The sequence below is a fragment of the Nocardioides pakistanensis genome, from assembly GCF_054781215.1.
In genome coordinates this window covers 1-56,037 of record NZ_BAAGUV010000070.1, presented here as the reverse complement: position 1 = coordinate 56,037, position 56,037 = coordinate 1, and the positions used below count along the sequence as shown (strand labels likewise).

Genomic DNA, 56,037 nt, shown 5'->3' with positions numbered 1-56,037 from the left:
CCGAACCGCCGAGCGGATGAACTCCCGGACGTGCTTCTCTGCCAGGGACTCGTCCACGCCTACCAGCCGCGCTCGGCCAGGCGGTGCGGCTGCGGGATCTCGTCGACGTTGATGCCGACCATCGCCTCGCCGAGTCCCCGCGAGACCTTCGCGACCACGTCCGGGTCGTCGTAGAACGTGGTGGCCTTGACGATCGCCTCCGCACGCTGGGCGGGGTTGCCCGACTTGAAGATGCCCGAGCCGACGAACACGCCCTCGGCGCCGAGCTGCATCATCATCGCGGCGTCGGCCGGGGTGGCGATGCCCCCGGCGGTGAAGAGCACGACGGGCAGCTTCCCGGCGGCAGCCACCTCCTTGACCAGCTCGTAGGGCGCCTGGAGCTCCTTCGCGGCGACGTAGAGCTCGTCCTTGGGCATCCCCTGGAGCCGGCGGATCTCCTGACGGATGGTGCGCATGTGCGTGACCGCGTTGGACACGTCGCCGGTGCCGGCCTCGCCCTTCGAGCGGATCATCGCCGCGCCCTCGGTGATCCGGCGCAGCGCCTCGCCGAGGTTGGTCGCACCGCACACGAACGGCACGGTGAACTGCCACTTGTCGATGTGGTTGGCGTAGTCGGCGGGGGTGAGCACCTCGGACTCGTCGATGTAGTCGACACCGAGGCTCTGCAGCACCTGCGCCTCGACGAAGTGACCGATCCGGGCCTTGGCCATCACCGGGATCGAGACCGCCTCGATGATCCCGTCGATCATGTCCGGGTCGCTCATCCGGGAGACGCCGCCCTGGGCGCGGATGTCGGCCGGCACCCGCTCGAGAGCCATGACGGCGACAGCGCCGGCGTCCTCGGCGATCTTGGCCTGATCCGGGGTGACCACGTCCATGATCACGCCGCCCTTGAGCATCTCGGCCATTCCCCGCTTCACGCCGGGAGTGCCGGTGGCGGGGGTGGTGCCGGCGGTGTTGTCGTGGGACACGTCAGTCACGGGGAACCTTCTGTGGGTCAGGCAGGGCATGCGTCGTCCTGCCGAGATATGGGATGACTCCAGCCTACGGCCCCGCCCTCGGCGGGCCGCAACCGGTTCAGTCCGCGTGCAGCGCCGGCGGGGGCACGTCGTCGAGGTCGACCGTCACCGGCTCCGGGGCGCGGCCCGCGAGGCGCAGCCAGCGCACCCTGCGCCGCGACCTCAGCGCGCGGGCCGAGCTCACCACGTCGTTGTGGAATCGCCGCGCGAGCTCGACCTTGCGGCACGACGCGGAGAGCTCCTCGACCAGCGGCCCGACCTCGGGAGAAGCCCGGAGGGTCTGCATCTCGTCGGCGTCGGCGAGCACCGCACGCAACGCCTGGGAGAGCTCGGACTCGGCGATCTCCACGTCGCCGTCGTAGACCTTGCGCGCTGCGTGCGCGGCGTCGACGAGGACCAGCGACCGCGCCGGGTCCAACGCTCCGGAGGTGGCCAGCTCCAGCGCGGCGCCGGACCGGCGGAGCAGCTGGGTCTCGAGCGAGGCGTGCGCCACCTCGAGCCGGTGGTGCATGCGGTCGAGCCGGTTCGCGGTCCACGACAGCCACGTGGCCAGGGCCACCAGTACGACGGTCGCGGCGACCGCCCACAGCCACTCCATCAGCCTCTCGCCCTCTCCCGCGGCGGCGCGCCGTCCTGCCCCACGACCGTCTCGTAGACCTGGACGACCCGTCCTGCGACGGACGACCAGTCGTAACGCCTGACGTTCCGGGTCGCCGCGGCGCACAGTGCCTCACGCCGGTCGGCATCGCCGAGCAGCTCCAGCGCTCGTGCGGTCAGGTCCGCGGCGTCGCCGTTGGCGAACGTGGTGCCGTAGGCGCCGTCGCCGAGCACGGTGCGGAAGGCGGGGATGTCGCTGGAGAGCACGGCGGTGCCGGCGGCCATCGCCTCGATCAGCACGATGCCGAAGCTCTCGCCTCCGGTGTTGGGAGCGACGTACAGGTCGGCGGTGCGCAGGGCGGCGGCCTTGTCGACGTCGGAGGCACGGCCCAGGAACCGCACGTGGTCCATCAGCTCGGGCGGGATCCGCCGGCGGGCGGCGTCGACGTCGCCGCCGCCCACCACGAGCAGGCTGGCACCCGGGTGCTGCGCGGCGAGCGCCGGGAACGCCTCGAGCAGCAACGGCAGGCCCTTGCGGGGCTCGTCGAGGCGGCCGACGAACGCGATCACCGGGCCGTCCCCGCGCCACTCCTCACGCACCGGGGCGCCGGCGTAGCGGTCGACGTACACGCCGTTGGGGATCACCACCGGCTCCCCGCCGATGTGGTGCACCAGCGTGCTGCGGGCGTACTCCGAGACCGCGATCCGGGCGGTGATCTTCTCCAGCGACGGTCGCAGGATGGCCGCCGAGGCCGACATCGCGCGGGACCGGACGTTGGTGTGGAAGGTGGCCACCACCGGGCCGTCGGCCGCCCACAGCGCGAGCAGCGAGAGGCTGGGGACGGCGGGCTCGTGCAGGTGGAGCACGTCGAAGCGGCCCTCGCGCAGCCAGCGCCGGGTCCGGGTGGCCGCCACCGGGCCGAACGACAGCCTGGCCACGGAGCCGTTGTAGGGCACGGGCACCGCGCCGCCGGCGGTCACCACGTACGACGGCAGCTCTGCCTCGTGGTCACCCGGAGCGAGCACGGAGACGCTGTGGCCGAGGCCGATCAGCGCCTCGGCGAGGTCGATGACGTGGTTCTGCACTCCCCCCGGCACGTCGAGGGAGTAGGGGCAGACCAGGCCGACGCGCACGGCCTCAGGATCCCGCGGAAGCGGGCGGCGCGGGCGGGATTCGCCCAGGATCGAGGTCGGCGGTGAACACCCGCTGCATCATGTGCCAGTCCACCGGGTCGGCCCGGAAGGCAGTGGTGAACACGTCGGCGACCGCCTGCATCATCACCGCGGCGCCGTCCTCGCCGTCGACCACAGGGATCCGGTCGTGGAAGGTGATCACCATCTCCGGGCCGTCGTAGGCAAGCGTCACCGGGATCAAGGCGGCGCCGGTGCGCCGGGCCAGCTCCGCCGGCCCCCGTGGCATCCGCGCCGGGAGCCCGCACAGGGTCACCTCCACCCCGGACCGACTCAGGTCGCGGTCGGCGAGCAGCGGCACCAGTCGGCCCTCGCGCAGGCGGTCGACGAGCGTGGAGAACGTGGCGGGGTCTCCGGCGGGCAGGATCTCCATGCCGAGCGAGGCGCGGTAGGCCACGAACTCGTCGTAGAGCCGCTCGGGCCGCAGCCGCTCGGCCACGGTCGTCAGGGACATTCCGGTCGCTGAGGCCCAGGCCCCCGCCCAGTCCCAGTTGGCCATGTGCGGCAGCGGCGCGACGACGCCTCGCCCGTCGGCGTACACCTTCCGGAACGCCTCCTCGTTGACCGTGCGGGTCCGCCGGACCAGGTCCTCGATCGGCCACGCCGGCAGCCGGAAGGACTCCGCCCAGTAGCGCAGGTAGGACCGCACCGCCTCGCGGGTCAGCCGGTCGAGCGCGGCCGGGTCGAGGTCGGGCCGGACCCGGCCCAGGTTGGCGTGCAGCCGCTGGACGCTCCTGCCCTGCCTGCGGTGCACCTCGTCGGCGGCGCGGGTGAAGGCGCCGATCGCGGCACGCTCGGGCAGCAGGCGCACCAACCGCCATCCGGTCAGGTAGCCGAGTGCCACCGCGTGCTGGGAGGCGGCCTGCGCCGCCCGGCTCAGCCCCCTCCCCCGGGCGGTCATCAGACCGTGGCCCGTGCCTGCCGGCGCACGGTGAGGATCCGTTGTACGACGGTCACGGTGCTCGCCGCGGCCAGCAACCACAGCACCACCTCGAGCAGCACCGGCACGTCGAACAGGTCGCTCAGCCCGGCGGCGACCAGGACCGCCACGAGCCGGTCGGCCCGCGCCGCCAGGCCGATCTTCGCCTCGTAGCCGAGCGACTCGGCCCGGGCGCGCGTGTAGGAGGTCAGCCAGCCGGTGACCAGCGCGTACAAGGTCAGCGCCGCGAGCACCTGCGACTCCACGACCCAGGCGTAGTACAGCACCAGGCCACCGAAGATCGCCGAGTCGCCCATCCGGTCCAGCGTCGAGTCGAGGAAGGCACCCCAGGTGGAGGTCTTCCCCGAGAGCCGCGCCATCGTCCCGTCGAGCAGGTCGGAGAACACGAAGGCGGTGATCACGAGCACGCCGACGAACAGGTCGCCGCGGGGGAAGAACCACAGCGCCGCGGCGACGACACCCAGGGTGCCCACGACGGTCACCGCGTCCGGCCCGATGTTGAGCCGCAGCAGGAGTCGGGCGACGGGGGTGATGAGGTTGGTGAAGAACGAGCGCAGATGTTCGAACATGGCGCGAGCAGGCTACCGGCTGTCGATGCTCGGAGACCGAGGCGCACCGGCCGGAGCGGCAGTAGGTTGGTCACAGTCCGACGACGGGGAGGCACGATGCCGGGGCTGAGGAGCGTGGAGTCGTACGGTCCGGGGCTCGTGAGCGCCGGACCGGGACCCGACAGCGAGGACGACCGGCTGCGGCTCTCCGATGTCGGAAAGCTCGCGCGCCGGGCGCGGCGGAGGATCGTCGGCGCTGCTCGGGCGGACGAGCGGGCCACCTTCCACAAGCTGATCGTCGAGCACCTCGGGGTGGACCCGTCGGGCATCGACGTGGTGCAGGAGTCGTGGCCGACGTACGACCACGTCAACGTCCAGGCCGGGCTGGACGCGTGGCTGGCCGGGCCCGGACGCGACCACCGGCTCGTGGGCGTCGGCAACATCCGCCATCGCGAGTTCGGGCTGTCGGACCTGATGCGGAGCGACTTCGGACGCGACCCGCACGGGCCGGCCCCGGGCAACGTCGAACGGGTGAACCTCGCGAGCGGTCCGGGCGGCGAGGTCCGCCCCTGCGTCGTGGCCGGGCTCTATCTGGTCGAGGAGGGTGGCCGTCGCGCGGTGCTGCTGTTCCGGCGCGGGCGCGCGGAGATGGGTGAGTCGTCCTCCTCGCTCCAGATCGCCTCCGCCGACGCCGAGCTGGCCGTGCGGATTGCGGCCGAGGTGCGGCGGCTCGCGGTGGTGCACAACGTCTACCGGGGGCAGCTGGTGTCCTTCACCCACGACATGTTCGGCGAGCGCGACACCGTCCTGTCCTTCCACGACCGGTCCGCGATGACCGGCGCCGACCTGATCCTCCCGCCGGAGACAGTCGCCGCGATCACGCGTCAGGTGGTCGGCGTGGCGCAGCATCGGGACAGGCTGCTCGCGGCCCGCCAGCACCTCAAGCGGGGCCTCCTGCTCTACGGGCCGCCCGGCGTGGGGAAGACGCACACGGTGCGCTACCTGACCAGCCGGCTGGTCGACACCACGATCGTCCAGCTCTCGGGCAACACCCTGCATCTGGTCGGTGCGGCGTGCTCGGTCGCGCGGACCCTCCAGCCGGCGATGATCGTGATCGAGGACGTGGACCTCATCGCCGAGGAGCGCGGCATGCACCCCGGCGAGCACCCGATGCTCTTCCAGCTGCTCAACGAGATGGACGGCCTGGCCGAGGACGCCGACGTGGTGTTCCTGCTGACCACCAACCGGGCCGACGTGCTCGAGCCGGCGCTCGCGGCCCGACCCGGCCGGGTGGACCAGGCCGTGGCGCTCGAGCTGCCCGACCGTGGGGCGCGACGCCGCCTGTTCGGTCTCTACCGCGGCGACCTGGACGTGGACGAGAGCGGGCTCGACGGCGTCCTGGATCGCACCGAAGGGGTCACCGCCTCCTTCGTCAAGGAGCTGCTGCGCCGCGCCGCGGTGCTCGCCGCCGAGGCAGCGGCGGACGGCGCCGGCACGCTCCGGGTGTCCAGGGACCAGCTGGACGCGGCGCTCGACGAGCTCCTCGACACCCGCAACGCGATGACCCGTGTCCTGCTGGGGGGCCGACGCGACCCCGAGGACTGAGCCCACCGGCCCCGGGTGTCGCTGCCCGTCCTCAGTGCCAGGCGTCGGCGAGGAGCTGCCGGGTCTCGGTCATCAGCTGCGGGAGCGTGCGCGTGCGCCCGATGATCGGCATGAAGTTCTGGTCACCCGACCACCGCGGCACGACGTGCTGGTGCAGGTGGGCCGCGATACCGGCACCGGCCACCGCCCCCTGGTTCATGCCGATGTTGAACCCGTGGGCACCACTGACCGACCGGACCGTGCGCATCGCGGCCTGGGTGAAGGCCGCGATCTCGTGGGTCTCCTCGTCGGTCAGCTCGGCGTAGTCGGGCACGTGCCGGTAGGGGCAGACCATCAGGTGCCCCGGACTGTAGGGGTAGAGGTTGAGCACCGCGAAGCAGAGCTCACCACGAGCGACCACGAGTCCCTCGGCGTCGTCGAGCGTGGGGATCCGGCAGAACGGGCACTGGTGGCCCGCAGCGGAGTCCGCCGGCTTGTTCTCGCCCCGGATGTAGGCCATCCGGTGCGGGGTCCAGAGCCGGTCCAGCTCGTCCGGGACCCCCACGCCCTCCTGGTGGAACACCTCGTCTGTCATGCGCTCAGACCTGGACCCGGCTCTCGACGGCCTCCACCACGCGAGCGATCGCCTCGTCGACGGAGACGCCGTTGTCCTGGTCGCCGTTGCGGTAGCGGAACGAGACGGCGCCCTCCTCGACGTCGCGGTCGCCGGCGATCATCATGAACGGGACCTTCTGCAGCTGGGCGTTGCGGATCTTCTTCTGCATCCGGTCGTCGGAGTAGTCGACCTCGACGCGGATCCCCTTGGCCCGCAGCTTCGCCGCGACCTCCTGCAGGTAGTCGTTGTGCCGCTCGGCGATCGGGATCGCCTGCACCTGCACGGGGGCCAGCCAGGGCGGGAAGGCGCCCGCGTAGTGCTCGACGAGGACGCCGAAGAACCGCTCGAGCGAGCCGAACTTCGCCGAGTGGATCATCACCGGCTGCTGCCGCGAGCCGTCGGCGGCCTGGTACTCCAGCTCGAAGCCCTTCGGCTGGTTGAAGTCGTACTGGATGGTCGACATCTGCCAGGTCCGGCCGATCGCGTCGCGGGCCTGGACCGAGATCTTCGGACCGTAGAAGGCAGCCCCACCGGGGTCGGCGACCAGCTCGAGCCCGGTCCGGGTGGCCACGTCCTCCAGCACCTTCGTCGCCACGGCCCAGTCCTCGTCGGACCCGACGAACTTGTCCGGCTTGGAGTCGTCACGAGTCGACAGCTCGAGGTAGAAGTCGTCGAGGCCGAAGTCCTTGAGCAGGCTGAGCACGAAGTTCAGCAGGTGCTCGATCTCCTCGGGAGCCTGCTCCGGGGTGCAGTAGCTGTGGGAGTCGTCCTGGGTCAGGCCGCGCACCCGGGTCAGGCCGTGCACCACGCCGGACTTCTCGTAGCGGTAGACCGACCCGAACTCGAACAGCCGCAGCGGCAGCTCACGGTAGGACCGCCCGCGCGACCTGAAGATCAGGTTGTGCATCGGGCAGTTCATCGCCTTCAGGTAGTAGCTGCTCCCCTCCATCTCCATGGGCGGGAACATCGTGTCGGCGTAGTACGGCAGGTGCCCGGAGGTGTGGAACAGCCCCTCCTTGCTGATGTGTGGGGTGCCGACGTAGTCGAAGCCCTCCTCGATGTGGCGCTGGCGGACGTAGTCCTCCATCACCCGCTTGATCACCCCGCCCTTGGGGTGGAAGACCACCAGGCCCGAGCCGATCTCGTCGGGGAAGCTGAACAGGTCGAGGTCGCGGCCGAGCTTGCGGTGGTCGCGACGCTCCGCCTCCTCGATCCGGTGCAGGTGCGCCTCGAGCGCCTCCTTGGACTCCCAGGCGGTGCCGTAGATGCGCTGCAGCTGCTTGTTCTTCTCGTCACCACGCCAGTACGCCGCAGCGCTCCGCATCAGCTTGAAGGCCGGGATCCGCTTGGTGGTCGGCAGGTGCGGGCCCCGGCACAGGTCCTTCCACGCCAGCGACCCGTCGCGCTTGAGGTTGTCGTAGATGGTCAGCTCTCCGGCGCCGACCTCCACGTTCGCGCCCTCGCTCGACAGCAGAGCGTCCGAGTCCTTCCCGCCCTTGAGGCCGATCAGCTCGATCTTGTACGGCTCGTCCTTGAGCTCCTCGATCGCCTCACCGTCGGTGACCGGCCGTCGGGAGAACTTCTGGCCCTCCTTGACGATCTTCTTCATCCGGGACTCGATCTTCTCGAGGTCCTCGGGCTTGAACGGCTCGGGAACGTCGAAGTCGTAGTAGAACCCGTCGGTGATCGGCGGGCCGATCCCGAGCTTCGCCTCCGGGTAGAGCTCCTGCACCGCCTGCGCCATCACGTGCGCGGTGGAGTGCCGCAGGATGTTCCGGCCGTCGGCGGAGTCGATTGCCACTCCCTCGACGACGTCGCCGTCGGCGAGCTCGTGTGCGAGGTCCCGGAGGTCCTCCCCGACCCGGGCGGCGATGACGGACGGGTCGTCGGCGAAGAGCTCCCAGGCCTTCGTGCCCGTCGTCACCGATCGCTCAGCACGCTCGTCTGCGCTGACAACGGTGACCTTGATCTCGGACACAGGGATTCCCTCTCGAACGACGGTTGCTGCGGACCGCTCGATCGTATCTGCCGATCATCGACCGGTTCTCCCCGGTTTCGCCTCGACCAGGACGACCGCGTCGGTCGTTGGAGGCACAGACCGCGGACCTCGCGTGCTGCCCAGGAGCACGCCCGCGACCACGATGCCGGCACCGGCCAGCTCGAGGGGTGCCAGGCCCTCGCCGAGCACCAGCCAGGCCGCGCTCATGCCGACCACCGGCACCAGCATCGAGAAGGGGGCCACGAGGCCCGCAGGGTGGCGGGCCATCAGCCAGCTCCACAGCCATGATCCGAGCAGGGTGCCGGCCAGGACCGTGTAGGCCAGCCCGAGCAGGGCCATCACGGCCTGCGGTTCCTGCCAGCCGGTGAGTGCGTGCGCGATCCGGTCCGGTCCCTCGACCATCAGACTGATCGTCAGCATCGGCACCGGCGGAACCACCGACATCCACAGCACCAGCCGGAAGGGGCTCGCCGCTCGGGCACGTGCGTTCGACACGTTGCCGATCGCCCACCCGAAGCCGCCTGCAAGCACCAGCAGGAACGGCACCAGGGTCGCGGTCCCTGCCTGCGCCCAGCCGACCGTGGCGAGTCCGGCCGTGGCCAGGAGCAGCCCGGCCACCTGGCGCCCGCTGATCCGGTCGCGGAACACCGTTGCGCCCAGGAGCACCGTGAACGGCGCCGAGGACTGCAGCACCAGGGATGCCAGTCCGGCCGGCATGCCTGCGTACATACCGGCGTAGAGGAAGAGGAACTGCAGCGTGCCGAAGCCGATGCCGTACCCGAGCAGCCACCGCAGCTCGACCTGAGGTCGCGGGACCAGGAGCACGGTCGGCACCGCGATCAGGCCGAACCGCAACGCGACCAGGAGCATCGGTGGGAAGTGCTCCAGGGAGGCGTCGATGGCCAGGAAGTTGACTCCCCAGACCACTGCGACGGAGGCGGCGAGAAGGCGGTGTGAGGTCGGCACGGTGCCAGCCTGGGCCGAGCCTTGCATTAGGACAAGCGAAATGATCTGCGATCTAGCTGTAGGTTCCCTTCATGGAGCCTCGCCACCTCGACCTGCTCCGCGAGCTCTCGGAGCATGGCAGCGTCACCGCGGTCGCCCGGGCCACGCATCGCACCGCGTCGGCGGTCTCGCAGCAGCTGAGGACCGCCGAACGGCACTTCGGGCTCCCGCTCGTCGAGCCGGCAGGGCGGGGTGTACGACTCACCGATGCCGGCCGGCTGCTCGCCGAGGGAGGGCGGGACGTGGCCGAGGTGCTGGCCCGGGTGCAGGCGCGCTGGGACGAGTTCCGCGGACAACCCACCGGGACGGTCACCGTGGCCGCGCTGCCCAGCGCAGCCACCTTCCTGTTGCCGGGAGTGTTCCGTGACCTGGCCGGACTGCCGATCGAGGTGGACTGCACCGATGTCGACCTCGCCGAGGACGTCTACCCCACGCTGACCAAGGACTTCGACGTGGTCGTCGGACACAGCTTGTCGCGGACCCTGCCTTCCGGCACGAGCGACCAGGTCACCGTCGTGCTGGCCCGCGAGCCGCTCGACATCGCCCTCGCCGCCGATCATCCCCTCGCGCGGAGGCGCTCGGTCGCCGCAGAGGACCTCGCGGACCAGGAGTGGGTCGGCGTGCCGCTCGGCTACCCCTTCGACACCGTGCGGCTCGCCGTCGAGGAGGCGGTCGGCCGTGCGGTCGAGGTCCCGCTGCGCCTGCGCGACAACCGGCTGATCGAGGCGCTGGTCGCCGACAGCCGGCGCGTCGCCGTACTCCCTCGGTTCACCACACCGTCCGGGTCCGTCGTGCTTCGGCCCCTCTCCGGCATCGCCACCGCTCGCTACATCTACGCCGTCGCGCGACCTGACCGTGCCGAACGGCTGGCCGTGCGCCGTGTGCTGGCAGCGTTGCGCACCGCCGGCGCCGCCCACGACGCCTGAGGAACGACAGATGGCCGGCACCTGGGGAGCCGGCCATCTCGTCGCGGTGGGCGATACTGGGTTCGAACCAGTGACCTCTTCGGTGTGAACGAAGCGCGCTACCACTGCGCCAATCGCCCGTGCGGGTTGTTGCGCCGGAAAGGTTAGCGCATGAAGCCCGCCGACTCACATCCCGGGTAGCTCCGGCATCCAGCCGGCCATGCTCTGCACCCAGTCCCAGCCGTTCACCGCGAATCCCGGCCAGCCGTAGACCACCACGTAGGTCACCGTGGGCACCGCGACGGCGAGGAAGAGCAGCCCACTCCCGATCAGGCGGCGGCGTTTGACCTCCGGGTCCATCGCGTCGGCCTTCAGCCGGGCCTGGTGGGCCTTCTCCCGCGCCGCCACGAGCCAACGATCCGCCCACTCGTACTCGGTGGAGAGGATCGCCAGGCCGAGCGCGATCCCGACGATCCCGGGGCCGGGCGTCACCATCATCACCACGCCGGCGGCCACCACCAGGGTGCCGACCGTGGTGACGACCAGCTTCGTGGTCAGCGACAGCGCGGGGTTGGCGTGGAGCCTGCGGTGCAGGTGGCTGCGCGGCCGGTGCCGGCGGGCATGTGGACGGTCGTCGTCCTCGCCCGCCTCGGGCGAGGGAAATTCCGTCGACATCTTGTTCACGACACCTTCAGCGGGACGCAGGCGAAACCGATACCTTGACCAGTGGGGCAGAGCCTAGCCGCGTGGTTCAAACATTTTCCTGTGTTCTTTCCGGCCCAAATCCGGACAGATCCGTGCGGCCGGACAGCTCTCGCGAAAAAAAGTCGTCAGTTCAGGCGTGTTTCTGCGTCATGGGGAGAGCCTGACTACGTCTCATGAACGAACCATCTGGGAGGAAGGCGTTCACATGGACTACTCGATGAACACGGCACCGGTGATCGTGTCGCAATCGGTCACGCTGGAGCTGATCGACTCGACGGGGACTGCGACCCCGATCGAGGCCGAGCTCCAGTACGACCCGCGCGACCCGTACGCCGTGACCACGGTCTTCATCACCGGCCGCAGCCAGGTCCGCTGGACCTTCGGCCGGGACCTGCTCGCGTCGGGCCTCTACGAGCCCTCCGGGGACGGCGACGTCCACGTGTGGCCGTGCCTCGACGCCGACGGGCACGCGGTCGTGATCATCGAGCTGTGCTCCCCCGACGGGGAGGCGCTGATCCAGGCCCGGACCGGCGACCTGTCGGTCTTCGTCGACCGGATGACCAAGGCCGTCGCCCCCGGCAGCGAGTCGGAGTACCTCGACCTCGACGCCGCGATCAACGCGATCCTCCAGTCCGAGACTGCCTGAGTCGTCACCTCGGTCCGGCGTTGGGAGGCGCCGACCGTGCTGGACGACCCCGAGTCGTCCGGCCGACGCCAGGGCTGAGTGAGGCCGGTGCCCATCGACGCACCGGCCTCACTGCTGTCCGGAGTGCGTCCGTTTTGCCCACAAGGTCCTGATCGTTACGGCTCGGGAGTCTCGCGCTCCTTCGTCGCCCACACCGCCGCGACCTCGCGCGTCACCGGTCCGGGTGCCTGGAGCTCTCTCGCGTCGCAGCGGCGTACCGCCTGGACATCGCGGGTGGTGGATACCAGGAAGATCTCCTCGGCCCGCGCGAGTACGTCGATCGGCTCGTCGACCTCCCGAGCGCCGTACCACTCCAGCACCAGGGCGCGGCTGATGCCGGCCAGGCAGCCCGACGCCAGCGTGGGCGTGCGCACCTCGCCGTCGACGACATAGAAGACGTTCGACCCGGTCCCCTCACACAGGTTGCCGGCCGTGTTGGCGAAGATCGCCTCGGTCGCGCCCTGCTCCGCGGCGCGCGCCAGGGCGATGACGTTCTCGGCGTAGGAGGTCGTCTTGAGCCCGGCCAGGGCCCCGTGCTCGTTGCGGGTCCACGGCACGGTGACGACCGCCGTCGGCCCCGCCCACGGCTTCATCGTGTCCGCGACCACGACCAGGGTCGGTGGCTCGCTGCCGCGCCCGGACCCGAGCGGGGCCACCCCGCCGGTGTAGGTGATCCGGATCCGCCCCAGGGCCAGCTCCTGGTCGGCCAGCACGGCCGCCACCGCCCGTCGTACCTCGTCGAGGTCGACGGCGGGCAGTCCCAGCCCGCGGGCGGACACGGCCAGGCGGTCGAGGTGGCGGGTCAAGGCGAACGGCACGTTGTCGACCACCTTCACCGCCTCGAAGACACCGTCTCCCACCGTGAAACCGTGGTCGGTCACCGCGACGGCCGGCCCCGTCGGGTCGTCGAGAAGCTGTCCGTTCACCCAGGCACGCATGGCTCAGAGACTAGGCGTGAAGGCCCCATGAACACGCGTGGCAACCCCCGAATTTGTCATTCACCCTGCGTCGTATACAGTTCTGCTCGCACGAACGGCGCGGGCCGAAAGGTCCGGGTCGGAACGCTGCAGGCGGACGTAGCTCAGTTGGTAGAGCGCAACCTTGCCAAGGTTGAGGTCGCGAGTTCGAGCCTCGTCGTCCGCTCGGAGAAGGGTCGCAGGTCCCCTCCTTGGTGGAGTGGCCGAGAGGCGAGGCAACGGACTGCAAATCCGTCTACACGGGTTCAAATCCCGTCTCCACCTCGATTGCTCGAAGCTCCACCTTGTGGGACTTTGGGACATCACGGGCGATTGGCGCAGTGGTAGCGCGCTTCCTTGACACGGAAGAGGTCACTGGTTCAAACCCAGTATCGCCCACCAGATAACCGCAGGTCAGAGGCCCTTTCGAGGGTCTCTACTTGTTTTTGAGGAAAATACGAGGAACAGCCAGCGGGCCCTCCTGGGCACGCTGGGGACACTCACCCAGCCCGGCGCCACCCGCCAACCGGTCGGGCGTCGATGAACCTCTCGATCGAATCGAGCTTGATCCGCAGCGTCTTGCGCCCGAGCCGTACGGCTTCGAGGTGCCCGTCGGCGATGTAGCGGCGCACGGTCTTCGTCGAGACCGCGAGGATGTCGGCCGCGTCGGTCAGCGACACGAGCTTGCGGGTGATGGTGGCAGTCATGGCGTTCTCCTGGGTTGGTGGCGGCCCGCCTGGCCGCCCTCATCCCCCAAGGCCGCCGAGGGGCCGCGAGTGGCCAAGGCTGGCGCGATGTTCCGATCGCTCCTTGGCCGGGTCAGACCCCGTCCAACGGCGGCAACCGCCTCCGCCGCGTCCGCCTCCGCCGCGTCCGCCTCCGCCGCGTCCGCCTCCGCCGCGTCCGCCTCGGCCGCGTCCGTCACAGATTGAGGATGGTCTTGCGGTCAATCCGCGCGAGCGCGTCGCAGCACACGCTCGGAGGAGTGCATGTGTTCGGTCCTAAGGTTCAGGCGACGATGACAGTGACGGTGCCCAACGTAATCGGCGTCCCGTAGGCGGTGATGCTGATCGTCAGGGTGCTTGTGCCGCGTTCGACTGCCGTCCAGGACCGGCCGTAGTTCGGCCCTTCCTTCCAGTCGTCGAGGGTCAGCGCGGATCCGCTGACCTCGCCTCCGAGTGTGCCGATCCGCTTGCCATGGCCATATATCCAGATCGTTGCACCAAGGTCGATGCGGATTTCGGCGCCTGCGCGGATCTGCTCGTCACTCAAGCCCCGATAGTCCATGCTGTCGCCCGGGCCGACCGAGTTGACCTCTACGTGTACTTCGTCGGCGGGACCCCGAGGCTCCGCGATCTCGGTCATGCTGACGACGTCGCCTGGTTCGACCATGGTGCCTGGCCCAGGGCTGACTCCGAGTACGTATCCGGGCTTGAACCCTGGGCGAGGCTCTGTGATGACCTCGACCTGAAGTCCGGCGGCCTGGAGCTCAGCGCGGTAGTGCTCACCTGCGTCGTCGTCCTGGTGGTCCATGTTGGCGGGCCCGAAGCCGGGCACCGCCACCCTGTCGGGAACGATGTGGATCCAGGAGAGGATCTCCTCGACGCGTTGCTTCGTTGCCGCTTGGGCGCGGTAGGAGGCGTTCGCTGAGGGGACGAAGACGGTTCCGCTGCACTGCCTGACTCGATCGCCGTATGCAGTACAGGATGTTTCGTCACGCTGCGCAGCGACGCCGTCGATCTCGAAGTCCTCTGCCGGGCTGAACATGTTCCGGTTCACGCCCTGCTCGACCCAGACGTTGTCGAACACCTCTGGGCTGAGCCATCCACAGGTTTCGATGACCGTGACATCGACGACCACCGTCGGTTCGGTCGCCGTACCGCAGCGGAGCGCGTTGGTTGCCCAATCCTCCGGTACCGCAATGGCCGAGTGGCCGATGCCGACCAGCCGTGTCCCGGCTGGGATCGGCTCGGCTGGCTGCGTGTCGGCGGGCCCGTCGAGGCTGCCGCCCGACGGGTCAGACCCCTGGGCGGCCACGAGAGCGGTGCCGCCGATGACCGCGACAACGGCCGCCGCGGCCACCACTGCGCGCGTCGTGCTCCGTCGTCGGCGCAGACGGTCAGCCCGGACCAGCATCTCCGAGACGGGCGGAGCTCCGATCGAGATGCGCTCCGCGGAACGCTCCAGCAGGTTGGCAAGGTCGTGGTCGGTCATAGTGCGCCTCGAAGATCGGAGAGGTTGGGGTCGTCGGCGAGGGCTTTCAGCGCCCGGGACAGTCGGGACTTGACCGTCCCGGGAGCGACTCCGAGCACGGCCGCCATCTGCTGCTCGCTCAGGTGGGCGTAGTACCGCAGCACGACCGCTGCCCGCTGTTCCGGCGTCAGTCGCTGGAGCGAGCGAGAGATCGCGTCGGCGTCGTCGTACGTCGTGGTGCCGTCATCGTGGTGCAGGTCTGGGGTCTCGGCCACCGGGCGCTCCCTCGTCCAGTGACGCCGTCGCCCGGAGGTGAAGGTGTTGATGAGCACGCGGTGGACGTAGGCGTCCCTGTCGTCCGCCCTGCGCACCTTGGACCAGTTCACCAGGCAACGGGTCAACGCTGTTTGAACGACATCTTCGGCCTCGACCGGAGAGCATCCGAGAAGCACGGCAGACCGCACCAAGCGCGCCCATCGGGCTGCGACGTACTCGCTGAACTCGGCGTTGCTGCCGTCCTCGTCCACGCCACCATCCTCAGCCTTGTTGCAGCCCTGTGATCATCAGACGCGTCAGAACGAGGCCGCGGTTCCATCCCAAGGATTTCCTTGCCGACAGCCAGGCGCATCCCGCCCTGCACCGGCCGGGTTACACGAAAGCCCTGCTTCAACAACGAACCGTTCGCAGACCACGGATTCCGCGTACGGCGACGCACGCACACCGGCGCAGCAGCGTCAGGACTGGACGAGGTCGCCCGGCTGATGGCCGACGCGCGCGAGCAACTGCTCGCCGAGCGCGACGTCGTGGGGTAGCCGTCCCAACTCCAGGGCGTCCACCTCCACGCCTTGGCGCCGGAGGACCGCAGCAAGGGAGGCCCAGTGGTCTGCCTCCATATCCTCCTGCGAGTGCCCATCGAATGGCTCGTCCGGGCCGACGACCATGCGTGCCGTGTCCGCGATCTCCTCGACCGAGGTCACCGCCCAGATGTTGGGCGGGCCCGATGCGCTCCAGCCCCGGTCAGCCAGGAGCAACACACGGCCGCCGTTCGTAAGGACGGCCTCGTGGCGCGCCGATACCAACATCTGCCGCGGGTCAGCGACAGGGTCATCGACCTCGACGAAGGTCACCAAGCGAGCCACGTGAACCACGTGCGCATCCTCCCGCTCGTGTCGATAGTGCCCTAGATTCCGCTGCCGCTCAGGTGGTTGACCTGTACAGGAGTATTGCCCTCACCCGCGGTAGGTGGGCAGCGGCGGTTCGAAGGTGAACCGGGTGTATGGCGCCTCGGCGGTCTCGTCCCGCGGCCACTGGGCGGTCCCGGTGTAGTTCTTGCCGTCAAGGGTCACCTCCACGGTGTAGGTCACCGACGCGCCCGACAAGGTGTCCAACTCGGCGGGGGTGAGCTCACGGCCCTGGAAGGACACCGCTCCATCTCGCTCACAGCGTGACTCCTTCCGGCGCAGGGGGACGGTGACGGAGGTTCCGGCACGGTCGGTCACGGTCCATGACGCCGCGGCGCTCGCCGGCGTCCGCGCCAGGTCGGTGAGGTGCAGTTCGGGCCCGCCGTACGGCGCCACCCGCTTGCCGTCCTGATCGGTGAACAGCGAGCCGGTCGCACGGGGCTCGGGCATGGATCCATCGTCCGGCGTGGTCCAACGGACCGATGTCACGGCGTCCCCGCCTGCAGGTGCCCGCCCAAAGACGTCGACCCGCCATTCCCCACGCAGTCCGGCCGGGTCGACGCGGAAGATCCGGTCGGTCACCGGCGTGGCGCGCACGGTGATGCTGCGACCCCCACACTCGTCGTCGACCGGGTTGAAGCTCACCCAGTGGAACTTCCAGCCCGGATAGTCGAAGGCGAAGTACAGCGCGTCCGGGGAACCGACCGAGGGAATCGGGCCACCCAGACCCGGCCCACCGTCCCAGCAACCGTTGCCCAAACAGGCCGTCCATGGCTGCTCGTCGACGACCCGCCCTTCTTCGGTGAGGAAGTGGAAGATCTGATCCCCCCACTGGAAGTCGGAAGAGTCTCCGGCGGCTCCTAGCGCCAGGGCGTCGACCGCATCGCGTTCATTCGGCCGCAGTTGCTGCGACGATTCGGGCAACGAGGGCTTTGCGGAGTCCGGTCCACGCTGGTTGCCGCAGCCCGCAGCCAATGTCGTCAGTACGAGAAGGACCAGCAGCCGTCGCGTGCGCATGGTGCTGTGACGTCTAGTGACGCGTCGTGGTTCCCGATCAGCGATCCTCATCCGAACAGGGGTAGGCGGCCGGCGTCGGCACCAACGGCATCGACCTCATCCGCGGTGGGCGATTCGCGACCGGTCCCGATCAACGCGTAGCGGACCGCGTCTTCGATGGGTGCTGGTCGACCAAGGAGTCCATCTAGGACGCGGCGGGTCTCTGCGAGGCCTTCCTCGGAGGGCTCTCCGAGCCAAAGGTCCAGGTGGTGAACCGTGGCCTCGACGGCCAGCGTGCGAAACAGCGCGTCCACAGTGAGGACGTGGTCTTGAGTGGCAACGAGGTCATCACCTGCGCGTCCATGGCCCGCGACCAGCACGGCACTCGCTGTCTCGGCGTACAGGGCAGCGAGCGGCTCGAAGCTCGACCAGACGCTAGCCATGATCCTCGTCCCGCGAAGACCGGCTTCGGCACCGGCCTGCCCCGGCTGCCACGGCCGCCAGTACGACACAGAGTCAACGTCGGCCGGACCCGCCGCCGGTGTGTGTAGTGCGACAAGCGCCCGTTGAGCATCGCTCCACAGATGGTGGACGAGGTCACGCACCGTCCAGCCCGCGCACCGGGTGTTGCCCCAACCAGCGCGCTCGTTCAGGGGCGTGATCGCGACGAGCAGCGCCCGGTAGCTCGAGTCGAGCACCCGGTAGCCGTCCACTCGGGCCATGCTGCCACACACTCTCTTCCGCCCCTCTGCCTTGCATCTCGCCCATCGTCTTCTCGCCGCCCAGGTGCCCACCACATCCCACACCACCTTCGCTGCCGCCCACTCCTTCAATCCCCTACTGCCACACACCTCTTCCATCCGAGGTTCAAGCCTGGCCACTCGCCGCCGGCGCGCGGCCTTGAGGGGTGTGACGATGACGCTGCAGAAGTTGTCGGCCGGGTCGGGATATGAGTACCTGACCCGGCAGGTCGCCGCGCTCGACTCGACGGAGAAGGGCAGCATCCCGTTGGCCGACTACTACGCGGCGAAGGGCGAGGCGCCCGGCCGCTGGATCGGCTCGGGTCTCGGCGGCATCGACGGGTTGGCGATCAACGACGTCGTCACGGCTGAGCAGATGAAGCACCTGTTCGGCAGCGGCTGCGACCCGACCACCGGGCGACCACTCGGCGCGGCGTACAAGGTCTACGCCAACGAGACGGTCGATGCCTTCAATGCCAGGGTCGATGAGCTGTTGGCGCACTCGTCCATGCCGACGTCGGCCGAGTGGGCGATAGCGCGCTCGACCGCAGCGCGCGAGTTATTCGTCGCCAAGCACGGACGCGAACCGGCGACGGCCCAAGAGCTGTCGATGGCGCTGGCGAGGTACTCACGCCCGCGCCAGACCGCGGTCGCGGGGTTCGATCTGACGTTCAGCCCCGTCAAGTCGGTCTCCGCGCTCTGGGCCCTCGCCCCGCGCGAGGTCGCGGCGAAGATCGAGCAGGCCCACCAGGCGGCAATCGCGGACGCGATCGCCTACATCGAGGAGCACGCCCTGTTCACCCGCGAGGGCAAGGACGGCGCCCGCCAGGTTGAGAGCCGCGGACTCATCGCGGCCGCGTTCACCCACCGCGACTCCCGCGCGGGCGATCCGGACCTGCACACGCACGTAGCGGTCGCGAACAAGGTGCAGACTAAGCAGGGCAAGTGGCTCTCGATCTACGGGCGCGTGCTGCACCAACACGTGGTCGCCGCATCGGAGACCTACAACACCGCCCTGGAGCGTCACCTCGGCGAGGCAGTCGGGGTCCGGTTCGCCGAGCGGCCGGGTGCCGATCGCGAGAAGCGACCGATCCGCGAGATCGTCGGCGTCGATCGCGAGCTCTGCGAGGCGTGGTCGCGCCGGCGAGCCGACATCGTGGCCCGGCAGCGCGAACTGACCCGTGACTTCCGCAAAGCTCACGGCCGAACGCCGGCGCCGGTCGAGGCCGTTGCGCTGGCCCAGCAGGCCAACCTGGAGACCCGCGAGGCCAAGCACGAGCCGCGATCGCTGGCCGACCAGCGGACGACCTGGCGGAGCCAGGCCGACGACGTCCTCGGATCGCCGGACACTGTCGACCAGATGGTGCAGGCCGCGCTCCACCCGACCGGTGTGCCCGCACCGGCCAACATCTCGACGTGGTGGGTCCGGGAGCTGGCCGAGCGCGTGCTCGGCGAACTGGAGACGCGCCGGGCGACCTGGCAGTCATGGCACGTGCACGCCGAAGTCCATCGCCAGATCCGCGACGCCGGGCTCCTCGCCGAGCTGGTCGATGAGGCCGTCGGCTGGGTCGTCGACGAGGTCAAGGCACTGTCGGTCAACCTCACCCCGGACCGCGACCCGATCGGCGAACCAGCCGGCCTGTGTCGCTCGGACGGGACGAGCGTCTACCGCCACACCGGCCGCGACCACTTCACCACCACCCGCGTGCTTGATGCGGAGGCGCGCATCGTCGCGGCCGCTGCGAGCAGCGGCGCGTCGGCGTGGTCGACCGAGGACGTCGAGCTGGCCATCCTGGCCGCCCGCGTCGAGGGCATCGAGCTCAACGCCGGCCAGGAGCAGTTGGTCCGCGCGATGGCCACCAGCGGCCGCCGGGTACAGCTCGCGCTCGCACCGGCCGGGGCCGGCAAGACGACCGCGATGCGGGTGCTCGCCGGCGTGTGGACCGAGGCCGGAGCCGACGTGCTCGGACTCGCCCCGTCGGCGGCCGCCGCGGCCGCGCTCCGCGACGCCACCGGCATGCCGTGCGAGACGCTCGCCAAGCTCGTCCACGACCTCGACACGGAGCCCGGTTCGCCGCTCGCACCGGCGATTCGACGGGGGACCTTGCTCGTCGTTGACGAGGCCGGAATGGCCGACACCATCACCCTGGACCGGGTCATCGGCTTCGCGGTCGAGCGCGGTGCCATCGTGCGGCTGATCGGCGACGATCAGCAGCTCGCCGCAATCGGCGCGGGCGGTGTCCTGCGCGACCTCGCCCGCGCGCACGGCGCGGTGCGACTCGACGAGGTCGTGAGGTTCGATGACCCGGTCGAGGCCGAGGCGTCCCTGGCGCTCCGGGACGGCGAGCGGGCCGCGCTGGGCTACTACCTCGACCACGACCGCGTTCACGTCGGCGACCAGCAGGCCGTCGTCGACGAGGTCTTCGACGCGTGGCGACGCGAGCAGAATGCCGGTCGCGACTGCTTGATGCTGGCGCCGACCCACGAGCTCGTGCAGCAGCTCAACGAACGAGCCCGCACGGCCCGGCTCGCCGAGACCTCGGCTCACGACGAGTCTCTGCTCCGGGACGGCACGCACGCGTCGGTCGGCGACGTCGTCCTCACCCGACACAACGACCGCCGACTCGGCGTGAGCAGCTCGGACTGGGTCAAGAACGGCGACCGCTGGACCGTCACTCGCGTCCACGACGGCACCCTGACCGTGCGACACCGCGACTCCGGGCTCACCACCGTGCTGCCGGCCGAGTACGTCGCGGCCCACGTCGAGCTCGGGTACGCCTCCACCGTCCACACCGCCCAGGGCCTGACCGCCGACGTCATGCACGGCGTCGTGACCGGCGAAGAGACCCGGCAGCTGCTCTACACGATGCTGACCCGCGGCAGCGCCGAGAACCACGTCCACGTCATCACCGACGAGCTGACCGACGACCGCGAGTTCGAACTGCCGGGCATCACGGAACAGCTCACCGCCACCGAGATCCTCGAGCGCGCCCTCGCTCGCGACGGCGCTGCCGTCTCGGCGACTTCCATCCGCGAACGGGCCGTCACGCCAGAGACTCGCCTCCACGACGCCGCAACGCGGTACGCCGACACCGTGAGCCTCGCAACCCGCACGGTGCTCGGCGCGTCGGCTGAGGAGCCGGTCGGGTCCGGCCCGCTCCCGTGGCTTCCCGACGTCCCTGTCGAGGTAGCCGGGCACCCGTCGTGGGGGCCCTACCTCGCCGCGCGAGGACGTTTGGTGGGCACCCTTGCCTCCGAAGTCCGCGACCGAGCAGAGCAGACCCTGCCGGCCTGGCTCGACGACTACGCCGACGTCCTCACCTCGAGGCTGCGCGCGGACATCGCTGTTTGGCGGGCCGCCCAAGGCATCCCACCAGACGAACGCACCATCGCCGGTCCCGCGCCCGACGACGACCGCGCCGCGTCGTACCGCCGAAGGCTCATCCGCACCGTCAACGGCCGCTACGACGACGCCGTCCGCGTGTGGGAACGTCGAGTCGTTGCCTACGTCGGCCGCGCCGACGAGCACACCCTCACACTGGCGCGCCAGCTCGACCGGCTCAAGCGTCAGGGCCGGGACCCAGAGCCTTTGCTGATGAGGGCGAGTATCAGGCCGCTGCCGTCCGAACACCCGACCGCGGCGCTGGCGTATCGGATCAGCAAGCAGCTCGCTCCCAAACGGCCACCCCACGAGGCACCCGCTGTCGACCACCACCGCCAGGCGCCTTCACAGCAAGCGCCGGGCATCGGGATGTGAGCGCCACGTCCCCGGTGTGAGCCCGATGAGCGTTGACCGGGGTGCCATTGGGGTCCTGATGTCGATCGGCTGCTCCAGATCGGAGGACGGCCTGGTCCACTACCTGCGCCTGAACGCCCCGACAGCGGCATGGTGGGACGTCAGGAACAGCGTGGTCCCGCGTGGCCCGCCAGGCATCTCCAGTCGCCTTCCTGGCGGACCCAGACCTGCGTCATCGGCATCCGGAAGGTCTCGAGTTCATCGCCCTCTCCCAGCACCGCATCGCTCACCTCGGCGTGGAGGACGGCGGTGTCGTTGACAACGACGACTTCGACGCCACTCAGCCGTTGCGAACGCCAGACCGTGCGCCCCTCGGTGTTTCGACGTACGTAGTCGGACCGGCTGTAGGACTCCCCCGTATGTGACGTCCACCTGAAGCCCTCGTGCAGGAGCCCCGCGAGTCGCTCGGCATCGCCTGCCGCGAGGGCCGAAGCCCGATCCTCAGCAGCCGCAATCACCTGCTGCTCTGCGTTCATACGCGCCAGCCTGACACGAGACACCGACCCTGTCTCGGCGCCCGCTCGACAGGCGGCAGATCCCCTCACAACAACGTGCTCGATCACGCGGACTCGTCGACCTCCCGGTCGCGGGCGTTGGCGTAGACCTCGATGTGCTGCCACAGGTACTCCTCGAGGACTTCGTCGAGGCTCATCGGCGGCAGGTCGTGCGCGGCGACGAAGTGTCGCAGGTCGTTGACGAGTCGTTCTTCGTTCGCGTATCGACCGAGCCGGTCCATGAGCATCGACGCGCGGCGTCGTACCGAACGCGCCGACTGGGGGCTATACCGGGAGACGAACTCGACGACGACCGGCGAGGTGAGCCCAGCACGCCCCCTCCGTGCCGGGGCGGAGTGATCGGCTGCCGCGTCGGCGAGCTGCTGCAACAGCGAGGCGTCCGGCAGGCTCAACACCCCACCCAGCAGGGCGTGCTGGACGAGATGGCTCGACTCGAACACCGCGTCCGAGCGAAGTTCGGGAAGACCGGCGAGGAGATCGAGGTCCTCAGCGTTGTCACACAGCGTGGTGCTTGCCCAGGTGCGATCGCGTCGCTGCGCGGCCTCGGTGCGCCCGAGCTCGGCGAGCAGGGACCGTCGTACGGCGCGGAGGATGTTCGCGGCCACGCATCGCTGCGACGGCACGGTCCGGATCTGCAGCCAGAGCTCGCCGGCCGTCAGCGCGTCGATGTCCGGCGAGAGGTCCCGCAGGCTGTCGGCCAGGCGCGTCACGCCCGGCAGCAGCAGCCACGCCAGAACCACTGCCGCCTCGGCGTGGTCCTGAGCCAACTGGGACAGACGGGCGAGCAGATCCTCCTTGGTCGCGGTCGAAACGCGACGCGTCCAGTCGGGTAGGTCGAGCAGGTCGTCAACGACCGCCAGGTCCGGCTCCTGATGGCACCAGCGCTGCCACGCCACGCCCGCGGCCGCCATCGCCGGACCGTCGACGTCGTCGAGGCCGAGACACTTCGCGACGCTCATGGTGATCACCCCTTTCCATGCCAGGGCGGACCCCTGTCACGAGGTAGGTGTGCAAGGCATGTCCGGATTTGGCATGGACACCCCGTACGACCTGGCCGCGACTGTCCGCCCGCTGTCGCATCTGCCCAGGTGAGGCGCCAAAGCGAACGATCTGGCCGAGCAGATCCGATCCGATATCCTCGGAGCGTGTCCGGCAGCTCCCTGCTCACGTACGCCCGCCGCGCAGCCGGGCTGACCCAGGACGCCCTCGCCCGCCTCGCCGGCACGTCGCAGCCCACCCTGTCGGCGTACGAGCGCGGCACGAAGTCACCCTCGCTGGCCGTCGCCGAGCGGATCGTCGAAGCAACCGGTCACCGACTGGAGATCGTGCCGAACCTGGAGTTCGTGGAAGTTCCCGGCCAGCACGGACTTCACCCGTTCTGGCTCGCCAACCAGCTGTGGCGACTCGATCCCGAACGCGCCTTCAGCACGGTCCTGCTTCCAGGGCCCGACCACCACTGGCCAGCACCGCGGCGGCCGTACTACCTCCGCGACCGCACCGACCGGGCCCGCGCCTACGAGCTGATCCTCCGGGAGGGCCGCCCGCGCGACCTGCTCGACTACATCGACGGCGTGCTGCTCGTCGACATCTGGAAGGAGCTCGACCTGCCCGACCCCATCCGCCGCGCCTGGCAGCCGCTCATCCGCAACGCCCTGCCGACGCGCCGCCGGCCGCCGCGAGCGACCGACTCAGGTGGTGACCGCACACCCGGGGCGCTCATCCGACTCCGACCCAGCCAGCGGGCCCAGTACCTGCGGTCGGGGCAGGACGTGTCTGACGATCAGCCCGGCAGTTGAGCCGCGGCCATGTTCAGTGCTCGAGTGACGGCACCCCTCGGCACGAGACTCGCTGGGTCGGAGTCTCACACCGACATCATCGTGGACGGCATGTGCGCTCAGCGCTCCGCCTTCAGGCGCGAATCGCCGCTGACGACCTCGCGGCCAACGGCGCACGCTGGCTCAGCCGGCGACAGGGACGCGCAGGCTGATCGACTCAGCCGGCGTCGTGCCGGGCTCGGCGAGCACGAACTGGATCTCGACTCCCAACGCGTCCGTAAGCTTGAGAAGCGTCTGGGTGGTCGGCGCAACCTGGCCACGCTCGATCCGACTGATATCAGCCTGCGTCACACCGGAGAGCTCCGCCAGGTCTGATTGGCGAAGGCCGCGAGCCTTGCGTGCGCCGAAAATGACTGAGCCGAAAGCTGCGGCCTGATCGAATGCGCGCATCAGATCGCGCTGGGCCGGACTCATCGTCGCCTCGCGCTCACGGGCGTACTCGGCGAACGTCTTCGCCATCACCATCTCCTCTCGACCCCCAAAATCATATGTCTGATACCACATACGGGCAACTACTTCTTCTTGGCTCGCTTCGCTTCTGCCACCCTCCACCTGGCCAATCGCTTGCGGGCCTCTTGAATCTCCTTGCCCTGCTGTCTCGGACTGTCGTCGCTGCCCTTGTCGTAGCCGTGAACAAGGAGCACGACCTTGTTGCCGTGGAAGTGCACGAAGAGCCGGAGCAGGATCTTCTTCTGGGTCGGCAGCCCCTCAGCCGGCTCGTGGCCAGCGAGCCCTTCGATCGTGGAGGCGTCGTGTCGCACGCGGAACTCGTGCAGGCCGTCTCCTAGCGCCTTCAACCAAGGCGTCGAGGCCAAGCCGATGCCATGGACCTCAAGAAAGCGAATGATGCCAGCGCGGAGCGCCATGAACTCCGCGTCCGTCAGCGAGCCCATCCACATCTCGACCGGACGACGGCCGGCGTCGTCCTCGTAAAACTCGGTGATCCAAGTCGTACGCTCGCTCACCGCTCCACCTTCACATCTGCGTCCGACACCAACGCCGACAGCCGCTTCGCGATCTCGGCATCGCGATCGGCGGCGGCGTGCTGGTAGCGCATGGCCGCACCTGGCGTGGAGTGACCGAGGCGCCCCATGAGCTCGGCGAGGGTCGCGCCGGTCTGGGCGGCGAGGACGGCCCCGGTGTGACGCAGGTCGTGCCAGCGGAGGTCTGGCCGTCCGGCGGCCTCCCGTGCCGGGTAGTAGACCTTGTACAGCGTGGACGGCGCCATGTGGGCGTTGCTGTCGGCGGCGGCCGGGAACAGCAGTGCATCCTTGCCAGACGCGGTGTGCCGGGAAAGGTGGTCTTTGACCAGCGGCACCAGGTGCGGTGGGATCGCGACGTCACGACTGCCCGCGTCGGACTTGGGCGGGCCGACGATGAACTCGCCGTCGACGCGCACCACTCCTCTGCGGATCTTCACCCGGTTGGTCCGCAGGTCGATGTCGCCGCGGCGCAGCTCGGTGAGCTCGCCGAAGCGCATCGCGCACCAGGCCGCGAGCAGCGCCATCAGCTGGTAGCGGTCGGGCAGCTCGGCGACGATCGTCTCCAGCTCGGCGAGGGTCGCTGGCTGCACCTGATGCGCGCGCTTGGTGCTGCCGGCACCCCGGATGTGAGCAGGGTTGTACGGGATGAACGGGGTCGGCCGCTCGGAGGCCGCGCTCGCGAAGATGGTGCGCAGCAGGCTGTAGGACTGCGCCCTGATCGTCTCCCGCCCCGGCGCGAGGTCATCGTACCAGGCGTTGACGTCCTCGTTGGTGATCCGGTCTATTCGTTGATCGCCGAGGGCCGGGAGGATGAACTTGTCGAGCAGCATGCGGTACTGCCGACGGGTCGTGGGCCGCAGCTCGCGGCCCTTGGTCTTGCGGTTTTCCAGCCAGAGGTCGGCGTAGGACCGGAAGGTCGGCGACTCCCGTCGCCTCGCGCCACGGCTCGCGACGTCGGGCGCCCAGACCTCCATCTGGATCTCGGCACGTCGGGCGGACAGCCAGGCGATGGCGTCGTCCTTGGCGTCGAAGGTCGTGGAGGCTCGGTAGAGCTGGCCGTCCGGACCGGTGTAGCCGGCCCGGTAGTTGCCCGACGGCAGCCGCTCGACCCGGCCGAAACTGCGCCGGGCCCGCTGCTGCTTCGGAGCCATCTTGTGTCCTCCCAGTATCGCCTTTCGTGGAACATACGAGGAATAGCGCGGTCAACACCTGTCCTGATGTGACTCAATCTGTCCTGCCTCGAAATGCCCTCTGACCTGGGAGTTTACCGCGAATCTGGACGTCGGCGGGCCAGTCGTGGTAGCCCGCTTCTCAACACTTCAAACCCAGTATCGCCCACCAGCACGGTGATCGAACTTCACCTGATCCGCAGGTCAGAGGCCCTTTCGGGGGCCTCGACTCGTTTCTGGGGAACACACCCGTTCCGTCGAACATGCAGCCAGCGCGCTCCGGGACCGGACTCCCGCCTGAGCCCCTCGCAGGAACGGGCGAGCTGCATGTTCGACGGGCCCTGGTTGTCCGGTTTCTCCGCCGGATTCTCGGCCGCGCCGTGACATGATCCCCTCATGCCCCTGAGCGACGCCCACGACCCGCGGACGTGGCGCACCGACGTCGCCCATCTCGACGGTCTGAACACGGCAGCGATCGCAGCCGACGCCGCCGGACGCGTGGTGTACGCCAACATCGCCGGCGAGAACCTGCTCTCCCGCAGCCGCGAGGAGATGCTGGGGCTGGGGATTCTCGACCTGATCCTGCCCGAGGACCATCGCGGCGGAGGCGAGGAGGTCCTGGCCCACGTGCTCGGCGGGGCGACCTGGAACGGACAGCTGCCGCTGAAGGACGCTGTCGCGGGTCCGAACCTCCTGGACGTCTCAGCGACGCCCCTGCGCCGCGAGGGCGCGGTGGTCGGGGTCCTCCTGGTGCTCGAGGACGCCTCGCGCGGCCCCGTCTCCGGGCGCCAGCAAAGGATCGCTGCCCGACTCGCGCGCCTCGCGCGCGTGACCGCCGAGCTGGTGGCCGCGGACGACATGGAGGCCGTGACCAAGATCGTGGTGTCCGAGGCGGCCGACGCTGCGGGAGCCACCGTGGCCACGCTGATGCGTCTGACGGACCCGGAGACGCTGACGATGGTGGGGCTGCGCGCCGAGGACGCCAGCATCGCCACGCGGTGGGCTCAGGTCCCGATGGGGTCGCACCTCCCGGGACCTGATGCGATCCGCACCCGGAAGCAGATGGTCCTCACCGGCCGGGACGAGATCCGCCGGCGCTACCCCGAGCTCGAGCTGGCCGCCGAGGGCGAGCGCAGCCTGGTGGTGCTCCCCCTGGTCACCGCCGGCCAGGCCCTCGGCGCGATCAGCCTGTCCTTCCCGGGCCGGCGCGAGTTCGACAACGCCGAGCGCGAGTTCCTGCGCCTGCTGGCGGACACCTGTGCCCAGGCGATGGACCGGATCCGGGCGGTGGAGGAGGCCGCCGAACGGGCCTACAAGCTCCGTTTCCTCAGCGAGGCCTCCGCCGAGCTGTCCAGCAGCCTCGACTACCACACCACGCTGCGGAAGGTGGCCTGGCTGGGGGTGCCGGAGTTCGCCGACTGGTGCTCGATCGCCCTGCTCGAGGACGGTGACCTCAGGACGCTCGCGGTCGCGCACAACGACCCGAGGAAGATCGCGTTCGTCGAGGAGATCCAGCGCCGGTACCCGGTCAGCCGGGACTCCCCGCGTGGAGCGTGGAACGTCGTGCGCACCGGGCAGAGCGAGTTCATCCCCCGCATCCCGCCCGAGCTGATCGAGTCCAGCGCTCAGGACGCCGAGCACCTGAGACTGATCCGGGAGCTCGATTTGCGCAGCGCGGTGTCGGTCCCGCTCGTCGCACAGGGCAAGGTGCTCGGCGTGATGACCTGGGTGTCCTCCGACGAGCGGCGCACCTTCAGCGAGTCCGACCTCACCTTCGTGGAGGACCTGGCCCGCCGGGCGGCCGTCGCCATCGACAACGCGCAGCTGCACAGCGAGACCCGGGAGGCCGCCGTACGCCTCCAGCGCGCGGTGCTCCCCGAGCAGCTCGCCGACGTCCCGGGTTGGCAGCTGGCGTCGTACTACAGTCCGTCCGGCCGCACCGAGGTCGGCGGCGACTTCTACGACGTGCTTCCTGTGGACGGTGGCGTGGCGTTCTTCGTCGGCGACGTGATGGGCCGCGGCGTGGCCGCTGCCGCCGCGATGGCACAGATGCGCGCTGCGGTCCGGTCCTACGTCGCCGTCGACCCGTCGCCGGACACGGTGCTGCGCCGCCTCGACACGATGTTCGAGACCTACCAGTACACCCAGCTCGTGACCCTGGTGTACGTGCTGGCCGACCATGTCCGGGACGAGCTGCAGTTCGTCAACGCCGGCCATCCCCCGCCCGTGGTGATCCGGGCCGGCGGCGGCGTCGTGACGATCTCCGAGCCCGTCACGGCCCCGCTCGGCCTGGCCGGTCAGACGCGCACCGCCTCACGGATCCCCTTCGACCGCGGCGACACGCTCCTGCTCTACACCGACGGCCTGATCGAGCGGCGCGACGAGGACATCGACGTCGGCCAGGCGCGCCTGACCCGGCACACCGACCTGCTCGAGAACGGACCGCTGACCGACAAGCTCGCCGACCTCGTCGAGACCGTCCGCGACCACACCCGCGAGGACGACGTCGCCGCCCTCGCCGCGCGCCGCGTGGGCGCCCGCAGCTAACCCTCCAGGCAGACCCGCGGCAGGTCGAACCAGCGCAGGTGCTCGAAGTCGTCGGACACCGACGACGGAGGCGTGGTCAGGTCGGGCGGCGTGGCGGACGCGAGCAGCTCCGCGCCCTCCTTCAGGTAGCGCTCGAGCTCCGACTCCGGTGCGGTGTCGTCGTGCCGCGGGAAACGCATCTCTCCGTCGGGCCCGTAGCTGATCTGGCTCAGCCGGAGCGGCGGCTCGACCGTGCCGGTGCGGTGCACCCAGACCCCACGGGCGACGTCGAAGCGGTACTCCCCCAACAGCCGCCACCCGTCCCGGGCCACGATCCGCACCGCCTCGACGACGTAGTCGAAGACCGCCTCGGAGATGAAGTAGTTGAAGTTCACCCGCACCCAACCGGGCTTGATGCCCTCGCAACCGTGCGCGACCTCGCGGTCGAGCTCGTGCGAGGTCTCCAGGTCGATCCCCAGCAGCCGGTGTCCGTAGGGACCGGCGCACGAGCAGCCGCCTCGCGACTGGATCCCGAACAGGTCGTTGAGCAGCGCCACCACGAAGTTGTGGTGGAGGTACTTCCCGCTGGGTGCGCGCACCACGAACGACACGATCGAGAGCCGCTCGGCGTCGACGTTGCCGAGGATCTCGATCCCGGCCTCGTCCTGCCAGCGCAGGAGCGCCCGGCGCAGGTAGCTCTCCTCGTGCTCGCGGATCACCTGGATGCCCACGGCCTCCTTGAGCTGGAACACCAGTCCGGCGCGGATCGACTCGACGATCGCCGGGGTGCCGCCCTCCTCCCGGTGCGCCGGGTCGTCGAGGTAGCGGTGCCCGTCGGCGTTGACGTAGGCGACCGTGCCGCCGCCGGGCACGTCGGGGACCCGGTTGGTCAGCAGCTCCCGGCGTACGACGAGCACGCCCGGCGTGCTGGGGCCGCCGATGAACTTGTGCGGGCTCAGGAACACCGCGTCCTTGTAGGCCAGCGGGTCCCGCGCCGGGCCGCCGTACATCTCGATCTCGACGTAGGGGCCGGCGGCCGCGAAGTCCCAGAAGCTCAGCGCGCCGTGGCGGTGCAGGAGCGCGGCGATGCCGTGGGTGTCGCTGAGGATCCCGGTGACGCTGCTCGCCGCCGAGAAGCTGCCGATCCTCAGCGGCCGGTCGGCGTGGCGGACCAGCTCGGCCTCCAGCCGGCCGAGGTCGATGTGGCCGTCGCCGTCGGCGGGGATCGGGACGACGTCGGCGATCGACTCCCGCCACGGCAGCTCGTTGGAGTGGTGCTCGTAGGGACCGATGAACACGACCGGTCGGCGGTCGGCGGGGATCGCGTCGCTGAGGTGGTACTCGTCCTCGAGCGTGCACGGGATACGCAGGCCCAGAACGCCGATCAGCTTGTCGATGGCGCCGGTGGAGCCCGAGCCCGCGAAGATCACGACGGTCTCGTCGTCACCGCCGACGGCGTCGTGGATGATCCGTCGTGCGTCCTCTCGCAGGCGGGTCGTCTGCAGGCCCGTGCCGCTGGATTCGGTGTGCGTGTTGGCGTAGCGGGGCAGCACCTCACAACGGATGAAGTCCTCGAGGAACGACAGCGCCCGGCCTGAGGCGGTGTAGTCGGCGTAGGTCACCCGGCGTGGCCCGAACGGTCCCACCATCACCTGGTCGTCGCCGATCACCGCGTCACGGATCCGGCGCAGCAGCGGGGTCTCGAACGGCTCGGCCAGGTCCATGACCGGAGCATAGTCGGGCCATACCCCGGGCCGTATGGGACGAAAGGCCCTTGGGCGGCGAGCCACGGTCCCGGACCCTGGGAACAGGACGGCCACACCGAAGGAGAGCCATGGAGACCCGACCGGTCCCCGCGACAGCGCGCCACACCGAGCTGCCCGACTGGCGGCGCGTGCTCGCGGTCGTGGCCCACCCCGACGACGAGTCCTTCGGCCTGGGCGCGGTCGTCGACGCGTTCTCCGACCGCGGCAGCGAGGTGAGCGTCCTGTGCCTGACCGAGGGCGAGGCCTCCACCGTCGGGGCCGGGACGAACCTGAGCCGGATGCGCCGCGAGGAGCTGGCGGCCGCCTCACGCGCGCTCGGGGTGAGCGCCGTGGTCATGCACCACCACCCCGACGGCTCGCTCCGCGAGGTGTGCCGCCACCTCCTGGCCGGCGAGGTCATCGACGAGGTGGGAGTGCACGGCTGCGACGGGCTGCTGGTCTTCGACACCACCGGGGTCACCGGCCATCCCGACCATGCCGCCGCCACGGCCGCGGCGCTGCTCGCCGCAGAGGTGCTCGACCTGCCTGTCCTGGCCTGGACGCTGCCGGATCCGGTGGCCGAGCAGCTCAACGAGGAGCTCGGCGTCGACGGCTTCGCCGGCTGCGCCCCCGAGCAGGTCGACATCACGGTCACCGTCGACCGCAGCCACCAGATCGCGGCGAGCCGCGCGCATCACACCCAGGCGGTGCCGTCGAGCCCGCTGTGGCGCCGGCTCCAGCTGCTCGGCGACACCGAGCACCTGCGCTGGCTGCGCCGCGTCGGCGCCTGACCGGCCGGCTCAGTCCTCGTCGGTGGTGCGGTCCTCGTCCTCGTGGGTGCCGGGGCGAGGCGCCCAGGGCAGCTCCTCGGACGGTCGTACGACGATCAGCTTGTCGCCGCGGGCGAGCTGCGTGACGACCGGGTCGAAGTAGCGGTGCACCTTGCCGTCGCGCACCACCGCGATCACCTGGTCGGGCAGCTGCTGGGGCTGCTTGCCGACCTCGGGCACCAGCAGGTCGCGCTCGGCGACCTCGAGGCCCTGGCCGTAGGTCAGCAGGTCCTCCATCACCGAGCCGAGGCTGGGGCTCAGCGTCGAGAGACCGAGCAGGCGGCCCACCGCGTCGGAGGAGGTGATCACCGAGTCGGCCCCTGACTGCCGCACCAGGGGCACGTTGTTCTGCTCGCGCACGGCGGCGACCACGTAGGTGTCGGGGTTGAGCTGGCGCACGTTGAGCGCGCACAGCACGGTGGAGTCGTCGCGGTTGGTCGTGATGATCACCTGCCGCGCCCGCTGCACGCCGGCCCGGCGCAGCACCTCGCGCCGCGTCGCGTCCCCGGTGACGACCGCGATCCCGTCGGCGTGGGCGTCACCCAGCGCGGCCTGGCTGGGGTCCACGATCACGATCGACTCCTTGCCGACGCCGTTGTTCACCAAGGTGTCGACGGCACTGCGCCCCTTGGTGCCGTAGCCGATCACGACGACGTGGTCCTGCATGTGCTTCCTCCACCGGGCGACCCGGAACATCTCACGGCCCTGGCTGGCCAGGACCTCGATCGTGGTGCCGATCAGGAGCACCAGGAACGCCACGCGCAGCGGCGTGATCACGAACGCGTTGACCAGGCGGGCCTGCGTGCTGAACGGCGAGATGTCGCCGTAGCCGGTCGTGCTGAGCGTGACGGTCGTGTAGTAGATCGCGTCGACGAGGTCGACGTGGCCGTCCGCGGAGTCGTTGTAGCCCTCACGGTCGAGGTAGACGATCAGCACCGTCGCGACCAGCACCCCGAGGGCCATCAGCATCCGCCGGGACAGCTCCCACCACGGGGAACGGGTGATCGCCGGTAGGCGGACCCGCGGCAGTGTGTCGGGCTCAGGCTGGTCGGGCACGGTCAGAATCTACGGGACACAGCGGTCCACCCAGTGCACCTAGGGCACGACATCGCCGTAGATGACCGTGAACGGCCCGTCCTCGCTCTCCTCGCCCGGCGGCGGCTGGTCCACCACGACCGAGACGAAGCGGAACTGCTCGCCCGGGTCGGGCAGGTCCTCGTCGCCGACGCTGCGCCGCCAGGTGCCGCAGAGCCGGCCGGTCTCGGTCACGCCCTCCTGGTCACCGATCGCGTCACCGGTCAGGCACAGCCGGCCGGTCCGCTGGTCGTAGCTCTCCACGACGGCCGTCGTCCGGCTCGGCGTGTCCGGTCCTGCGAGCACCCCGAGGAGGTAGCCACCGAGGACGCAGATCGCGCCTCCGGCGAGGGCCACCGGCGTCGGCAGGCTGACGTTTCCCATCTGGTCCCTTCGAGCTTGGTGGACTTCGCTGCGGACCAGAAGCATTCCACGCAGCAGCAGGCACCTGCGCCCTGGGGCCTAGGGCTGAGCCTCACGACCCGGCTCGGGGTCGTGCTGCTCACGCAGCCCGACCGAGTCGTGCTCCCAGAAGACGTCGGGGTAGACCAGGGCGCCGGTCATCCATGGCTCGTACGACGGCAGCAGCACGTGCTGGAAGGCCCGGGACGGGATCCGCGCCGACGGTGCGGTGAAGCCGGCCGGCCCGCCGGGGAGGAAACCGAGCCGGCCGTAGTAGGCCGGGTCACCCTCGAGGAAGACGATCGGTTCGGGTCGCTGCTGCAGCACCTCCAGTGACCGCCGTACCAGCGCCGAGCCGACGCCCTGACGCTGCACCGCCGGGTCCACCGACAGTGGGCTGAGCACGAGGACCTCCACCAGCCGGGGCGGCGCGTCCAGCCAGCCGCGGGAGAAGGAGACATGCCCGACGACCCGGCCTGCGCGCTCGGCGACGAACGAGAGGTCTCGCCAGGAGCTCGACCGCCGCAGCGCCGACAACAGCTCGGCCACGGGCTCGTCGCCGAAGGCGGCCGCGACCACCTCGGTCACCCGGTCGACGTCCTCGACCCGCTCCGGCCGCACGGTGACGTCGGTCATGCTCCTCCCCTCGCCTGTCGCTTCCGGTGCGCCGGCACCACCCGGCCGGCAGCCCTGCGCTCCGCCGCCGCGACCTCGGCCCGCAGCTCGAGCCAGCTCTCGTACCTGCGGACCGGCAGGGTGCCCGACCCGAGGGCTTCGCGGACCGCACAGCCAGGTTCGACCCGGTGGCTGCAGTCGTCGAAGCGGCAGCGCGCCACGAGGTCCTCCACGTCGGCGAAGGTGCGCGCGAGCCCCACCTGCCCGCCCGGCAGGCCGATGCCGCGCAGGCCGGGGGTGTCGATCACCGCGCCGCCGCCGGGCAGCAGCACGAGCTCGCGGCGCACCGAGGTGTGCCGGCCGCGACCGTCGGCGCGGAGCGTCCGGGTGCCGAGCACCTCGGCCCCCGCCAGCGCATTCACCAGCGAGGACTTGCCGTGCCCGGACGCGCCCAGCAGGGCGATCGTGCCGGTGGCACCCACGATCTCGCGGAGCCGCGGCAAGCCGGCGCCGGTGCGGGTGCTCGTGGTCACCACCTCGACCCCGGGTGCGGCTTCGGCCACGTCAGCGCTCACGAACTCCGCGTCCGGCACCAGGTCGGCCTTGGTGAGTACGATGAGCGGGGTCGCCCCGCTCTGCCAGGCCAACGACAGCAGCCGCTCGATCCGGGCGATCACGGGCTCGGGGTGTAGCCCCACCACCACCGCGACGTGGTCGGCGTTCGCGCACAGCACCTGGCCGTGCGACTGCTTGCCCGCCGTCCTTCGCACCACGACGCTCGTGCGGTGCAGCACCCGCACCAGGGTGTGCTTGTCGTCGGGCCAGGCCCGCACCACGACCCAGTCCCCGGTGGTGGCGGCGGCCACCGGATCACGGGCCACCTCGCCGAGCAGCTCGCCGGAGTAGCCGGCGCGCACCAGGCCGCGCTCGGTCAGCACCTCCGCGAGGCCGCGGTCCACACGCACCACGCGGCCGACCTCGGCGTCCGCAGCAACGGCCGCTCGGGCCATCCGCGGGTCGAATCCGATGGTCTCCAGCACCCTCGGAATGTAAGGCCGGGGCGCGGGCGCCGCATCTGGTTATCGGTCCCCGCGCGCCGAGTGGGGTCCGGCCTCGGGCTCCTCGGACGCCCGGATCGGCTCGACGGGGCCGGCTGCCGCGTCGTACGCGCCTGCGCCGCCGTACTCCGCTGGGTCGTCCTCACCGGGGCCGAACCTCCCTCGGTCCTCCTCGTCGCGGCGCAGCCGCGGCAGCATGCCCTTCAGCCGCAACCGGCGGACGAGCTCCATCCGGGCCCGTGCGGTCTCCGACTCCGGCCAGACCCGGTCGAACGCGGCGTTGACCGCGGCGCCGATGAGCACCGCGATCGAGAGCAGGTACAGCCACAGCAGGACGGCGATCGGGGCGGCGAGCGGGCCGTAGATCGACGTCGACTCCCCGGCGGTGCTGGTGAGCACCCACCGGAGCAGGAACGAACCGAGCACCCACAGCGTCAGGGTGAAGGTGGCGCCGGGAAGGTTGTACCGCCACGACGTCCGCACCGGCACCGACGCGTGGTAGAGCGTGGCGAGGAAGCAGATCGAGAGCAGCACCACCGACGGCCAGTACAGCGCGTTGACGAACTCGAACTGCGCCGGGACCACCCGCTCGACCAGCGTCGGCCCGGCCACCACGAGCGGGATCGTGACCACGCCGGTCACCAGCCCGAGCACGTAGAGCACGAAGGAGAGCATCCGGGTCTTGACCAGGCCACGGCGTCCGCCGAGGCCGTACATGATCGTGATCGTGTCCACGAAGACGTTGAGCGCCCGCGAGCCCGACCACAGGGCCAGCACGAAGCCGATCGAGACGACGTCGTAGCGGCCGCCCCGGAACACGTCGTTCAGCGTCGGCTCGATGATGCTGGAGACCGTGTCCTCGGTCAGCATGCGCCCTGCCGCATCGATCACCGCGAACCGCACCTCGGCGGCGCGCGCGTCGCTGAAGCTCTCGAACACGTAGCCGATCGAGCCGACCAGCGCGAAGATCAGCGGCGGCAGGGAGAGCAGGGCGAAGAACGCCGCCTCCGCGGCCAGGCCGGTGACCCGGTTGCGGTAGCAGGTGCCCACCGTGGACACCACCAGTCGCCACGTCGCCCCACGGGCCGAGACCCAGCGGGACTGCTGGGGAACCGCCTGGCTCCCCGTCTCCCGTGACATGGAACTACCGTAGCCACATGGGCATCGATAACCGTGTAGCAACGAACCAGGCCCCGCCGCTGGTCGGTCACAACGTCGTCCTCGCCGACAAGGCGCTGGTGGAGGCCGTCGAGCGGCACGCGTCCCGCGCCGTGGTCGACGACCTGGTCGAGCTCGGCGCGATGGCCGGCACCGAGGAGGCCCGCGAGCACGGGATGCTCGCCAACCGCTTCGGCCCGGAGATCACCCCCTTCGACCGCTACGGCAACCGCATCGACGAGGTGCGGTTCCACCCGTCCTGGCACTGGCTGATGGAGCGCGCCGTCGGCCACGGGCTCCAGGCGGCGCCGTGGACCTCGGACTCCCCGCATGCCCATGTACGTCGAGCAGCGGGCTTCATGGCGTGGTCGCAGACCGAGCCCGGCCACGGTTGCCCGATCTCGATGACCTACGCCGCGATTCCTGCGCTGGGTGTCGACGACGCGATCGCCAAGGAGTGGACGCCGCTGCTGGCGTCGACCTCCTACGACTTCGGCGTCCGCTCGGTGACCGAGAAGCGCGGTGCCCTGGCCGGCATGGGGATGACCGAGAAGCAGGGCGGATCCGACGTGCGGACCAACGTCACCGAGGCCCGACCGACGGCGGTCGACGGGGAGTACACCCTGCACGGCCACAAGTGGTTCACCTCCGCCCCGATGAACGACGTGTTCCTCGTGCTCGCGCAGGCGCCCGGCGGGATCACCTGCTTCGTCGTGCCCCGGGTGCTGCCCGACGGCTCGCGCAACCGGCTGGACGTCGTACGGCTGAAGGACAAGCTGGGCAACCGGTCCAACGCCTCCTCCGAGATGGAGTTCCACGGCACCTGGGCGCAGCGGCTCGGTGACGAGGGCCGCGGGGTGCGCACGATCATCGAGATGGTCGCCGCCACCCGGCTCGACACCGTGCTCGGCTCGACCTCGCTGATGCGCCGTGCCGTGGCCGAGGCGTCCTGGCACGTCGCGCACCGGTCCGCCTTCGGCAGCCTGCTGGCCGACAAGCCCTTGATGCAGAACGTGATCGCCGACCTCGCCGTGGAGGCCGAAGCCGCGACCGCGCTGTCGATCCGGCTGGCCGCCGCGGTGGACCGCGCCGACGACCCGCACGAGGCGGCGTTCCGCCGGATCGCCCTGCCGCTGTCGAAGTTCTGGGTCTGCAAGCGGACCCCGATGATGGTGGCCGAGGCGCTGGAGTCGCTCGGCGGGAACGGCTACGTCGAGGAGTCGGTGATGCCGATGCTCTTCCGCGAGTCGCCGCTGAACTCGATCTGGGAGGGCTCGGGCAACGTCAACGCGCTCGACGTGCTCCGGGCGTTGTCCCGCGAGCCCGAGGCGCTCAACGCGTGGATCGTCGAGGTCGGCAAGGCCCGCGGCATGGACGAGCGGCTCGACCGCGCCATCGACGGGGTCCTCGAGCAGCTCGCCGACACCAGCGACCTCGAGCTGCGCGCCCGCCGACTCGCCGGCCAGATGGCCGCGGCCCTGCAGGGTGCCCTGCTCGTCCAGCATGCACCGGACGCCGTCGCCGATGCGTTCTGCGCCTCCCGGCTCGGCGCGGAGTACGGCGGCACGATGGGCATGCTCCCCCGCGGCATCGACCTCAAGTCCATCGTCGACCGCACCACCCCCACCCCCTGACCGCCCACCTAGCGTCGGACACTGCTTCGGTCATCTCGACAGGCAGGTTCTCTCCGTCTAGCCGCACTCAGACGGCCCGCCGCGGGTCGGAGGACGAATCTGCCTGTTCAGATGACAGTGCAGCAGCGCTCTCGAGGCAGGCGCTGACGTAATCGGGGTAGTACATGACGTCCTCCCACGCGAAGCGGAGCACCTTCCAGCCGAGCAGGACGAGCTTCGTGTAGCGGCGACAGTCGCGCCGTAGTGCCCCGCGTCGGCTGTGGAAGCTGTGCGACTCGGCCTCGACGACCCACCGCCGGTCCCGATCCGCCAGATCAGTCCTGCCTGCGCCATCCTCATCGGCGACCGCCACCTGTGGTCGGAGATTCAGGCCGGGTACGTCGAGCGCGATCGCACGCAACACGGACTCGAACGGGTTCGCAGCGAGGTGAGTCGCCTCCTGAGCCACGCGGCGAGCCTGTGGCGAACCCGGTCCCTTGACCGTCGATGCCAGCGAGATCAGGCGGCTCTTGGGGAGTGCCCCGTGCCGGAGCGCGGAGTCGGCGACTGCAAGTGCTTCGTCGAACGGCAGTCCCCGAAGACAGTCCGTGAGCGTCCGCTCTCGCGAAGTGACCACACCGACCACCTCATCGGCTTGCAGGTCCGCCCAGTGCAGGGCCACCTCGTCGGCCTGCCCGGCCGCCAGATGCCGTTTGCGGCGCACGGTCACGTCCGGCAGCTCGGGGACGGTCTTCAGCTCCCAGCCCCAGTGAAGGGCGGCCGAGCGGTGGGAGACGACCCCGCTCAGCGCGTTGGCGGCACGCAGCGCCGCGGCAGCCACCGGAAGCGAGTAGCGCCCGTGGGCGTCCCTCACGATCTCGCTGGACCGGATAGCTGCTCGCACGTCGGACGAAGAGGTCGCCGCGACCAGGGTCGCCCGTGTGCCCACGCCGCCCATCCGCTCGAGCACCTCGGTGACCTTCATGGCCAGAGATTGTGGTCATCGCGCAGCATGCGTGCCGATCGTCGTCCACAGGCTCGACCGATGCGGTCCCGATGGGTCGCTGTCTCGAGAGCCGGTCGTCGGAGCGACCGCGGGTCAGTTGAACAGGCAGGTTGTCCTAGTTGGAGCGACGCCCAGCGGGTGACCTGCACCGCCCGGTCCATCCTGCCTGTTCATCTGACACGAACCGGGCGGCGGGAGTCCGCGGAGGCTCAGGTGAGCTCGAGGCCGGGGTAGAGCGGGTGCTTGTCGAGCATCTCGGCCGAGGCGGCCTTGGTGCGGTCGGCGACGCCGTCGGCGAGGGCGTAGTTGGCCTTGGACTGCTTGCCGTCCTTGGTGAGCTTCGCCTCGGTGTTCGAGAGCACGTCGACGATCAGCTCGGCGACCCGGTCGAACTCGTCGTGGCCGAACCCGCGCGAGGTCAGCGCGGGCGTGCCGAGGCGGATGCCGGAGGTGTACCACGCGCCGTTCGGGTCGGCCGGCACCGAGTTGCGGTTGGTCACCACGCCGGCGTCGAGCAGCGCGGACTCGGCCTGCCGCCCGGTGAGGCCGAACCCGGTCACGTCGAGCAGCACGAGGTGGTTGTCGGTGCCGTCGGTGACGAGCTTTGCGCCGCGCTTCATGAAGCCCTCGGCCAGGGACTTGGCGTTGTCCGCGATCGCCTGGGCGTACGACGCGAAGGACGGCTGGCGTGCCTCCGCGAGCGCGACCGCCTTCGCCGCCATCACGTGCGACAGCGGACCGCCGAGCACCATCGGGCAGCCGCGGTCCACCGACGGGGCGTACTCCTCCGTGGCGAGCACCATGCCGCCGCGGGGACCGCGCAGGGACTTGTGGGTCGTGGTGGTGACGACGTGGGCGTACGGCACCGGGTCCTCCTCGCCGGTGAACACCTTGCCGGCGACGAGCCCGGCGAAGTGCGCCATGTCGACCATCAAGGTGGCGCCCACCTCGTCGGCGATCTCGCGCATCTTGGCGAAGTTCACCCGACGTGGGTAGGCGGAGTAGCCGGCGATGAGCACCAGCGGCTTGAACTCGCGGGCGGCGGCGGCGACCTGGTCGTAGTCGAGCAGACCGGTCTCGGGGTCGGTGCCGTAGCTGCGCTGGTTGAACATCTTGCCGGAGATGTTCGGGCGGAAGCCGTGGGTGAGGTGGCCGCCGGCGTCGAGGGACATGCCGAGCATGCGCTGGTTGCCGAACTCGTGGCGCAGCGCCTCCCAGTCGGCCTCGGACAGGTCGTTGACCGACTTGGCGGCGTACTTCTCCAGGCCCGGCGTCTCGACCCGGTGCGCCAGGATCGACCAGAAGGCGACCAGGTTGGCGTCGATGCCGGAGTGCGGCTGGACGTAGGCGTACTCGGCGCCGAACAGCTCCCGGGCGTGCTCGGCAGCGATCGCCTCGACGGTGTCGACGTTCTGGCAGCCGGCGTAGAAGCGGTGCCCGATCGTGCCCTCGGCGTACTTGTCGCTGAGCCAGTTGCCCATCGTCAGCAGCACCGCCGGCGAGGCGTAGTTCTCGCTGGCGATCAGCTTGAGCGAGGAGCGCTGGTCGGCCAGCTCGGACCGGATCGCGTCGGCGATCCGGGGCTCGACCGAGGAGACGACCTCGAGGGCGGACTGGTAGGCGGCGCTGGCGGTCGCGGCGAGCGACCCGCCCGTCGTGGAGGCGGAGATCCCTGCAGAAGTCGGCTCGGTCATGGCCCACAGCCTAGTGACCCGGGTCGGCGGGCCGACCGGCGGCGAGGGTGTCGGGCGTCACATTCGGGGCCTTCGCAGGCGGGACGACGTCCACCATCCGGACATACGTCTCAAGACATGAGATCTCGCTTTGCGGAACGGCAGTCCGCTAGATGAGACTGCTCCGCATGATCACTGCAGGTACCGACACGCGCCTCGTGGCTCGCCGCCACGTGGACCTCGGTCGTACCCGCAGCATGATGTGTATGGCCCAGCGCGCCGTCTGAACCCCTCCTCAGTCAGCCCGGCGCGCGGTCGCCGGCATACACATCTCGACAACGGTGTCGGGTGGTCGTCGATTCGTGCGTCTCGTCCCCAGGAACGCATCCCATGACTTCCAGCAGCAACCACCCCCGGCCGTCCGGGCCCGCCAAGCCCGCACCCGCCGGCCCCGGCCGGACCCCCCGGCCCCGCGCCCGCCGTGGCGAGGGCCAGTGGGCCCTGGGCTACCGCGAGCCCCTGAACGCCAACGAGCAGTTCAAGAAGGACGACGACGCCCTCAACGTCCGGGCGCGGATCGAGAACATCTACGCCCACCGCGGATTCGACAGCATCGACCCCAACGACCTGCGTGGACGGTTCCGCTGGTGGGGCCTCTACACCCAGCGCAAGCCCGGGTACGACGGCGGCAGCACCGCCGCACTGGAGCCGCACGAGCTCGACGACCGCTACTTCATGATGCGCGTGCGCACCGACGGCGCCCTGCTCGGGCCGGCCCAGCTGCGGGCCCTCGGCTCGGCCTCGACCGAGTTCGCCCGGGACACCGCAGACATCACCGACCGGCAGAACATCCAGTACCACTGGGTCGCCGTCGAGGACGTGCCGGCGATCTGGGAGCGGCTCGAGGCAGTCGGCCTGGAGACACAGGAGGCCTGCGGTGACTCCCCGCGCCCGTTCCTCGGCTCGCCCGTCGCCGGTGTGGCGGCCGACGAGATCATCGACGGCTCCCCCGCCCTGGCCGAGATCAAGCGCCGCTTCATCGGCAACCCTGAGTTCTCCAACCTCCCGCGCAAGTTCAAGACCGCCGTCACCGGGCACCCCAGCCACGACGTCGCGCCTGAGGTCAACGACGTGGCGTTCGTCGGCACCGTCCACCCCGAGCTCGGCCCCGGCTTCGACCTGTGGGTCGGCGGCGGTCTGTCGACCAACCCGATGCTCGCGCAGAAGCTCGGCGTCTGGATCCCGATCGAAGAGGTCGCCGACGCCTGGGAGGGCGTGGCGTCGATCTTCCGCGACTACGGCTACCGCCGACTCCGCTCGCGCGCCCGCCTGAAGTTCCTGGTGGCCGACTGGGGGGTCGAGAAGTTCCGCCAGGTCCTCGAGGAGGAGTACCTCCACCGCCCCCTCGTGGACAACCCCTCCCCCGTCTCCCCGCGGAGCGCCGGGGACCACATCGGCGTGCACCGGCAGAAGGACGGCCGGTTCTACGTCGGCGCAGCCCCGACAGTCGGCCGGGTCTCGGGCAGCCTGCTGACCCGTCTGGCCGACCTCGTCGAGGAGTACGACGCCGCGGGCGTCCGGCTCACCGCCTACCAGAAGCTCGTCGTCCTGGGCCTGGCCGAGGACCGGGTCCCCGCCTTCCTCGACGCGCTCGAGGGCATCGGGCTGACCGCCCGGCCGAGCAACTGGCGCAAGAACACGATGGCGTGCACCGGCATCGAGTTCTGCAAGCTGGCCATCGTCGACACCAAGAACCGTGCGGCGGCTCTCATCGACGAGCTCGAGCGGCGGTTCCCCGACCTCGACACCCCGATCACGGTGAACGTCAACGGCTGCCCCAACGCCTGCGCGCGCACCCAGGTCGCCGACATCGGCCTCAAGGGCCAGCTGGTGCTCGACGAGGACGGCCGTCAGGTCGAGGGCTTCCAGGTCCACCTCGGCGGCGGTCTCGGGCTCGACCCGGTCTTCGGCAGGAAGCTCCGCGCCCACAAGGTGACCAGCGCAGGGCTCGACGACTACGTCACGGCCGTCGTACACGCCTTCCTGGCCGGCCGCGAGCCGGGCGAGACGTTCCAGGCGTGGGTGCTGCGCGCCGACGAGTCGTTGCTGCGGGGCGAGGGCACGCCCGCTCCGAAGACAGCGCTGGAGGGGGCACGATGACCACGCGCGCCGTACCTTTCCACTGCCCCTACTGCGGCAACGAGGACCTCCGCCCGCACGAGACCGAGCACGGCTCGGGCCACGGCGCCTGGGAGTGCCGGGCGTGCCTGCGGGCGTTCTCCCTCAAGCTGCTCGGCCTGATCGCCCCGCCGCAGGCCGGAGGTGCGCGATGACTGCCGCGACGACGATGGCCGCGCGCGCCTTCCGCGGCAGCACGACCGAGGGCCGGAGCAACGAGGAGCTGCGCGACCTGGTCTCCCACGTGGGCGCCGAGCTCGAGCTCGCTCCTGCCGAGGTGATCATCGAGTGGGCGGTGGCCACCTTCGGCGAACGGTTCTGCATCACCTCGTCGATGGCCGACGCCGTGCTCGCGCACCTCGCCTCCCGCGTGGCACCGGGGGTGGACGTGGTGTTCCTCGACACCGGCTACCACTTCGCCGAGACGATCGGCACGCGCGACGCAGTGGCGGCGACCCTGCCGGTCAACCTGGTCACGGTCAGTCCCGCCCAGACGGTGGCGGAACAGGACGCCGCCTACGGCAAGGACCTGTTCTCCCGCGATCCCGACCTGTGCTGCGCGCTGCGCAAGGTCGCGCCGCTGCAGCAGGCCCTGGCGAGGTACGACGCCTGGGCGACCGGGCTGCGCCGGGCCGAGACCCGTAACCGGGTGATCGCACCGGTCGTTGGCTGGGACGAGAACAAGCAGAAGGTGAAGGTCTCTCCTCTGGCGCGGTGGACCGACGACGACGTCGACCGCTACGTCGCCGAGCACGGCGTGCTCGTCAACCCCTTGCAGTACGACGGCTACCCGTCCATCGGGTGCCGACCGTGCACGCGCCGGGTCGCACCCGGTGAGGACAAGCGCAGCGGCCGGTGGGCCGGAAGCGCCAAGACCGAGTGCGGGATCCACCTGTGACCCGCTCCGACGACCGCAACTCCGCAGCAGCACTCCACGAAGGGAACCTCGGCTCATGACTGCACCCGCCCTGGTGGCACTGGCCCACGGCAGCCGCGACCCCCGCTCCGCGGCGACGATCCAGGCGCTGTGCGCCGAGGTCCGCAGCACCCGCCCCGACCTCCGGATCGAGGCGGCCTTCCTGGAGCTGTCCAAGCCGTCGTTCCCGACGGTCGTCGACAAGCTGGTCCGCGCCGGGTACGACGAGATCGTCGTGGTGCCGCTCCTGCTCACCGAGGCCCACCACGCCCGCGTCGACGTCCCGGCGGTGATCGCCGCGGCCGAGGCCAAGCACCCCGGGCTGAAGGTGCGCGCCAGCGGCATCCTCGGCCTGGAGACGGTGTTCCTCGAGGTGCTCGACCGACGGCTGCGCACCGCGTTGAAGGAGGCCCGGGTCCGCGAGCTCGACGCGCTGGTCCTCGCCGCGGCCGGCTCCTCCGACGCGCTGGCGAACCAGGCCGTGGCCCGGCTGGCCCGGCTCTGGGGCGCCCGGCACAAGCTGCCGACCGTGGCGGCGTTCGCGTCCGCGGCCCCGCCGGCGACGGGCGAGGCGGTGCGGCAGTTCCGCGCTGAGGGCCGGCGACACATCGCGGTCGGCTCGATGTTCCTCGCCCCCGGCACGTTGCCCGACCGGGCGGCCGAGCTCGCCCTCGAGGCCGGCGCGGTGGCGGTCTCCGCGCCGCTCGGTGCCGACCCCGAGGTGGCGCGGACGATCCTGGCTCGCTACGCGGTCGGGGCGGTCGAGCTCGTCCCCGTCTGACCCACCGCAGGCGGGTGGGTAATGTTCGCGTCATGAGCCAGCACTTCGACGTCCTCGTACTCGGCGCGGGCCCCGGTGGCTACGTCGCCGCCATCCGCGCCTCCCAGCTCGGCCTGAAGGTCGGGGTCGTGGAGAAGAGGTACTGGGGAGGTGTCTGCCTCAACGTCGGCTGCATCCCGTCGAAGGCGCTGCTGCGCAACGCCGAGCTCGCGCACATCCTCCAGCACGAGAAGGACGCCTTCGGCATCGAGGGCGACGCGACGATGTCGTTCGCGCCGACGCACAAGCGCAGCCGCGATGTCTCCGACAGCATCGTCAAGGGCGTCCACTTCTTGATGAAGAAGAACAAGATCACCGAGATCCACGGCTGGGGCACGCTCACCGGCGACAAGTCGGTCGACGTGAAGGACGACGACGGCAACGTCACGGGCTACACCTGCGACAACCTGATCATCGCCGCCGGCGCCACGACCCGGCTGATCCCCGGCACCGAGCTGTCCGAGCGCGTGGTCACCTACGAGGAGCAGATCCTCACCGACCAGCTCCCCGGCAGCATCGTGATCGCCGGCTCCGGCGCGATCGGCGTGGAGTTCGCCTACGTGATGAAGAACTTCGGTGTGGACGTCACCATCGTGGAGTTCCTCGACCGGATGGTGCCCACCGAGGACGCCGAGATCTCCAAGGAGCTGCTCAAGCACTACAAGAAGCTCGGCGTGAACGTGATGCTGTCGACCAAGGTCGAGAGCATCGACGACTCCGGCGACAAGGTGAAGGTCACCGTGTCCAAGGACGGCGAGCAGCAGGTCATCGAGACCGACAAGGTGCTCCAGGCGATCGGCTTCGCTCCCCGGCTCGACGGCTACGGCCTGGAGAACACCGGCGTGAAGACCACCGAGCGCGGTGCGATCGCCGTCGACGAGCGCGGCCGCACCAACGTCGAGGGCGTCTACGCGATCGGCGACGTCACCGGCAAGCTGATGCTGGCGCACACGGCCGAGGCGATGGGCATCGTCGCGGCCGAGACGATCGCAGGCGCGGAGACGATGGAGGTCGACTTCGACATGATCCCGCGGGCGACGTACTGCCAGCCGCAGGTCGCCTCCTTCGGTTACAGCGAGGAGCAGGCCAAGGAGAAGGGGTACGACGTCAAGGTCGCCAAGTTCCCGTTCTCGGCGAACGGCAAGGCCAAGGGCCTCGGCGACACCAGCGGCTTCGTGAAGATCGTCGCGGACGCGAAGTACAACGAGATCCTCGGCGCCCACATGATCGGGCCCGACGTGACCGAGCTGCTGCCGGCGCTGACCCTGGCGCAGCGCTGGGACCTCACCGCCGACGAGGTGGCCCGCAACGTGTTCGCCCACCCGACGCTCAGCGAGGCGGTCAAGGAGGCGATCGAGGGCATCGCCGGCCACATGATCCACATGTGACCACCCCTGCACACACGAGGCGGCCCCGGAACTGTCCGGGGCCGCCTCGTTCGCTTGCGTGAAGCTGTGCCGCCACTGGTCCACAACCACGTCGGGGGACGAGATGTTCCCGAGTACGCCATCTGGGGGTTTCGCAGGGCCGCCGCGGGTGGAACCTTCGAAGTGGGGGCAACGCACACTGCCAGCTCAGGGGGAGCCATGAGGAGCGAGATGTCGTCACCGCAGCCAGAAGCACCGCCCACGGTGGGCGCACCGTGCCACTGCGACTACACGCGGCCGGGCGTCGAGCCCTGGTGGGAGGACCCGCACACGCGGTCCCGCTGCTGAGGGCCGGCCAGCCGCACCAGCGGCGGCCCGGAGACAGCGTCAGAGGACGAGACGCTCGAGCAGGTGGTCGAGCTGCCGGGCCGGGTCGGGAGTCAGCCCGCCGTGGATCGGCCCGGGCTGTACGACGGTCGACCGGGGTGCGCTCACGAACCCGAACCGGGTGCCGAGCGGGGTCCGTCCTGCCGCACCGGCCGACTCGTCGCCGCGACAGACCGCCTCCACCGTGCTGAGCGCGGAGCGGACGGCATCGACATCCAGCTCAGGAGCGAGCGCGGCGAGCCGCTCCTCGTCGACGTGGCAGCGGGCCTCGAGGAAGTCGGCCTGCTGGCAGTAGAGCACCACCCCGACGTTGACGAACTCCTCGCGGTCGACGCGCGGCACGCACCGAAGCACGACGTACTGGAAGCCCATCCCGCTCATGCCGCACCCGCCGTCGGCAGCCAGACCCGCTCGCCGGAGACGCGGGCGAGCAGGAACGCGACGTAGGCCTCGCGCACCGCGTCGGTCGTCTCGGCCCCCGGCGGCACCTCGAGCCACTCGTCGGGGACCTGGGCCACCACCTCGCGCAGCAGGTCCTCGGTCACCCGAGGCGCCAGCTCGGCGTCGGCCGCCGCCACCCCGGGCAGGTAGCTGCCCAGGACGTGGTCGGTGACGTCGTAGGGCTGGCGTGCGAACCGCTCCGGGCTGGTGATGCCACCGGCCCAGCTGTGGTGGAAGTAGAGACAGGCGCCGTGGTCGATCGCCCACAGCTCCTTGTGCCACACGAGCAGGTTCGGGTTGCGCCAGCTCCGGTCGACGTTGGCCGTGAGCGCGTCGAGCCAGATGATCCGCGCGGCATCGGCCGGGTCCGGCGAGCAGCCGGAGTCGAACCCGAACGAGCCGGGGAGGAAGTCGACGCCGAGGTTGAGCCCGACGCTGGCGGTGAGCAGGTCCTGGACCTCCTCGTCGGCCTCGTACTTCCCGATCGCGGCGTCGAGCTGCACCGCGACGAGGTCGGGGGTGCGGATCCCGAGCCGGCGGGCCAGCTCGCCGACGACGACCTCGGCGACGAGCACCCGCAGGCCCTGGCCGGCGCCGCGGAACTTGCAGACGTAGGTCCCGAGGTCGTCGGCCTCGACGATGCCCGGTAGCGAGCCGCCTTCGCGCAGCGGCGCGACGTAGCGGGTCGCGGAGACGGTCGGGATCACCCGGCACAACCTACCGGGCGCGGAAGGCTCACCGGACCGTCGGCTGCTCGAGCAGGCGGGCCCGCTGCTCCGCGACGTCGTAGTCGGCCCGGGGCCAGGTCAGGTCCAGTCCCCGCAGGGTCTCCAGCAGCACGGTCGCGACCGCCCAGTTGCGGTACCACTTGCGGTCGCTGGGGACGACCAGCCAGGGAGCGTGCTCGGTGTGGGTGCGCTCCAACGCGACCTGGTAGGCCTCCTGGTAGTCACCCCAGAGGCGTCGCTCGTCGATGTCCCCGGGGTTGAACTTCCAGTGCTTGGTCGGGTCGTCGAGGCGAGCGAGCAGCCGCTCCTTCTGCTCCTCGGCGCTGATGTGCAACATGCACTTCACGACCGTCGTACCGCCCTCGACCAGCTCGGCTTCGAAGTCGTTGATCGCGGCATAACGGCGTTCGAGCTCCTCGGACGGAGCCAGCGCCCGGACCCGGCCGATCAGCACGTCCTCGTAGTGCGAGCGGTCGAAGATCCCGATCCGCCCCGGCGCGGGGAGCTCCCGGCGGACCCGCCAGAGGAAGTCGTGGGCGAGCTCCTCCTCGGTGGGCTTGCCGAACGCCTTGATGTGCACGCCCTGGGGGTCGACCAGGGCGACGGCGTGCCGGATCACGCCGCCCTTGCCGGCGGTGTCCATCCCCTGCAGGACCAGCAGCACCCGCCGTCGCCCGCCGGTGCGGCCCTCGGCGAACAACCGCTCCTGCAGCTCGGAGAGCTCGTCGTCGAGGGCGGCCAGTGCGGCCTTGCCCTCCTGCTTCCCGCCGTCGAAGCCCGGGGTGTCCCGGGTGTCGTGGGCGGACAGGTCGACCGGACCCGGTCGCAGGAGCAGCTGGTCGGCCAGGCGGGATGCGGACATGGACAGATGGTGCCAGGGCCACCGGGCCGGCTCACCGTGAGGTCCTCGTCACGTCCAGATCCGCCTACCGGCGTTGACGGACACGGCGCGGATGCACTTAGGTAAGGCTCACCTTAGTTCGTCACGGATCGGAGTCCGCGTGCCCTCCCCCACTCGCATGCCAGCCCACGACGCCCCCATCGCCGCCAGCCCTTGGCGGGGTGCCGCCCCTGCACCCCATCACCCCCGCGGCCCGCTCCCGGCCGGCGCGCCGGCCGAGGTGCTCGCCGCCGCCCGGGACCGGCTCGGACCGGCGCTTCCCCGGGCCGGTGTGGGCGAGCGCCGGGCACTGGACCGGCTCGGCCGGCTGGCGAGCGAGCTCGGTCTCGACCTGACCCACCCGTTCGCCGCCGCACACCTGCAGCCGCCGGTGCTCGAGGTCGCGGTCGAGGCCGACCGGCTGGCGTCCGCGGGCAACGCGTCGATGGACACCTACGACTCGGGGCCAGCCACGCTCGCGGTCGAGCAGTGGGTGGTGGACGGCCTCGCGCGGCTCGCGGGGCTTCCAGCCGGCGCGGCCGGGGTGATGACTCCGGGCGGCTCCATGTCGAACCTGCTCGGGCTGATGCTCGCCCGCGACGCCGCGGTCGCCCGGCACGGTGGCGACGCGCGTAGCGCCGGGGTCGGTTCGCTGGTCCGCCCGGTCGTGCTGTGCTCCCAGCTCGCCCACTTCTCGGTCCACCGGGCCTGTGCCGCGCTCGGGCTCGGCGAGGACGCCGTGGTCGCGATCCCGGTCGACGACGCGCAGCAGCTGCGCGTCGACGTACTCCGCACCGAGCTCGCGCGCACGGACCGGACCCCGGTCGCGGTCGTGGCGACCGCGGGCACCACCGACCACGGCGCGGTCGACCCGCTGCACGACATTGCGGACGCCTGTGTCGAGAGGGGTGTCTGGCTGCACGTCGACGCCGCCTACGGCTTCGGCGCGCTGTTCTCCGAGCGCCTGCGCGGGCTGCTCGACGGCGTGGACCGGGCGGACTCGGTGACCCTGGACCTCCACAAGCTCGGCTGGCTGCCGGCGCCGGCGAGCGTGCTTCTCGTCGGCGACCCGGCGGCCTTCCGCAGCACCGAGCGCGTGGTCGACTACCTGATCCCCGAGGACGATCTCGACGCCGGTCTCGCCGGTCTGCTCGGCCGGTCCCTGCAGACCACCCGCCGGCCGGACTGCCTCAAGGTGGCCGCGGCCCTGCAGGCCTACGGCACCAGCGGACTCGGCGAGATGGTGGACCGCTGCCACGACCTGGCTCTGGCCGCGGAGCGCGCGATCGCCGCCGACCCGCGCCTCGAGCTGGTCGCCGGAGCGCGACTGACCACGGTGCTGTTCCGCTGCGTGCCGCCCGACGGCGTGGACGCCGATGCCCACCAGGCGCGCGTCCGCCGCGCGCTGATCACCTCGGGACGGGCGCTGGTCGGCCGCACCCGGACGGCCGTCGGGGGCGCGCCGGCGACCGTCCTCAAGCTCACCTTGATGAACCCCGGCGCCGACGCCTCCGACATCGGGGCCCTGCTCGACCTGGTCGCGGAGACCGGACGCCGCCTCGCCGACGGCGCCGACATGACCGGACGAGTGTGCCAGGAGGCGACGGCGTGAGGACCCACGACGTGGCCGCCATCGGCGCCGGGCCGTTCAACCTCGGGCTCGCCGCGCTCGCCGCCCCGGTCGACGACGTCGACGTGGTCTGCTTCGACCGGTCCCCCGAGCTCACCTGGCACCGCGGGCTGATGCTCGACGGCTCGCTGCTCCAGGTCAGCTTCCTGGCCGACCTGGTGACGCTGGTCGACCCCACGAGCCCCTACTCGTTCCTGTCCTACCTGCGCGACCAGGACCGGATGTACCTGTTCTACGTCCGCGAGTCGTTCCACCCCACCCGGCAGGAGTACGAGGACTACCTGCGCTGGGTGGCACGCCGGGTGCCGGGCCTGCGGTTCGGCCACGACGTGCTCGAGGTCGGGTACGACGAGCGCAGCGACCTGTTCGACGTACACCTCCGCACCGGCACCACGTCCCGGGTCGAGCATGCCCGCCACGTCCTCCTCGGCGTGGGCACCGAGCCCCGGCTCCCCGATGCTCTTCGCGCGCTGCCGCGCGAGCGGGTCGTCCACACCGCCGACTTCCTGCACCGTCTCGACGACATCACCCACGCCGGACGGATCACGGTGGTCGGCTCCGGCCAGTCCGGCGCCGAGGTCGTGCTGGACCTGCTGCGCCGCCGGACTGCCGGTCAGCAGCTGGCCTGGCTGACCAGGACCGAGTCGTTCGCGCCGCTGGACTACAGCAAGCTCGTGCTGGAGATGACCACACCCGAGTACGTCGACCACTTCCACGCGCTGGCCGAGGACCGGCGGGACGCGCTGGTGCGGGCACAGTGGCGCCACTACAAGGGCATCTCCACCGCGACCCTGGACGAGATCCACGACGCGCTCTACACCCGCTGCCTCGACGAGAAGGCAGCTCCGGTCGAGCTCCGCACCGCCGTGGAGGTGGCCGCGGCGACCGCCGGCGAGGACGTGACGCTGACCCTCGCCCATGCCGACACCGGCGAGGTGACCACCCACCGCACCGACCTCGTGATCGCGGCGACCGGCTACGCCGAACGGCCGATGCCGCTCTCCGCCGGGCTGAGGCAACGGCTGCACATCGACCGGTCAGGCCGGCTGGTGGTGCACCGCGACCACTCGGTGTCCGCCGACGGGGCGCTCGACGGCCGGCTCTTCGTCGCCAACGCCGACCTGCACAGCCACGGGCCGGCGGCGCCCGACCTGGGTCTCGGGGCGGTCCGCAACGCCGGGATCGTGAACCGGGTCGCCGGCCGCGAGGTCTACCCGCTGCCCCGACGGACGGCGTTCACGACGTTCCGTGCGGCGACCGGCTGAGCGGCCCGCGACCGGTCGAGCGCCGGATCACTCCTCGAGCCCGGCGCCCTCGCGGGCCAGGGCGTCGAGGCGGCTGATCGCGCGGTAGTACTTCTTCTTGTAGCCACCTTCGAGCAGCTCGGGGGCGAACAGCTCGTCCATGCTCACGCCGCTGGCGACGACCGGTAGGTCCCGGTCGTAGAGCCGGTCGGCGAGGACCACGAGACGCAGCGCGACCGCCTGGTCGCTGACGGTCTGCACGTCCTCGAGGCAGACCAGCTTCACGCCGTCGAGGAGCGCACCGTACTTCGAGGGGTGCACGTCGGCGAGGTGCTTGGCCAGGTGGCCGAAGTCGTCCAGGCTCGCTCCCTCGACGTCGGCCCGCCGTCGTACCTCCTCCGAGGGCCACGCGTCGGGTGCCTTGGGCAGCCCGCGGTGCCGGTAGTCCTCACCGTCGATGCGCACCGACTCGAAGGAGTCGGCCAGGCCCTGGATCTCCCGCATGAAGTCCGCGGTCGCGAACCGGCCCTCGCCGAGCTTCCCGGGGAGGGTGTTCGAGGTCGCGGCCAGCCGCACACCCTCCTCGCGCAGGTTGCGCAGCAGCGTCGAGACCAGCACGGTGTCGCCGGGATCGTCGAGCTCGAACTCGTCGACGCAGACCAGCCGGTACGACGACAGGGCGGCCACCGCCTCGTGGAAGCCGAGTGCGCCGACGAGGTGGGTGAGCTCCACGAACGTCGCGAACAGCTTCGGCCCCGGTGCCGCGTGCCACAGCGAGGCGAGCAGGTGCGTCTTGCCCACGCCGTAGCCTCCGTCGAGGTAGACCCCGCCCGGACCGGCCCCCTCGGCCGCCTTGCCCCGTGTCAGACCCGACCACCACGAGCCCCGCGAGCGAGCGGGTCGGTGCAGCTGCTCGGCGAACCGGCGAAGCACGTCGACCGCCTGCTGCTGGCTGGGCTGGGCGGGGTCGGGCCGGTAGGAGTCGAAGCTGACCTCGGCGAAGCGCGGCGGCGGCACCAGCTCACCGAGCAGCCGGTCCTTCGACACGTGGGGGTTGCGGGAGCTCAGGCGGATCGGCACCGCCCCAGCCTACGAGGCCGCCGCTACGCTGCCTGACATGCGTCTGCCTGTGATGCCTCCGGTGCAACCGATGCTCGCCAAGTCGGTGCCGCGGATCCCCGACCCGGCCGACCACGATGGCGGCCTGATCTTCGAGCCGAAGTGGGACGGCTTCCGGTGCATCGTCTTCCGCGACGGCGACGACGTCGAGCTCGCCAGCCGCAACACCCGGCCGCTCACCCGCTACTTCCCCGAGGTGGTCGAGGCGGTGAAGGACTCCCTGCCGGAGCGGTGCGTGGTCGACGGCGAGATCTTCGTCGCCATCGGAGAGCGGCTGGAGTTCGAGCGGTTGCAGGAGCGGATCCACCCCGCGGAGTCGCGCATCCGGATGCTCAGTGAGAAGACACCGGCGTCGTTCGTCGCGTTCGACCTGCTCGCCGTCGACGACGAGTCGCTGATGAAACAGCCGTTCTCGGTGCGGCGTACCCGACTGGAGGAGGCACTCGCCCACGCGAGCGCCCCGGTCTACCTCACCGCGACCACCACCGACGCCGCAGAGGCCGAGGACTGGTTCTCCCACTTCGAGGGCGCCGGCCTCGACGGCGTGGTCGCCAAGCCGCTGAGGGCGCCGTACCAGCCCAACACCCGCACCATGCTCAAGATCAAGCACGTGCGCACCGCCGACGTCGTGGTCGCCGGGTACCGCCTGCACAAGACGTCCACCCCCGAGCAGCCCCTGCTCGGCTCGCTCCTGCTGGGCCTGTACGACGCCGACGGCACCCTGCAGCACGTCGGCGTGGCCGCGTCGTTCACGGCCAAGCGACGCGCCGAGCTCGTCGAGGAGCTCCAGCCGCTGGTGGTCGACACCGCCGAGCATCCCTGGGGGCGCTGGGCCGAGGCCGAGCACCACAACGTCACCGGCAACCGGCTCCCCGGCGCACAGAGCAGGTGGAGCGCCGGCAAGGACCTGTCCTTCGTCCCGCTGGCACCCCGGCTGGTGGCCGAGGTCGGCTACGACCACATGGAGGGCACCCGGTTCCGGCACACCGCCCAGTTCAAGAGGTGGCGCACCGACCGCGACCCGGAGTCGTGCGGATACGGCCAGTTGGAGGAACCGGTGAGCTATGACTTGGGTAAGGTCTTGACCACCAGATCTTCATGAGTGGAGGGCGGATCCCGTGACCGCGCAGAAGCCCGAGACGACCTACGACGTGGTGCTGCTCGTCGAGCAGCCGCTCTCCCCCCAGGACGCGATGCAGGTCCGCGGCCTCCACGAGGAGATCGAGGAGCACGTCAGGTACCACCTGCTGCTGCCGGTCGAGGACGCCGCCGCGCGCGTGGAGTCCGCGATGGGGTCGCTCGCCGCGAGTGAGGTGCTCGCTTCGCCTGCGCTGGTGATGAACGAGGAGGACCTCGAGAACATCCAGCACGAGCTCCTCGACAACGCCCGTCGCGAGCTGTCGCAGAGCGTCCAGCGGCTCGTCGACGCCGGCGCCGACGCCGTCGGCGACATCGTCACCGTCGACCCGATCGACGCGCTCGCCGCGAAGGTCACCTCCGTCGACGGCCGGGAGGCCATCATCCTGACCCGTCCGCACGTGGTCGCGGAGTTCTTCCACCTCGACTGGACCTCCCGCGCGCGCCGCAAGATCGGCGTGCCGGTGCTCCACCTGCTCGAGCACGAGAGCTTCGACGAGCAGGCCGGCGGCGGCGAGGGCATCTCCGGTCTCTGAGGACCGAAACCCCCACCGCCCTTCAGGGTTGTGCGGGTGCACAAACCTGCATCGCGGTCCCCACGCTCAGACCAGGTCCGTGACCAAACGGAGACCTGCGGATGTCTGGACATCTGTCGGTCTGTCCTGATGAAGTGCGCCAGGCGCGACGAAAGTCACGCCAGACTTCACGCCGTTGAACAAACATCGGCGTGCAGGCTCCCCACTCACAGGAGGATCTCCGTGACCCGACGCATCATCGGCGTCCTGGGCGGCGTCACCAGCGCCGCACTCATCGCGACGGCGTTCCAGGTGCCCGCCGTCGCCGCCCCGCACGAGGACGAGCTCCAGCCTCGTGACTCGGTCCGCGGCAAGGAACACGACCGCCCCGACGCGATGGAGGAGAGGCGCCGCGCAGGCAAGCAGCGCGCCCTCGAGCTCCTCGTGGAGGGCAAGCGGGAGCCGCAGCAGCGCGGCGGATCCGAGTCGGTCCGCGTCGGCCCCGACGAGTGGGTCGAGTACGCCGTCGAGAAGAGCGAGCGGCTGCTGTCCTTCCTCGTCGAGTTCGGCGGCGAGCAGAAGGGGCGCCGTGGGCGGGGCGGTGGCGGTGGCCGGGGTCACCGCGTCGAGGGCCGCGACGGCGACCTCGACCAGCGCGAGGACCACCGGCGTCGCGGAGGCGACGACCAGCCGACCGACCCCACCAAGTTCGGTCCGCTGCACAACCAGATCCCCGAGCCGGGCCCGGAGGACAACAGCACGTACTGGAAGCCCGACTTCAACCGCGGCCACTACATGGACATGTTCTTCAACGGCATGGCCGACCAGGGCGGCGAGTCGTTCAAGGGCGTCTACGAGGAGATGTCCAGCGGCCGCTACACCGTGACCGGCGACGTCAGCGACTGGGTCCGCGTCGACAAGCCGGAGGCCGCCTACGGCACCACCGAGTCCCACGAGGACATGACCTACTTCATCGACGACACCGCCGAGGCCTGGTACAAGGCCCAGCGCCGCAAGGGCATGTCCCCGAAGCGGATCCGCGAGTACCTGCAGTCCTTCGACATCTGGGACCGCTACGACCACGACGGCGACGGCGACTTCGCCGAGCCGGACGGCTACATCGACCACTTCCAGGCGATCCACGCCGGTGAGGGCGAGGAGGCCGGCGCTCCCGAGTGGACGATCTGGTCCCACCGCTGGGCGGTCAACCAGAACGGCTTCCACGAGGACGGCGTCGGCCCCGAGGGCGCGGAGTACGGCGGCATCGAGATCGGCGACACCGGCCTGTGGATCCGCGACTACACCACGGAGCCGGAGAACGGCGGACTCGGGGTCTTCGTCCACGAGTACGCCCACGACCTGGGTCTGCCGGACTTCTACGACACCGAGGGCGGCGAGAACGGCACCGCGTTCTGGACCCTGATGAGCTCCGGCTCGTGGCTCTCCCACGGCGACGGTGCGATCGGCACCACGCCGAACCAGATGGGTCCGTGGGAGAAGCTCCAGCTCCGCTGGCTCGACTACGAGGTGCTCACGCCCGGCGAGAGCGGCAGCTACGACCTGGGTCCGTCGTTCCGCGAGATCAAGAACACCGCGCAGGCCGTGGTCGCCGTGCTCCCGGAGAAGTCACGCAGCTACGACCTCGGTCCCGCTGCCGAGGGCACCGACTACTTCTACTCCGGCCGCGGCGACGACCGCACCGCGACGCTGACCAGCCCGCAGTTCACCGTGCCCGCCGCGGGCCAGCTCGCCGCACAGGCGAAGTACGACATCGAGGTCGACTGGGACTACGCCTACGTCGAGGTCTCCACCGACGGCCAGGCCTGGCAGCCGGTGCAGACGAACCTGTCGACCAGCGAGGACCCTAACGCCGCGAACGAGGGCTTCGGGATCACCGGCTCCTCCGGCGGCGCCTGGGTGCCGCTCACCGCGGACCTCAGCGCCTTCGCCGGCCAGGACGTGCAGCTGCGGTTCCGGATGGAGAACGACGCCTACACCAACGAGCTCGGGTTCATGGTCGACGCGATCACCATCACCGGCGCCGAGGGCGAGGTCCTCGCAGAAGGCGCCGAGGACGGCGCTCCCACCTGGAAGATGGACGAGTTCCTGATCGCCGAGAACGGCTCCTACGACCGCGCCTACTCGCACTACTACATCGCCGAGAACCGCGGGTACGACGGCTACGACCGCGTGCTGGCCGAGGGCCCGTACAACTTCGGCTGGGGCGCGAGCAACCCCGACAAGGTGGAGCACTACCCCTACCAGGACGGCCTGCTGGTCTGGTACTGGGACACCGAGTTCACCGACAACAACACGAGCGCCCACCCCGGTGGCGGCCAGGCCCTGCCGATCGATGCACGGCCTGCTGCGCTGACGTGGTCGGACGGCACCCTGGTGCGCAACCGGATCCAGTCGTTCGACGCCACCTTCGGCCTCGAGCCGACCGACCCGATCTCGCTGCACCGTGAGACCGCGACGGGGACGATGACGACACTGGACGTGCCTTCGCAGGAGGCGGTCCCGGTGTTCGACGACACCGACCCGATGGCCTACTACGACACGGACAACCCGGGTCACAGCGCCATCGTCGGCGGCACCGGCACCCGGATCGAGGTGTCGGGCCAGGAGCCCAACGGGATCATGCACGTGAAGGTCAGCGTCGGCGGCGACCCAGCGCCCGAGTGACCTGAACGTCGACGAACGAGGGGCCGGGGAGCACACGCTCTCCGGCCCCTCGTGGGTCGTGACCGGGCTCAGACCCGGATTCGCAGGTAGGTGTGCGGCTCGCCGGGGTGTGAACGCAACAGATGCCTTTCA

At 70.4% G+C, this 56,037-nt stretch carries 52 protein-coding genes and 4 tRNA genes (1 of these 56 only partly in view); 21 read left to right on the top strand and 35 right to left on the bottom strand.

What is annotated here, in order from left to right:
* The 6 genes from ACYVIH_RS20355 to pgsA form a co-directional block, all read right to left on the bottom strand.
* Positions 1-57, bottom strand: the beginning of a protein-coding gene (locus tag ACYVIH_RS20355; RefSeq protein ID WP_460871367.1) for a DUF6891 domain-containing protein. The gene continues 501 nt to the left of window position 1, outside the view; 57 of the gene's 558 nt are visible here — the first part of the coding sequence; its start codon is at positions 55-57; its stop codon lies beyond the left edge, outside the window.
* Between the two features lie 2 nt (positions 58-59).
* Entirely contained in the window at positions 60-980 is a 921-nt protein-coding gene (gene pdxS, locus ACYVIH_RS20350; RefSeq protein WP_460871366.1) for a pyridoxal 5'-phosphate synthase lyase subunit PdxS, read from the bottom strand.
* Positions 981-1,077: 97 nt separating this feature from the next.
* Complete coding sequence (locus ACYVIH_RS20345) at positions 1,078-1,617, bottom strand: hypothetical protein (RefSeq protein ID WP_460871365.1); 540 nt, start codon at positions 1,615-1,617, stop codon at positions 1,078-1,080.
* Positions 1,617-2,750, bottom strand: a complete 1,134-nt coding sequence (locus ACYVIH_RS20340) for a glycosyltransferase family 4 protein (RefSeq protein ID WP_460871364.1) — start codon at positions 2,748-2,750, stop codon at positions 1,617-1,619. The genes ACYVIH_RS20345 and ACYVIH_RS20340 overlap by 1 nt, the downstream gene beginning before the upstream one ends.
* A gap of 4 nt (positions 2,751-2,754) precedes the next feature.
* Positions 2,755-3,708 (bottom strand): phosphatidylinositol mannoside acyltransferase, encoded by a 954-nt coding sequence (locus ACYVIH_RS20335; protein ID WP_460871363.1) that lies wholly within the window; start codon positions 3,706-3,708, stop codon positions 2,755-2,757.
* Entirely contained in the window at positions 3,708-4,316 is a 609-nt protein-coding gene (gene pgsA, locus ACYVIH_RS20330; protein WP_460871362.1) for a phosphatidylinositol phosphate synthase, read from the bottom strand. The genes ACYVIH_RS20335 and pgsA overlap by 1 nt, the downstream gene beginning before the upstream one ends.
* 138 nt (positions 4,317-4,454) lie before the next feature.
* Between pgsA and ACYVIH_RS20325 the strand changes: the two genes are divergently transcribed.
* Positions 4,455-5,900: an AAA family ATPase gene (locus tag ACYVIH_RS20325; protein ID WP_460871361.1), complete on the top strand. Its 1,446-nt coding sequence runs from the start codon at positions 4,455-4,457 to the stop codon at positions 5,898-5,900.
* A 31-nt stretch (positions 5,901-5,931) separates the two neighbouring features.
* Here the strand turns inward: ACYVIH_RS20325 and ACYVIH_RS20320 are convergent, their stop codons facing one another.
* The 3 genes from ACYVIH_RS20320 to ACYVIH_RS20310 are packed head-to-tail and all read right to left on the bottom strand — an operon-like array spanning position 5,932 to position 9,460.
* A complete protein-coding gene (locus ACYVIH_RS20320; RefSeq protein ID WP_460871360.1) occupies positions 5,932-6,474 on the bottom strand; it encodes an HIT family protein in 543 nt (180 codons plus the stop codon).
* A 4-nt stretch (positions 6,475-6,478) separates the two neighbouring features.
* On the bottom strand, positions 6,479-8,473 hold the full coding sequence (thrS, locus tag ACYVIH_RS20315; RefSeq protein ID WP_460871359.1) for a threonine--tRNA ligase: 1,995 nt from the start codon (positions 8,471-8,473) through the stop codon (positions 6,479-6,481).
* A gap of 54 nt (positions 8,474-8,527) precedes the next feature.
* Positions 8,528-9,460 carry an EamA family transporter gene (locus ACYVIH_RS20310; protein WP_460871358.1) on the bottom strand — a complete coding sequence of 311 codons (933 nt, stop codon included), beginning with the start codon at positions 9,458-9,460 and terminating at the stop codon, positions 8,528-8,530.
* Positions 9,461-9,531: 71 nt separating this feature from the next.
* Between ACYVIH_RS20310 and ACYVIH_RS20305 the strand changes: the two genes are divergently transcribed.
* Entirely contained in the window at positions 9,532-10,425 is an 894-nt protein-coding gene (locus tag ACYVIH_RS20305; protein ID WP_460871357.1) for a LysR family transcriptional regulator, read from the top strand.
* A gap of 47 nt (positions 10,426-10,472) precedes the next feature.
* Here the strand turns inward: ACYVIH_RS20305 and ACYVIH_RS20300 are convergent.
* Together ACYVIH_RS20300 and ACYVIH_RS20295 are read right to left on the bottom strand one after the other, a co-directional pair.
* Positions 10,473-10,544 (bottom strand) — tRNA-Val (locus tag ACYVIH_RS20300).
* A gap of 46 nt (positions 10,545-10,590) precedes the next feature.
* The gene (locus ACYVIH_RS20295; protein WP_460871356.1) at positions 10,591-11,079 is read right to left on the bottom strand and encodes a PGPGW domain-containing protein; all 489 of its coding nucleotides are present in this window, start codon (positions 11,077-11,079) and stop codon (positions 10,591-10,593) included.
* A gap of 235 nt (positions 11,080-11,314) precedes the next feature.
* Between ACYVIH_RS20295 and ACYVIH_RS20290 the strand changes: the two genes are divergently transcribed.
* Complete coding sequence (locus ACYVIH_RS20290; RefSeq protein ID WP_460871355.1) at positions 11,315-11,755, top strand: SsgA family sporulation/cell division regulator; 441 nt, start codon at positions 11,315-11,317, stop codon at positions 11,753-11,755.
* 155 nt (positions 11,756-11,910) lie between these two features.
* Here ACYVIH_RS20290 and ACYVIH_RS20285 read toward each other — a convergent pair whose 3' ends face one another.
* A complete protein-coding gene (locus ACYVIH_RS20285) occupies positions 11,911-12,732 on the bottom strand; it encodes an aminotransferase class IV (RefSeq protein ID WP_460871354.1) in 822 nt (273 codons plus the stop codon).
* A 132-nt stretch (positions 12,733-12,864) separates the two neighbouring features.
* Here ACYVIH_RS20285 and ACYVIH_RS20280 point away from each other — a divergent pair.
* The 3 genes from ACYVIH_RS20280 to ACYVIH_RS20270 all read left to right on the top strand — a co-directional run bounded on the left by ACYVIH_RS20280 (position 12,865) and on the right by ACYVIH_RS20270 (position 13,152).
* Positions 12,865-12,937, top strand: a tRNA-Gly gene (locus ACYVIH_RS20280).
* Between the two features lie 27 nt (positions 12,938-12,964).
* Positions 12,965-13,035, top strand: a tRNA-Cys gene (locus ACYVIH_RS20275).
* 42 nt (positions 13,036-13,077) lie between these two features.
* A tRNA-Val gene (locus ACYVIH_RS20270) sits at positions 13,078-13,152 on the top strand.
* A 98-nt stretch (positions 13,153-13,250) separates the two neighbouring features.
* Here the strand turns inward: ACYVIH_RS20270 and ACYVIH_RS20265 are convergent.
* The 6 genes from ACYVIH_RS20265 to ACYVIH_RS20240 form a co-directional block, all read right to left on the bottom strand.
* Positions 13,251-13,457 (bottom strand): helix-turn-helix domain-containing protein, encoded by a 207-nt coding sequence (locus ACYVIH_RS20265; RefSeq protein ID WP_300464359.1) that lies wholly within the window; start codon positions 13,455-13,457, stop codon positions 13,251-13,253.
* Between the two features lie 301 nt (positions 13,458-13,758).
* On the bottom strand, positions 13,759-14,964 hold the full coding sequence (locus ACYVIH_RS20260; RefSeq protein ID WP_460871353.1) for a PASTA domain-containing protein: 1,206 nt from the start codon (positions 14,962-14,964) through the stop codon (positions 13,759-13,761).
* A complete protein-coding gene (locus tag ACYVIH_RS20255) occupies positions 14,961-15,470 on the bottom strand; it encodes a SigE family RNA polymerase sigma factor (protein ID WP_460871352.1) in 510 nt (169 codons plus the stop codon). The genes ACYVIH_RS20260 and ACYVIH_RS20255 overlap by 4 nt, the downstream gene beginning before the upstream one ends.
* 207 nt (positions 15,471-15,677) lie before the next feature.
* A complete protein-coding gene (locus tag ACYVIH_RS20250; RefSeq protein ID WP_460871351.1) occupies positions 15,678-16,070 on the bottom strand; it encodes a hypothetical protein in 393 nt (130 codons plus the stop codon).
* A 102-nt stretch (positions 16,071-16,172) separates the two neighbouring features.
* Positions 16,173-17,141: a hypothetical protein gene (locus ACYVIH_RS20245; protein ID WP_460871350.1), complete on the bottom strand. Its 969-nt coding sequence runs from the start codon at positions 17,139-17,141 to the stop codon at positions 16,173-16,175.
* A 47-nt stretch (positions 17,142-17,188) separates the two neighbouring features.
* The gene (locus ACYVIH_RS20240) at positions 17,189-17,980 is read right to left on the bottom strand and encodes a maleylpyruvate isomerase N-terminal domain-containing protein (RefSeq protein ID WP_460871349.1); all 792 of its coding nucleotides are present in this window, start codon (positions 17,978-17,980) and stop codon (positions 17,189-17,191) included.
* Between the two features lie 55 nt (positions 17,981-18,035).
* Between ACYVIH_RS20240 and mobF the strand changes: the two genes are divergently transcribed.
* On the top strand, positions 18,036-21,617 hold the full coding sequence (gene mobF / locus ACYVIH_RS20235) for a MobF family relaxase (RefSeq protein ID WP_460871348.1): 3,582 nt from the start codon (positions 18,036-18,038) through the stop codon (positions 21,615-21,617).
* Between the two features lie 140 nt (positions 21,618-21,757).
* Here the strand turns inward: mobF and ACYVIH_RS20230 are convergent, their stop codons facing one another.
* Positions 21,758-22,132, bottom strand: coding sequence for a nuclear transport factor 2 family protein (locus ACYVIH_RS20230; RefSeq protein ID WP_460871347.1), 375 nt, complete (start codon positions 22,130-22,132; stop codon positions 21,758-21,760).
* A gap of 83 nt (positions 22,133-22,215) precedes the next feature.
* On the bottom strand, positions 22,216-23,130 hold the full coding sequence (locus ACYVIH_RS20225) for a hypothetical protein (RefSeq protein ID WP_460871346.1): 915 nt from the start codon (positions 23,128-23,130) through the stop codon (positions 22,216-22,218).
* Between the two features lie 186 nt (positions 23,131-23,316).
* On the opposite strand from ACYVIH_RS20225, the gene ACYVIH_RS20220 reads away from it, so the two are divergent.
* Positions 23,317-23,967 (top strand): helix-turn-helix domain-containing protein, encoded by a 651-nt coding sequence (locus ACYVIH_RS20220; protein ID WP_460871345.1) that lies wholly within the window; start codon positions 23,317-23,319, stop codon positions 23,965-23,967.
* 162 nt (positions 23,968-24,129) lie between these two features.
* Here ACYVIH_RS20220 and ACYVIH_RS20215 read toward each other — a convergent pair whose 3' ends face one another.
* From ACYVIH_RS20215 to ACYVIH_RS20205, 3 genes are read right to left on the bottom strand one after another with little or no spacing between them, the layout of a single operon-like run.
* Positions 24,130-24,465: a helix-turn-helix domain-containing protein gene (locus tag ACYVIH_RS20215; RefSeq protein WP_460871344.1), complete on the bottom strand. Its 336-nt coding sequence runs from the start codon at positions 24,463-24,465 to the stop codon at positions 24,130-24,132.
* A 53-nt stretch (positions 24,466-24,518) separates the two neighbouring features.
* Positions 24,519-24,971 (bottom strand): hypothetical protein, encoded by a 453-nt coding sequence (locus tag ACYVIH_RS20210; RefSeq protein WP_460871343.1) that lies wholly within the window; start codon positions 24,969-24,971, stop codon positions 24,519-24,521.
* Positions 24,968-26,140 (bottom strand): tyrosine-type recombinase/integrase, encoded by a 1,173-nt coding sequence (locus ACYVIH_RS20205; RefSeq protein ID WP_460871342.1) that lies wholly within the window; start codon positions 26,138-26,140, stop codon positions 24,968-24,970. Before ACYVIH_RS20205 ends, ACYVIH_RS20210 begins: the two co-directional genes overlap by 4 nt.
* A gap of 414 nt (positions 26,141-26,554) precedes the next feature.
* Between ACYVIH_RS20205 and ACYVIH_RS20200 the strand changes: the two genes are divergently transcribed.
* On the top strand, positions 26,555-28,705 hold the full coding sequence (locus tag ACYVIH_RS20200) for a GAF domain-containing SpoIIE family protein phosphatase (protein ID WP_460871341.1): 2,151 nt from the start codon (positions 26,555-26,557) through the stop codon (positions 28,703-28,705).
* Here ACYVIH_RS20200 and ACYVIH_RS20195 read toward each other — a convergent pair.
* Positions 28,702-30,408: an aminotransferase class V-fold PLP-dependent enzyme gene (locus tag ACYVIH_RS20195; protein WP_460871340.1), complete on the bottom strand. Its 1,707-nt coding sequence runs from the start codon at positions 30,406-30,408 to the stop codon at positions 28,702-28,704. The two genes, ACYVIH_RS20200 and ACYVIH_RS20195, sit on opposite strands and share 4 nt — an antisense overlap.
* A 110-nt stretch (positions 30,409-30,518) precedes the next feature.
* On the opposite strand from ACYVIH_RS20195, the gene ACYVIH_RS20190 reads away from it, so the two are divergent.
* Positions 30,519-31,220, top strand: a complete 702-nt coding sequence (locus ACYVIH_RS20190; RefSeq protein ID WP_460871339.1) for a PIG-L deacetylase family protein — start codon at positions 30,519-30,521, stop codon at positions 31,218-31,220.
* Between the two features lie 9 nt (positions 31,221-31,229).
* On the opposite strand, the gene ACYVIH_RS20185 is transcribed toward ACYVIH_RS20190, so the two are convergent.
* From ACYVIH_RS20185 to ACYVIH_RS20165, 5 genes are all read right to left on the bottom strand, one after another.
* Positions 31,230-32,228 (bottom strand): potassium channel family protein, encoded by a 999-nt coding sequence (locus ACYVIH_RS20185; protein WP_460871392.1) that lies wholly within the window; start codon positions 32,226-32,228, stop codon positions 31,230-31,232.
* Positions 32,229-32,354: 126 nt separating this feature from the next.
* Positions 32,355-32,717 (bottom strand): hypothetical protein, encoded by a 363-nt coding sequence (locus ACYVIH_RS20180; RefSeq protein WP_460871338.1) that lies wholly within the window; start codon positions 32,715-32,717, stop codon positions 32,355-32,357.
* A gap of 78 nt (positions 32,718-32,795) precedes the next feature.
* Entirely contained in the window at positions 32,796-33,371 is a 576-nt protein-coding gene (locus ACYVIH_RS20175; protein ID WP_460871337.1) for a GNAT family N-acetyltransferase, read from the bottom strand.
* Entirely contained in the window at positions 33,368-34,390 is a 1,023-nt protein-coding gene (gene rsgA, locus ACYVIH_RS20170; protein WP_460871336.1) for a ribosome small subunit-dependent GTPase A, read from the bottom strand. The genes ACYVIH_RS20175 and rsgA overlap by 4 nt, the downstream gene beginning before the upstream one ends.
* Positions 34,391-34,429: 39 nt before the next feature.
* A complete protein-coding gene (locus ACYVIH_RS20165; RefSeq protein WP_460871335.1) occupies positions 34,430-35,548 on the bottom strand; it encodes a YihY/virulence factor BrkB family protein in 1,119 nt (372 codons plus the stop codon).
* A 17-nt stretch (positions 35,549-35,565) separates the two neighbouring features.
* On the opposite strand from ACYVIH_RS20165, the gene ACYVIH_RS20160 reads away from it, so the two are divergent.
* Complete coding sequence (locus ACYVIH_RS20160; protein WP_460871334.1) at positions 35,566-37,200, top strand: acyl-CoA dehydrogenase family protein; 1,635 nt, start codon at positions 35,566-35,568, stop codon at positions 37,198-37,200.
* 67 nt (positions 37,201-37,267) lie between these two features.
* On the opposite strand, the gene ACYVIH_RS20155 is transcribed toward ACYVIH_RS20160, so the two are convergent.
* Positions 37,268-38,164, bottom strand: a complete 897-nt coding sequence (locus ACYVIH_RS20155; protein ID WP_460871333.1) for a hypothetical protein — start codon at positions 38,162-38,164, stop codon at positions 37,268-37,270.
* Between the two features lie 230 nt (positions 38,165-38,394).
* Entirely contained in the window at positions 38,395-39,879 is a 1,485-nt protein-coding gene (locus ACYVIH_RS20150; RefSeq protein WP_460871332.1) for a glycine hydroxymethyltransferase, read from the bottom strand.
* Between the two features lie 369 nt (positions 39,880-40,248).
* Here ACYVIH_RS20150 and ACYVIH_RS20145 point away from each other — a divergent pair, with 369 nt between their 5' ends.
* Genes ACYVIH_RS20145 through lpdA form a run of 5 tightly spaced genes read left to right on the top strand, consistent with a single transcriptional unit; the run spans position 40,249 to position 45,160 of the window.
* Positions 40,249-42,018 carry a nitrite/sulfite reductase gene (locus ACYVIH_RS20145; RefSeq protein WP_460871331.1) on the top strand — a complete coding sequence of 590 codons (1,770 nt, stop codon included), beginning with the start codon at positions 40,249-40,251 and terminating at the stop codon, positions 42,016-42,018.
* On the top strand, positions 42,015-42,191 hold the full coding sequence (locus ACYVIH_RS20140) for a hypothetical protein (RefSeq protein WP_460871330.1): 177 nt from the start codon (positions 42,015-42,017) through the stop codon (positions 42,189-42,191). The genes ACYVIH_RS20145 and ACYVIH_RS20140 overlap by 4 nt, the downstream gene beginning before the upstream one ends.
* Positions 42,188-42,934, top strand: a complete 747-nt coding sequence (locus ACYVIH_RS20135; protein WP_460871329.1) for a phosphoadenylyl-sulfate reductase — start codon at positions 42,188-42,190, stop codon at positions 42,932-42,934. The genes ACYVIH_RS20140 and ACYVIH_RS20135 overlap by 4 nt, the downstream gene beginning before the upstream one ends.
* 55 nt (positions 42,935-42,989) lie before the next feature.
* Complete coding sequence (locus ACYVIH_RS20130; protein ID WP_460871328.1) at positions 42,990-43,733, top strand: sirohydrochlorin chelatase; 744 nt, start codon at positions 42,990-42,992, stop codon at positions 43,731-43,733.
* 32 nt (positions 43,734-43,765) lie between these two features.
* A complete protein-coding gene (gene lpdA / locus ACYVIH_RS20125) occupies positions 43,766-45,160 on the top strand; it encodes a dihydrolipoyl dehydrogenase (RefSeq protein ID WP_460871327.1) in 1,395 nt (464 codons plus the stop codon).
* Between the two features lie 366 nt (positions 45,161-45,526).
* Here lpdA and ACYVIH_RS20120 read toward each other — a convergent pair whose 3' ends face one another.
* Genes ACYVIH_RS20120 through ACYVIH_RS20110 form a run of 3 tightly spaced genes read right to left on the bottom strand, consistent with a single transcriptional unit; the run spans position 45,527 to position 47,557 of the window.
* On the bottom strand, positions 45,527-45,907 hold the full coding sequence (locus tag ACYVIH_RS20120) for a DUF3037 domain-containing protein (protein WP_460871326.1): 381 nt from the start codon (positions 45,905-45,907) through the stop codon (positions 45,527-45,529).
* Positions 45,904-46,674: a HipA family kinase gene (locus tag ACYVIH_RS20115; RefSeq protein ID WP_460871325.1), complete on the bottom strand. Its 771-nt coding sequence runs from the start codon at positions 46,672-46,674 to the stop codon at positions 45,904-45,906. Before ACYVIH_RS20115 ends, ACYVIH_RS20120 begins: the two co-directional genes overlap by 4 nt.
* Positions 46,675-46,702: 28 nt before the next feature.
* On the bottom strand, positions 46,703-47,557 hold the full coding sequence (locus ACYVIH_RS20110; RefSeq protein ID WP_460871324.1) for a polyphosphate kinase 2 family protein: 855 nt from the start codon (positions 47,555-47,557) through the stop codon (positions 46,703-46,705).
* Between the two features lie 157 nt (positions 47,558-47,714).
* Here ACYVIH_RS20110 and ACYVIH_RS20105 point away from each other — a divergent pair, with 157 nt between their 5' ends.
* Both ACYVIH_RS20105 and ACYVIH_RS20100 read left to right on the top strand, forming a co-directional pair.
* Positions 47,715-49,187, top strand: a complete 1,473-nt coding sequence (locus tag ACYVIH_RS20105; protein WP_460871323.1) for a pyridoxal phosphate-dependent decarboxylase family protein — start codon at positions 47,715-47,717, stop codon at positions 49,185-49,187.
* Positions 49,184-50,470: a lysine N(6)-hydroxylase/L-ornithine N(5)-oxygenase family protein gene (locus tag ACYVIH_RS20100; protein ID WP_460871322.1), complete on the top strand. Its 1,287-nt coding sequence runs from the start codon at positions 49,184-49,186 to the stop codon at positions 50,468-50,470. The genes ACYVIH_RS20105 and ACYVIH_RS20100 overlap by 4 nt, the downstream gene beginning before the upstream one ends.
* 27 nt (positions 50,471-50,497) lie before the next feature.
* On the opposite strand, the gene zapE is transcribed toward ACYVIH_RS20100, so the two are convergent.
* Positions 50,498-51,529, bottom strand: coding sequence for a cell division protein ZapE (zapE, locus tag ACYVIH_RS20095; protein ID WP_460871321.1), 1,032 nt, complete (start codon positions 51,527-51,529; stop codon positions 50,498-50,500).
* A gap of 37 nt (positions 51,530-51,566) precedes the next feature.
* Between zapE and ACYVIH_RS20090 the strand changes: the two genes are divergently transcribed.
* The 3 genes from ACYVIH_RS20090 (at position 51,567) to ACYVIH_RS20080 (ending at position 55,905) form a co-directional block, all read left to right on the top strand.
* Positions 51,567-52,670: an ATP-dependent DNA ligase gene (locus ACYVIH_RS20090; RefSeq protein ID WP_460871320.1), complete on the top strand. Its 1,104-nt coding sequence runs from the start codon at positions 51,567-51,569 to the stop codon at positions 52,668-52,670.
* 16 nt (positions 52,671-52,686) lie between these two features.
* Positions 52,687-53,241 carry a hypothetical protein gene (locus tag ACYVIH_RS20085; RefSeq protein WP_460871319.1) on the top strand — a complete coding sequence of 185 codons (555 nt, stop codon included), beginning with the start codon at positions 52,687-52,689 and terminating at the stop codon, positions 53,239-53,241.
* A gap of 222 nt (positions 53,242-53,463) precedes the next feature.
* Positions 53,464-55,905, top strand: coding sequence for an immune inhibitor A domain-containing protein (locus tag ACYVIH_RS20080; protein WP_460871318.1), 2,442 nt, complete (start codon positions 53,464-53,466; stop codon positions 55,903-55,905).
* Positions 55,906-56,037 lie beyond the last annotated feature (132 nt).

Coding starts and splice junctions, on each gene's coding strand:
- ACYVIH_RS20225 (WP_460871346.1), bottom strand. CDS start 23,130: ATGAGCGTCGCGAAGTGTCTCGGCCTCGACGACGTCGACGGTCCGGCG.
- ACYVIH_RS20320 (WP_460871360.1), bottom strand. CDS start 6,474: ATGACAGACGAGGTGTTCCACCAGGAGGGCGTGGGGGTCCCGGACGAG.
- ACYVIH_RS20110 (WP_460871324.1), bottom strand. CDS start 47,557: ATGTCCGCATCCCGCCTGGCCGACCAGCTGCTCCTGCGACCGGGTCCG.
- mobF (WP_460871348.1), top strand. CDS start 18,036: ATGACGCTGCAGAAGTTGTCGGCCGGGTCGGGATATGAGTACCTGACC.
- ACYVIH_RS20245 (WP_460871350.1), bottom strand. CDS start 17,141: ATGCGCACGCGACGGCTGCTGGTCCTTCTCGTACTGACGACATTGGCT.
- ACYVIH_RS20175 (WP_460871337.1), bottom strand. CDS start 33,371: ATGACCGACGTCACCGTGCGGCCGGAGCGGGTCGAGGACGTCGACCGG.
- ACYVIH_RS20260 (WP_460871353.1), bottom strand. CDS start 14,964: ATGACCGACCACGACCTTGCCAACCTGCTGGAGCGTTCCGCGGAGCGC.
- pgsA (WP_460871362.1), bottom strand. CDS start 4,316: ATGTTCGAACATCTGCGCTCGTTCTTCACCAACCTCATCACCCCCGTC.
- ACYVIH_RS20145 (WP_460871331.1), top strand. CDS start 40,249: ATGACTTCCAGCAGCAACCACCCCCGGCCGTCCGGGCCCGCCAAGCCC.
- ACYVIH_RS20335 (WP_460871363.1), bottom strand. CDS start 3,708: ATGACCGCCCGGGGGAGGGGGCTGAGCCGGGCGGCGCAGGCCGCCTCC.
- ACYVIH_RS20205 (WP_460871342.1), bottom strand. CDS start 26,140: ATGGCTCCGAAGCAGCAGCGGGCCCGGCGCAGTTTCGGCCGGGTCGAG.
- ACYVIH_RS20265 (WP_300464359.1), bottom strand. CDS start 13,457: ATGACTGCCACCATCACCCGCAAGCTCGTGTCGCTGACCGACGCGGCC.
- ACYVIH_RS20345 (WP_460871365.1), bottom strand. CDS start 1,617: ATGGAGTGGCTGTGGGCGGTCGCCGCGACCGTCGTACTGGTGGCCCTG.
- ACYVIH_RS20305 (WP_460871357.1), top strand. CDS start 9,532: ATGGAGCCTCGCCACCTCGACCTGCTCCGCGAGCTCTCGGAGCATGGC.
- ACYVIH_RS20155 (WP_460871333.1), bottom strand. CDS start 38,164: ATGAAGGTCACCGAGGTGCTCGAGCGGATGGGCGGCGTGGGCACACGG.
- ACYVIH_RS20290 (WP_460871355.1), top strand. CDS start 11,315: ATGGACTACTCGATGAACACGGCACCGGTGATCGTGTCGCAATCGGTC.
- ACYVIH_RS20135 (WP_460871329.1), top strand. CDS start 42,188: ATGACTGCCGCGACGACGATGGCCGCGCGCGCCTTCCGCGGCAGCACG.
- ACYVIH_RS20105 (WP_460871323.1), top strand. CDS start 47,715: ATGCCAGCCCACGACGCCCCCATCGCCGCCAGCCCTTGGCGGGGTGCC.
- ACYVIH_RS20200 (WP_460871341.1), top strand. CDS start 26,555: ATGCCCCTGAGCGACGCCCACGACCCGCGGACGTGGCGCACCGACGTC.
- ACYVIH_RS20230 (WP_460871347.1), bottom strand. CDS start 22,132: ATGAACGCAGAGCAGCAGGTGATTGCGGCTGCTGAGGATCGGGCTTCG.
- ACYVIH_RS20240 (WP_460871349.1), bottom strand. CDS start 17,980: ATGGAAGAGGTGTGTGGCAGTAGGGGATTGAAGGAGTGGGCGGCAGCG.
- ACYVIH_RS20215 (WP_460871344.1), bottom strand. CDS start 24,465: ATGGCGAAGACGTTCGCCGAGTACGCCCGTGAGCGCGAGGCGACGATG.
- ACYVIH_RS20285 (WP_460871354.1), bottom strand. CDS start 12,732: ATGCGTGCCTGGGTGAACGGACAGCTTCTCGACGACCCGACGGGGCCG.
- ACYVIH_RS20195 (WP_460871340.1), bottom strand. CDS start 30,408: ATGGACCTGGCCGAGCCGTTCGAGACCCCGCTGCTGCGCCGGATCCGT.
- ACYVIH_RS20160 (WP_460871334.1), top strand. CDS start 35,566: ATGGGCATCGATAACCGTGTAGCAACGAACCAGGCCCCGCCGCTGGTC.
- ACYVIH_RS20180 (WP_460871338.1), bottom strand. CDS start 32,717: ATGGGAAACGTCAGCCTGCCGACGCCGGTGGCCCTCGCCGGAGGCGCG.
- ACYVIH_RS20150 (WP_460871332.1), bottom strand. CDS start 39,879: ATGACCGAGCCGACTTCTGCAGGGATCTCCGCCTCCACGACGGGCGGG.
- ACYVIH_RS20090 (WP_460871320.1), top strand. CDS start 51,567: ATGCGTCTGCCTGTGATGCCTCCGGTGCAACCGATGCTCGCCAAGTCG.
- ACYVIH_RS20295 (WP_460871356.1), bottom strand. CDS start 11,079: ATGTCGACGGAATTTCCCTCGCCCGAGGCGGGCGAGGACGACGACCGT.
- ACYVIH_RS20140 (WP_460871330.1), top strand. CDS start 42,015: ATGACCACGCGCGCCGTACCTTTCCACTGCCCCTACTGCGGCAACGAG.
- ACYVIH_RS20185 (WP_460871392.1), bottom strand. CDS start 32,228: ATGCTGATGGCCCTCGGGGTGCTGGTCGCGACGGTGCTGATCGTCTAC.
- ACYVIH_RS20165 (WP_460871335.1), bottom strand. CDS start 35,548: ATGTCACGGGAGACGGGGAGCCAGGCGGTTCCCCAGCAGTCCCGCTGG.
- ACYVIH_RS20120 (WP_460871326.1), bottom strand. CDS start 45,907: ATGAGCGGGATGGGCTTCCAGTACGTCGTGCTTCGGTGCGTGCCGCGC.
- lpdA (WP_460871327.1), top strand. CDS start 43,766: ATGAGCCAGCACTTCGACGTCCTCGTACTCGGCGCGGGCCCCGGTGGC.
- ACYVIH_RS20190 (WP_460871339.1), top strand. CDS start 30,519: ATGGAGACCCGACCGGTCCCCGCGACAGCGCGCCACACCGAGCTGCCC.
- ACYVIH_RS20130 (WP_460871328.1), top strand. CDS start 42,990: ATGACTGCACCCGCCCTGGTGGCACTGGCCCACGGCAGCCGCGACCCC.